At 69.0% G+C, this 56,523-nt stretch carries 51 protein-coding genes and 1 tRNA gene (2 of these 52 only partly in view); 26 read left to right on the top strand and 26 right to left on the bottom strand.

Annotated features, from left to right (window positions below; translation table 11 throughout):
* Positions 1–1,096, bottom strand: the 5' portion of a protein-coding gene (gene ald / locus AN478_RS07780) for an alanine dehydrogenase (RefSeq protein ID WP_176758744.1). The gene continues 8 nt to the left of window position 1, outside the view; the window shows 1,096 of its 1,104 coding nt (coding positions 1–1,096); the start codon lies at positions 1,094–1,096; the stop codon falls past the left edge of the window.
* Positions 1,097–1,246: 150 nt separating this feature from the next.
* Between ald and trxB the strand changes: the two genes are divergently transcribed.
* Entirely contained in the window at positions 1,247–2,182 is a 936-nt protein-coding gene (trxB, locus tag AN478_RS07775) for a thioredoxin-disulfide reductase (RefSeq protein ID WP_054966049.1), read from the top strand.
* Positions 2,161–2,721, top strand: a complete 561-nt coding sequence (locus tag AN478_RS07770) for a Smr/MutS family protein (protein ID WP_054966048.1) — start codon at positions 2,161–2,163, stop codon at positions 2,719–2,721. Before trxB ends, AN478_RS07770 begins: the two co-directional genes overlap by 22 nt.
* Positions 2,722–2,800: 79 nt before the next feature.
* Here AN478_RS07770 and truD read toward each other — a convergent pair whose 3' ends face one another.
* The 3 genes from truD to ispD are packed head-to-tail and all read right to left on the bottom strand — an operon-like array spanning position 2,801 to position 5,027.
* Positions 2,801–3,847 (bottom strand): tRNA pseudouridine(13) synthase TruD, encoded by a 1,047-nt coding sequence (truD, locus tag AN478_RS07765; RefSeq protein ID WP_176758743.1) that lies wholly within the window; start codon positions 3,845–3,847, stop codon positions 2,801–2,803.
* Positions 3,844–4,320, bottom strand: a complete 477-nt coding sequence (gene ispF / locus AN478_RS07760; RefSeq protein ID WP_054966046.1) for a 2-C-methyl-D-erythritol 2,4-cyclodiphosphate synthase — start codon at positions 4,318–4,320, stop codon at positions 3,844–3,846. The genes truD and ispF overlap by 4 nt, the downstream gene beginning before the upstream one ends.
* The gene (gene ispD, locus AN478_RS07755; RefSeq protein ID WP_054966045.1) at positions 4,320–5,027 is read right to left on the bottom strand and encodes a 2-C-methyl-D-erythritol 4-phosphate cytidylyltransferase; all 708 of its coding nucleotides are present in this window, start codon (positions 5,025–5,027) and stop codon (positions 4,320–4,322) included. Before ispD ends, ispF begins: the two co-directional genes overlap by 1 nt.
* A 192-nt stretch (positions 5,028–5,219) precedes the next feature.
* Between ispD and mfd the strand changes: the two genes are divergently transcribed.
* Genes mfd through AN478_RS07735 form a run of 4 tightly spaced genes read left to right on the top strand, consistent with a single transcriptional unit; the run spans position 5,220 to position 12,350 of the window.
* Positions 5,220–8,723, top strand: a complete 3,504-nt coding sequence (mfd, locus tag AN478_RS07750) for a transcription-repair coupling factor (RefSeq protein ID WP_054966044.1) — start codon at positions 5,220–5,222, stop codon at positions 8,721–8,723.
* A 34-nt stretch (positions 8,724–8,757) separates the two neighbouring features.
* Positions 8,758–9,930: a phosphoserine phosphatase SerB gene (serB, locus tag AN478_RS07745; protein ID WP_054966043.1), complete on the top strand. Its 1,173-nt coding sequence runs from the start codon at positions 8,758–8,760 to the stop codon at positions 9,928–9,930.
* Between the two features lie 24 nt (positions 9,931–9,954).
* The gene (locus tag AN478_RS07740) at positions 9,955–11,664 is read left to right on the top strand and encodes a tetratricopeptide repeat protein (RefSeq protein WP_054966042.1); all 1,710 of its coding nucleotides are present in this window, start codon (positions 9,955–9,957) and stop codon (positions 11,662–11,664) included.
* Positions 11,661–12,350 carry a CsiV family protein gene (locus tag AN478_RS07735; RefSeq protein WP_176758741.1) on the top strand — a complete coding sequence of 230 codons (690 nt, stop codon included), beginning with the start codon at positions 11,661–11,663 and terminating at the stop codon, positions 12,348–12,350. Before AN478_RS07740 ends, AN478_RS07735 begins: the two co-directional genes overlap by 4 nt.
* Before the next feature lie 93 nt (positions 12,351–12,443).
* Here the strand turns inward: AN478_RS07735 and AN478_RS07730 are convergent, their stop codons facing one another.
* Positions 12,444–12,818 (bottom strand): DsrE/DsrF/DrsH-like family protein, encoded by a 375-nt coding sequence (locus AN478_RS07730; RefSeq protein ID WP_054966040.1) that lies wholly within the window; start codon positions 12,816–12,818, stop codon positions 12,444–12,446.
* A 263-nt stretch (positions 12,819–13,081) separates the two neighbouring features.
* Here AN478_RS07730 and AN478_RS07725 point away from each other — a divergent pair, with 263 nt between their 5' ends.
* The 7 genes from AN478_RS07725 to egtB all read left to right on the top strand — a co-directional run bounded on the left by AN478_RS07725 (position 13,082) and on the right by egtB (position 19,215).
* Complete coding sequence (locus tag AN478_RS07725) at positions 13,082–13,765, top strand: site-2 protease family protein (protein WP_054966373.1); 684 nt, start codon at positions 13,082–13,084, stop codon at positions 13,763–13,765.
* Between the two features lie 10 nt (positions 13,766–13,775).
* Positions 13,776–14,999 carry a tryptophan--tRNA ligase gene (locus AN478_RS07720; RefSeq protein WP_054966039.1) on the top strand — a complete coding sequence of 408 codons (1,224 nt, stop codon included), beginning with the start codon at positions 13,776–13,778 and terminating at the stop codon, positions 14,997–14,999.
* Between the two features lie 19 nt (positions 15,000–15,018).
* Positions 15,019–15,795: a segregation and condensation protein A gene (locus tag AN478_RS07715; protein WP_054966038.1), complete on the top strand. Its 777-nt coding sequence runs from the start codon at positions 15,019–15,021 to the stop codon at positions 15,793–15,795.
* Positions 15,792–16,427: an SMC-Scp complex subunit ScpB gene (scpB, locus tag AN478_RS07710; RefSeq protein ID WP_054966037.1), complete on the top strand. Its 636-nt coding sequence runs from the start codon at positions 15,792–15,794 to the stop codon at positions 16,425–16,427. Before AN478_RS07715 ends, scpB begins: the two co-directional genes overlap by 4 nt.
* Positions 16,420–17,181, top strand: coding sequence for a pseudouridine synthase (locus AN478_RS07705; protein WP_054966036.1), 762 nt, complete (start codon positions 16,420–16,422; stop codon positions 17,179–17,181). Before scpB ends, AN478_RS07705 begins: the two co-directional genes overlap by 8 nt.
* Positions 17,174–17,869: an endonuclease III domain-containing protein gene (locus AN478_RS07700; protein WP_054966035.1), complete on the top strand. Its 696-nt coding sequence runs from the start codon at positions 17,174–17,176 to the stop codon at positions 17,867–17,869. The genes AN478_RS07705 and AN478_RS07700 overlap by 8 nt, the downstream gene beginning before the upstream one ends.
* A 74-nt stretch (positions 17,870–17,943) precedes the next feature.
* A complete protein-coding gene (gene egtB, locus AN478_RS07695) occupies positions 17,944–19,215 on the top strand; it encodes an ergothioneine biosynthesis protein EgtB (protein WP_054966034.1) in 1,272 nt (423 codons plus the stop codon).
* 92 nt (positions 19,216–19,307) lie between these two features.
* Here egtB and AN478_RS07690 read toward each other — a convergent pair whose 3' ends face one another.
* The 3 genes from AN478_RS07690 to hpnD all read right to left on the bottom strand — a co-directional run bounded on the left by AN478_RS07690 (position 19,308) and on the right by hpnD (position 22,662).
* Positions 19,308–20,561: a YeeE/YedE family protein gene (locus tag AN478_RS07690; RefSeq protein WP_054966033.1), complete on the bottom strand. Its 1,254-nt coding sequence runs from the start codon at positions 20,559–20,561 to the stop codon at positions 19,308–19,310.
* A gap of 461 nt (positions 20,562–21,022) precedes the next feature.
* Positions 21,023–21,781, bottom strand: a complete 759-nt coding sequence (locus AN478_RS07685) for an SDR family NAD(P)-dependent oxidoreductase (RefSeq protein ID WP_231627359.1) — start codon at positions 21,779–21,781, stop codon at positions 21,023–21,025.
* Between the two features lie 17 nt (positions 21,782–21,798).
* Complete coding sequence (gene hpnD, locus AN478_RS07680; protein WP_054966032.1) at positions 21,799–22,662, bottom strand: presqualene diphosphate synthase HpnD; 864 nt, start codon at positions 22,660–22,662, stop codon at positions 21,799–21,801.
* A gap of 145 nt (positions 22,663–22,807) precedes the next feature.
* On the opposite strand from hpnD, the gene AN478_RS07675 reads away from it, so the two are divergent.
* The 5 genes from AN478_RS07675 (at position 22,808) to AN478_RS07655 (ending at position 25,302) form a co-directional block, all read left to right on the top strand.
* Positions 22,808–23,461 carry a cytochrome b/b6 domain-containing protein gene (locus AN478_RS07675; RefSeq protein WP_054966031.1) on the top strand — a complete coding sequence of 218 codons (654 nt, stop codon included), beginning with the start codon at positions 22,808–22,810 and terminating at the stop codon, positions 23,459–23,461.
* Positions 23,461–24,003 (top strand): hypothetical protein, encoded by a 543-nt coding sequence (locus AN478_RS07670; RefSeq protein ID WP_054966030.1) that lies wholly within the window; start codon positions 23,461–23,463, stop codon positions 24,001–24,003. Before AN478_RS07675 ends, AN478_RS07670 begins: the two co-directional genes overlap by 1 nt.
* Before the next feature lie 72 nt (positions 24,004–24,075).
* Positions 24,076–24,151: transfer RNA gene (locus AN478_RS07665), tRNA-Ala, on the top strand.
* A 297-nt stretch (positions 24,152–24,448) separates the two neighbouring features.
* Positions 24,449–24,727, top strand: coding sequence for a hypothetical protein (locus AN478_RS07660; protein WP_054966029.1), 279 nt, complete (start codon positions 24,449–24,451; stop codon positions 24,725–24,727).
* A 71-nt stretch (positions 24,728–24,798) separates the two neighbouring features.
* Positions 24,799–25,302, top strand: coding sequence for a peroxiredoxin (locus tag AN478_RS07655; RefSeq protein WP_054966028.1), 504 nt, complete (start codon positions 24,799–24,801; stop codon positions 25,300–25,302).
* A gap of 85 nt (positions 25,303–25,387) precedes the next feature.
* Here AN478_RS07655 and AN478_RS07650 read toward each other — a convergent pair whose 3' ends face one another.
* Positions 25,388–26,344: a hypothetical protein gene (locus AN478_RS07650; RefSeq protein WP_054966027.1), complete on the bottom strand. Its 957-nt coding sequence runs from the start codon at positions 26,342–26,344 to the stop codon at positions 25,388–25,390.
* Between the two features lie 664 nt (positions 26,345–27,008).
* Here AN478_RS07650 and AN478_RS07645 point away from each other — a divergent pair.
* Positions 27,009–28,289, top strand: coding sequence for a nucleotide sugar dehydrogenase (locus AN478_RS07645; RefSeq protein ID WP_082432950.1), 1,281 nt, complete (start codon positions 27,009–27,011; stop codon positions 28,287–28,289).
* Positions 28,290–28,313: 24 nt separating this feature from the next.
* On the opposite strand, the gene AN478_RS07640 is transcribed toward AN478_RS07645, so the two are convergent.
* Entirely contained in the window at positions 28,314–29,738 is a 1,425-nt protein-coding gene (locus AN478_RS07640; protein ID WP_054966025.1) for a mannose-1-phosphate guanylyltransferase/mannose-6-phosphate isomerase, read from the bottom strand.
* 245 nt (positions 29,739–29,983) lie between these two features.
* Between AN478_RS07640 and galE the strand changes: the two genes are divergently transcribed.
* Complete coding sequence (gene galE, locus AN478_RS07635) at positions 29,984–30,970, top strand: UDP-glucose 4-epimerase GalE (RefSeq protein ID WP_054966024.1); 987 nt, start codon at positions 29,984–29,986, stop codon at positions 30,968–30,970.
* Positions 30,971–31,068: 98 nt separating this feature from the next.
* On the opposite strand, the gene AN478_RS14710 is transcribed toward galE, so the two are convergent.
* From AN478_RS14710 to AN478_RS07620, 3 genes are all read right to left on the bottom strand, one after another.
* The gene (locus AN478_RS14710; RefSeq protein ID WP_054966023.1) at positions 31,069–32,418 is read right to left on the bottom strand and encodes a VanZ family protein; all 1,350 of its coding nucleotides are present in this window, start codon (positions 32,416–32,418) and stop codon (positions 31,069–31,071) included.
* Positions 32,415–33,209: a S1C family serine protease gene (locus AN478_RS07625; RefSeq protein WP_054966372.1), complete on the bottom strand. Its 795-nt coding sequence runs from the start codon at positions 33,207–33,209 to the stop codon at positions 32,415–32,417. Before AN478_RS07625 ends, AN478_RS14710 begins: the two co-directional genes overlap by 4 nt.
* Before the next feature lie 100 nt (positions 33,210–33,309).
* Positions 33,310–35,511, bottom strand: a complete 2,202-nt coding sequence (locus AN478_RS07620; RefSeq protein ID WP_143004095.1) for a right-handed parallel beta-helix repeat-containing protein — start codon at positions 35,509–35,511, stop codon at positions 33,310–33,312.
* 221 nt (positions 35,512–35,732) lie between these two features.
* On the opposite strand from AN478_RS07620, the gene AN478_RS07615 reads away from it, so the two are divergent.
* The 5 genes from AN478_RS07615 (at position 35,733) to AN478_RS07595 (ending at position 41,895) form a co-directional block, all read left to right on the top strand.
* The gene (locus AN478_RS07615) at positions 35,733–36,119 is read left to right on the top strand and encodes a VanZ family protein (RefSeq protein ID WP_054966021.1); all 387 of its coding nucleotides are present in this window, start codon (positions 35,733–35,735) and stop codon (positions 36,117–36,119) included.
* A gap of 199 nt (positions 36,120–36,318) precedes the next feature.
* Complete coding sequence (locus AN478_RS07610; RefSeq protein WP_054966020.1) at positions 36,319–38,181, top strand: asparagine synthetase B family protein; 1,863 nt, start codon at positions 36,319–36,321, stop codon at positions 38,179–38,181.
* A 3-nt stretch (positions 38,182–38,184) separates the two neighbouring features.
* Positions 38,185–39,036 carry a class I SAM-dependent methyltransferase gene (locus AN478_RS07605; RefSeq protein ID WP_054966019.1) on the top strand — a complete coding sequence of 284 codons (852 nt, stop codon included), beginning with the start codon at positions 38,185–38,187 and terminating at the stop codon, positions 39,034–39,036.
* 37 nt (positions 39,037–39,073) lie between these two features.
* Positions 39,074–40,663, top strand: a complete 1,590-nt coding sequence (locus AN478_RS07600; protein ID WP_054966018.1) for an acyl-CoA ligase (AMP-forming), exosortase A system-associated — start codon at positions 39,074–39,076, stop codon at positions 40,661–40,663.
* On the top strand, positions 40,660–41,895 hold the full coding sequence (locus tag AN478_RS07595) for a pyridoxal-dependent decarboxylase, exosortase A system-associated (RefSeq protein WP_054966017.1): 1,236 nt from the start codon (positions 40,660–40,662) through the stop codon (positions 41,893–41,895). The genes AN478_RS07600 and AN478_RS07595 overlap by 4 nt, the downstream gene beginning before the upstream one ends.
* Positions 41,896–41,922: 27 nt before the next feature.
* On the opposite strand, the gene AN478_RS07590 is transcribed toward AN478_RS07595, so the two are convergent.
* The 3 genes from AN478_RS07590 to AN478_RS07580 are packed head-to-tail and all read right to left on the bottom strand — an operon-like array spanning position 41,923 to position 43,872.
* Positions 41,923–42,774, bottom strand: coding sequence for a hydrolase 1, exosortase A system-associated (locus AN478_RS07590; protein ID WP_054966016.1), 852 nt, complete (start codon positions 42,772–42,774; stop codon positions 41,923–41,925).
* Complete coding sequence (locus AN478_RS07585; RefSeq protein ID WP_074471314.1) at positions 42,764–43,618, bottom strand: hydrolase 2, exosortase A system-associated; 855 nt, start codon at positions 43,616–43,618, stop codon at positions 42,764–42,766. The genes AN478_RS07590 and AN478_RS07585 overlap by 11 nt, the downstream gene beginning before the upstream one ends.
* Positions 43,619–43,626: 8 nt before the next feature.
* Complete coding sequence (locus AN478_RS07580; RefSeq protein WP_054966014.1) at positions 43,627–43,872, bottom strand: acyl carrier protein; 246 nt, start codon at positions 43,870–43,872, stop codon at positions 43,627–43,629.
* 471 nt (positions 43,873–44,343) lie between these two features.
* On the opposite strand from AN478_RS07580, the gene AN478_RS07575 reads away from it, so the two are divergent.
* A complete protein-coding gene (locus AN478_RS07575; protein ID WP_176758740.1) occupies positions 44,344–45,003 on the top strand; it encodes a tetratricopeptide repeat protein in 660 nt (219 codons plus the stop codon).
* Here the strand turns inward: AN478_RS07575 and AN478_RS07570 are convergent.
* The 10 genes from AN478_RS07570 to AN478_RS07525 all read right to left on the bottom strand — a co-directional run.
* Entirely contained in the window at positions 44,991–45,749 is a 759-nt protein-coding gene (locus tag AN478_RS07570; RefSeq protein ID WP_054966012.1) for a hypothetical protein, read from the bottom strand. The genes AN478_RS07575 and AN478_RS07570 overlap by 13 nt on opposite strands.
* A 25-nt stretch (positions 45,750–45,774) precedes the next feature.
* Positions 45,775–46,746, bottom strand: a complete 972-nt coding sequence (locus AN478_RS07565) for a polysaccharide deacetylase family protein (protein WP_082433000.1) — start codon at positions 46,744–46,746, stop codon at positions 45,775–45,777.
* 43 nt (positions 46,747–46,789) lie between these two features.
* Positions 46,790–48,139 carry a putative O-glycosylation ligase, exosortase A system-associated gene (locus AN478_RS07560; RefSeq protein WP_054966011.1) on the bottom strand — a complete coding sequence of 450 codons (1,350 nt, stop codon included), beginning with the start codon at positions 48,137–48,139 and terminating at the stop codon, positions 46,790–46,792.
* On the bottom strand, positions 48,132–49,319 hold the full coding sequence (locus AN478_RS07555; RefSeq protein ID WP_054966010.1) for a glycosyltransferase family 4 protein: 1,188 nt from the start codon (positions 49,317–49,319) through the stop codon (positions 48,132–48,134). Before AN478_RS07555 ends, AN478_RS07560 begins: the two co-directional genes overlap by 8 nt.
* Before the next feature lie 56 nt (positions 49,320–49,375).
* Positions 49,376–50,824 (bottom strand): glycosyltransferase, encoded by a 1,449-nt coding sequence (locus AN478_RS07550; protein WP_054966009.1) that lies wholly within the window; start codon positions 50,822–50,824, stop codon positions 49,376–49,378.
* Positions 50,825–50,866: 42 nt separating this feature from the next.
* Positions 50,867–51,640 (bottom strand): class I SAM-dependent methyltransferase, encoded by a 774-nt coding sequence (locus tag AN478_RS07545; protein WP_054966008.1) that lies wholly within the window; start codon positions 51,638–51,640, stop codon positions 50,867–50,869.
* 180 nt (positions 51,641–51,820) lie between these two features.
* On the bottom strand, positions 51,821–53,296 hold the full coding sequence (locus AN478_RS07540; protein ID WP_074471313.1) for a lipopolysaccharide biosynthesis protein: 1,476 nt from the start codon (positions 53,294–53,296) through the stop codon (positions 51,821–51,823).
* A gap of 66 nt (positions 53,297–53,362) precedes the next feature.
* Positions 53,363–54,211: a sulfotransferase domain-containing protein gene (locus tag AN478_RS07535; RefSeq protein WP_054966006.1), complete on the bottom strand. Its 849-nt coding sequence runs from the start codon at positions 54,209–54,211 to the stop codon at positions 53,363–53,365.
* On the bottom strand, positions 54,211–55,488 hold the full coding sequence (locus tag AN478_RS07530) for a glycosyltransferase (RefSeq protein ID WP_082432947.1): 1,278 nt from the start codon (positions 55,486–55,488) through the stop codon (positions 54,211–54,213). Before AN478_RS07530 ends, AN478_RS07535 begins: the two co-directional genes overlap by 1 nt.
* Positions 55,488–56,523, bottom strand: partial view of a glycosyltransferase family 4 protein gene (locus AN478_RS07525; RefSeq protein ID WP_054966005.1) — the 3' portion only. The gene runs 134 nt beyond the window's last position; the window shows 1,036 of its 1,170 coding nt (coding positions 135–1,170); its start codon lies beyond the right edge, outside the window — the gene reads right to left on this strand; the stop codon is at positions 55,488–55,490. The genes AN478_RS07530 and AN478_RS07525 overlap by 1 nt, the downstream gene beginning before the upstream one ends.

Here is a 56,523-nt window from a genome sequence, read left to right as displayed (position 1 = left end):
ACAGGGAGGCGGCCACCCCCTCGTGATGGATGCCTCCGCGGACAACATTGAGCGCAGCGTCCATGTCCGGGGCTTGTCCCACAGCCCCCTCCAAATCGTTCAAGGGCATTCTTGCCAACTTTTTGGCGTATGGCAACAAGCGGGCCGAAAGGGACCTGCTGGCACTAAGCGGTACGGCGGCGGGGATGTTGGTCACGGCGAAATGGATGACCCCCTCCTCGACGAAGGTGGGCTGGATATAATCCGTGGGCCGCGTGGTCTCGATGCATCCCCCCTGGTCAACGGCCACGTCCGCGATCACCGAGCCGGGACCCATTGCGGCCACCTGCTCGCGGCTTACCACCGTGGGAGCCCGGGCGCCGGGGGACAGGACCGCACCGACGACCACGTCCGCCTGTCGCACAGCCTCGGAAACAGTGTCCCGGTAGGGATACAGCCCCGTGATCTGTCCGGGTCCATGCTTGGCTAAGTCCTCGGCCCGGTCCAGATCCAGATCGAGGACATCCACCCGGGCTCCCGCCGCGCTCAGCAGGGCGGCGGCGTTGCTGCCCACGACACCGGCCCCGAGCACGGCCACCCGCCCGCGTTCCGTGCCCGGGGCCCCGCCCAGGAGTAGCCCCTTCCCCCCCTGGGGGGCGTGCAGGAGGGTGATGGCGTACTGGGCGGCCACCTTGCCGGCGATGGCGCTCATGGGCGCCAGCAGTGGCAGGCGGCCGGAGTCGTCCTCGAGGGTCTCGAAGGCAAACGCCGTCACCCCCCGCTCCTGCAGGAACGCCGCCAGCTCTGGCACCGCCGCCAGGTGAAGGAAGCTGAACAGGACGTGGTCGCTGCGATAGAGGTCGTATTCCTCGGGAATCGGCTCCTTGACCTTGAGGATCAGGCGGCTGGCGTAGAGCTCCTCCGCGGAGGCCACCACCTCCGCGCCGGCGGCCCGGAAGGCCTCGTCCCCATAGCCACTGCCCGCGCCGGCCCCGCTTTCCACCCGGACCCGATGCCCATCACGCACCAGCTCGCCGACCGCCTCGGGGACAAGGGCCACCCGCTGCTCCTCGGGCTTTCGCTCGCGTGGAATACCGATCTCGATGCCTTGGTTCACACAGCCTCCCCGGAAATGCCTCATCCGCCCCGTCAGCTTTACGCTGCCCGGGGCGCGTAGTATTTTCTAGATCCGCATAAAGGAGCACTCTAACGCCGTTCCCCAAGGGGTCCAAACCCGCAACCCCCAACCGCTCTGGAGCCTTCTGGAATGCCCGAAAGCCAACACCACCGCCTGATCATCCTGGGATCCGGTCCGGCCGGCTATACCGCCGCCATCTACGCGGCCCGCGCCAACCTCGACCCGGTCGTGATCCAGGGCATGGAGCCCGGCGGGCAGCTCATGACCACCACCGACGTGGACAACTGGCCCGGGGAGCCTGAGGGGATCCAGGGCCCGGAGCTCATGGACCGGATGAAACGGCAGGCGGAGCGGTTCGACACCCGGATCATCTTCGATCACATCAGCGCCGCCGACCTGAACGAGCGTCCCTTCACTCTCAAGGGCGACCAGGGCACCTACACCTGCGACTCCCTGATCATCTCCACCGGGGCCTCCGCCCAGTACCTGGGCCTGCCCTCTGAGGAGGAGTTCAAGGGCAAGGGCGTTTCCGCCTGCGCCACCTGCGACGGCTTTTTCTACAAGGGCCAGAAGGTCATGGTGGTGGGTGGTGGCGACTCCGCCGTGGAGGAGGCCCTCTTCCTGGCCAACATCGCCGACCAGGTGACGGTGGTCCACCGCCGGGACGAGTTCCGCGCGGAGCGGATCATGCAGGAGAAGCTGTTCGAGAAGGACAACATCGAGGTGCTGTGGAACACCGAGCTCGACGAGGTGCTCGGTGACAACATGGGCGTCACCGGCGCGCGGGTCCGCAACAACCAGACCAGCGAGACCCAGGACCTGGACCTGCAGGGCGTGTTCGTCGCCATCGGCCACAAGCCCAATACGGACATGTTCGGCAGCGAACTGGACATGGACGCCGCCGGCTTCATCAACACCGCGCCCGACAGCACCGCCACCAACATCCCCGGGGTGTTCGCCTGCGGGGACGTCCAGGACAAGCACTTCCGGCAGGCGGTCACCGCCGCCGGCACCGGCTGCGCGGCGGCCATGGAGGCCGACAAATGGCTGGAGAAAAACACCTAGACGGCCAGACCGCCGAGCTCGATCCGGAGGAGCGGGCGGTCTTTCGCGAGGCTGTGGCGGACGTGGCCCCCCTGAGCACGGATCGGGCCGTCCCCGAGCGCCCCGCCCCGCCTCCGGTGGCCGCCCAGCGCGAGCGGGAGGCCGAGCAGGCACGCCTGGACCTGGCCACCGGCGCCGCCGACCCCGAGCCCGCCGAGACCGGGGAGGAGGTCTTCTGGTGCCGGGAGGGGCTGCAGCGCCGCGTACGCCGCCGTCTGCGCACCGGGCAGGTGCCCGTGGAGGGCGCCATCGACCTGCACGGCCTGCGGGTGGAGGAGGCCCGGGAATCCCTGGGCGCCTTCCTCCACCAGTCCCTGGCCCGCGGCCGGCGCTGCGTCCGGGTGGTGCACGGCAAGGGCCTGCGCTCCCCCGGGGGCGAGGGAGTGCTGCGCGGCAAGGTGCAGAGATGGCTGACCCGACGCGACGAGGTGCTGGCCTTCGCCTCCTGCACGCCCGTCGACGGCGGTACAGGGGCGGTCTACGTCCTGCTGAAGAAATGATGCAGGGAGGGGTTCGCCCCCTGTAGAGCCCGCTTCAGCGGGCTCCCACTCCCCTCCGGACCGCCTCAACCCGAACCGCTTACCCCCCGTTCCCCACGGAAATCACCTCGCGCACCACCGCGGTGGCGAAGCTCCCCGCCGGCAACCGAAAGCCGACCCACAGGCCTTCGGCGTCGGCCTCCACCGAACCGTCCAGGGGGATCACCCGCAGGGCCCGGCGGTGCGCCTTCACCTCCTCTGCCACCAGCCCTTCCAGAAGCTCCGGCTCCCCCGCCAGGACCCGGTCTTCCAGGGCAGCCGCCACCCCCTTGGGCCCGGCGCCGTCCACGCCGGGCAGGGGGCCGCTGGGGTGCAGGTCGCCGGTGCGCAGGCGTTCCGCCTCCACCGTGGGGTTCGTCACCACGAAGCCGCTGTTCACGTCCGGGAACACGGCGTATTCCCCATCCAGCAGGCGGTCCCAGCTGCCCTCCCCGATCCGCGTTGCCAGGATCCGGTTGAACAGGTAGCTCCGCGCCGCCGAGAGATAGAGCCCCCGCAGTCGACGGTCGGGGTGCTCCTCGCCCGCGAACAGGCGGCGCGCGCCGTCCAGGTTGCCCCCTCCCCGTCCGAAGCGCTGGGGACCGAAGTAGTTGGGTACACCCCGTTGAAGCACCCGCTCGAAGCGGGCTGCGGCCGCCTCACGGCCCGCCGGGGCCAGGTGCAGCCGCAATCGGAAGGCGTTGCCTTCGAGGGCGCCGCGCTTCAGCTTCTTCTGGGCCCGCTCCGCGGTTTCTACCACCCAGCTCGGCCCGGCCCATTGCCGGGGGTCGTCCGCTACTTTCCCCGCCGGCACGGTGAAATGCTGGACGGCCACGGCGTGGCGGTCCTTTAGGCCGGCGTAGCCGACGTCCCGGGGCCGGCAGCCGGCCAACCGGGCGAGGTCCTTGGCCACCCGATCGGTATTCACGCCGTTCTTGCGGACCCGGAGGAGGAAATGGTGGCCCTCCCCTTCCGGCTCGAAGGGCAGGATCTCCGTGACGCGGAAGTCCTTCGGCTCGAGGCGGAACCGGCCCGGGGGGCGGAAGCCGGGATGGGCCACGGGCCAGGGGTCGGCAGGCAGGGCCTCCGCGGGGGGTGCAGGGGTCACGAGGCGGGCAGCAGCAGCGCCACGGCCATGGCGGCGATGCCCTCGCCGCGCCCGGTCCAACCGAGGCGCTCGGTGGTGGTCGCCTTGACGTTGACGGCGCCGGGATCCACCCCCAGGTCGCCGGCCAGGTTGGCCTCCATGGCACCCACATAGGGCCCGAGCTTGGGCCGCTGGGCCACCACCGTGGCGTCCACGTTGCCCACCCGCCAGCCGCCCGCGGCCAGTTGGCCGGCCACGTCGCGGACGAACTCGCGGCTGTCCCGTCCGGCGTGAACGGCGTCGGTGTCCGGGTAGTGGCGCCCCAGGTCACCCAGACCGCCGGCCCCGAGGAGGGCGTCGCACACCGCGTGCAGAAGCACATCGGCGTCGCTGTGCCCAGCCAGACCGAGCTCGAAGGGGATGGTCACCCCGCCCAGGATGAGGGGACGGCCCTCCACGAGGGCGTGCACGTCGAAGCCCTGCCCCACCCGCATCACCGCGCCCCCAGGAAGAGCTCGGCCAGGGCCAGGTCCTCCGGCCGGGTGACCTTGAGGTTGTCCTCCCGGCCGGCCACCACCTGCACCGGGTAACCGACCCGCTCCAGCAGGCTGGCCTCGTCCGTGGCGGGCGCGGGCTGGGCCCGGGCCGCCTCCAGGGCTTCCTCCAGGATTCCGGCCGGGAACACCTGCGGGGTCTGGGCCCGCCACAGACCGGCGCGGTCCACGGTGGCCTCGATGCGGCCCTCCCCGTCCACCCGCTTCAGGGTATCCGCCACCGGCACCGCCAGGATGGCCCCGCCGGTCTCGCCTGCCGTGGCGATCACGGCGCGGACCTCCTCGGCGCGGATGCAGGGGCGCACGGCGTCATGGATCAAAACCAGGTCCTGCGTGGTCCGATGGGTCAAGGCCGCCAGGCCGTTGGCGACGGAATCCGCCCGTTCCTGGCCGCCCGGGGCCTCGCCGAGCAGCTTGGGGTGGGCACCCAGGCGTCCCCGCACCTCGGGCCAATAGGGATCGTCGGGACGGATCACCGGAAGCACCGCGTGGATCTCCTCCTGGTCCAGCAGCCGTTCCAGGGTGTGCTCCAGGATGGTGCGGCCGGCCAGCTCCAGGTACTGCTTGGGGCGCTCGCTGCCCATACGGCTGCCGATTCCGGCACCGGGCACGATCGCCCAAACGCGGCGTTTGTTGGTGTCAGGCAAGGAAATCCGTCCTGCTCCGGGTCGTGGCTATGGGACGGGGAGTATAGCCCATGGCCCGGCGGATCGCATTGTGCTTATGCGGTCGTTGCGGGAAAATGGGGGCTTTTTCCCGCCGGGCCCGTCCCGGTGGGCGGCGCCCCGTATCGTTGCGATCACCCCGAAACCTTCACCCAGCGGAACCGAATAACGTCCATGCACCGGTCCTGTGCCATTAGCCTGCCGCTTCCCGAATCGGGAAAAGCCACAACGTGGGGCAACCTGCAGGGGGGCTCCGCCGCCCTCGCCCTGCTCTCCGCCTACCGGGAGCACGACGGGGCGCTCCTGGTGGTTTGCCGGGACATACCGCAGATGCAGCGCTTCGCCGCGGAGCTGCGCTTCTACGGCGGTTCCGAGCTGGGCGGCCACGTCCACCTGTTTCCGCACGGCGAGACCCTGCCCTACGACACCTTCGCCCCCCACGCGGACTTGGTGAACCAGCGCCTGACCACCCTCTACCACCTCCACAACGGCGGCGGAGGGATCCTGCTGGCCCCCTGGGCCGCCCTCTCCCAGGCCCTGCCCCCCGCGGAGTTCCTGGACCGCTTCGCCCTGTGGATCCGGGTCGGGGACACGCTGGACCCGGTATCCTTCCGGGAGCGCCTGGACCGGGCCGGCTACCAGGCCGTCTCCCAGGTCAAGGAGCCCGGGGAGTTCGCCATTCGCGGCAGCATCGTGGACCTGTTCCCGGCGGGCACCGAGCAGCCCATCCGCATCGATCTGTTCGACGAGGAGATCGACAGCCTCCGCTATTTCGATCCGGAGACCCAGCTCACCACCGGCCAGGTGGAGGAGGTGCGGCTACTGCCCGCCCGCGAGGTGCCGCTGGACGACGAGGGCATCCAGCACTTCCGCAGCGCCTTCCGCGCACGATTCGAGGGCGATCCCCACAACATCCCCCTGTACCGGGACGTATCCCAGGGCCTGGCCCCCGGCGGCATCGAGTACTACCTGCCGCTGTTCTTCGAGCGCACCGCCACCCTTGCGGATTACCTGCCCCGCTCCGCGCTGGTGGCCCTGCCGTCCGGGCGGGAGGACATCGCCCGGGAATGGGACAGCGAGGTGCGGGAACGCTTCACCATCCGCTCCAAGGATCCCTTGCGGCCGGTGCTTCCCCCGGAGGAGCTGTTCCTGGACGCCGAGGCCGTGGAGGCCCGGCTGAGCCAGCTCACCCGGGTGGAGCTTTCCCCGGAGCCCGCCGGGGATCCGGGGCTCGATGCCCCAGTGGAGGCCCCGCACGCCTTCCCCGCCGCCCGCGAGCGCCACGCCGCCATCGATGAGCTGGCACGCTTCCTCGCCGAGCACGGCGACACCCCCACCCTGCTGGTGGCGGAGAGCGCCGGACGCCGGGAAACCCTGCGCGAGCTGCTCGGCGAGCGCCACCTGATCCCCCACGAGGTGGCGGACTGGGACGAATTCTGCTCCCGCTCGGACAACCTTGCCCTGACGGTGGGCAGCCTGGAGCACGGGCTGGTGCTGCGGGACCCGGCGGTGCGCGTGATCCCCGAGGCGCAGGTCTTCGGCGGCCGCGCCCCGCGCCCCGAGGCCCGCAAGCGCCAGCGTGATCCCGAGGCCGTGATCCGCAACCTGGGCGAGCTGGAGATCGGCAGTCCGGTGGTCCACGAGGACCACGGGGTGGGCCGCTATCAGGGCCTCACCCGGCTTCCCAGCGGCGAAGGCTACGACAGCGATTACCTGGTGCTGGAGTACGCCGGCGGCGACAAGCTCTACGTGCCGGTGGACGCCCTGGACCGCATCAGCCGCTACACCGGATCCGCGGAGGAGGAGGCGCCGCTGCACAAGCTGGGCGGCGACCAGTGGCGCCGCGCCAAGGCCCGGGCCAAGAAGAAGGCCCGCGACACCGCCGCCGAGCTGCTGGAGCTCTACGCCAAGCGGGCCGCCAAGGAGGGCTACGCCTTCCCCGCTCCCGACAGCGCCTACCACGAGTTCGCCGCCGACTTCCCCTTCGAGGAGACCCCCGACCAAGAGAAGGCCATCGAGGAGGTGCTGGGCTCCATGCAGGCCCTTCAGCCCATGGACCGGCTGGTATGCGGCGACGTGGGCTTCGGCAAGACCGAGGTGGCCATGCGCGCCGCCTTCCTGGCGGTGCAGGCGGGCAAGCAGGTGCTCCTGCTCACCCCCACCACCCTGCTCGCCCAGCAGCACCACGACAGCCTGCGCGACCGCTTCGCCAACCACCCGGTGCGCATCGAGCTGCTTTCGCGCATGCAGTCGACCAAAGAGGTCAACCAGGCGCTGGAGGGGATCCGGGAAGGCAAGGTGGACATCGCCGTGGGCACCCATCGGCTGCTGCAGAAGGACGTGCGCTTCAACGACCTGGGCCTGGTGGTCCTGGACGAGGAGCACCGCTTCGGCGTGCGCCAGAAGGAGCGCCTCAAGCGCTGGCGCGCCGAGGTGGACATGCTGACCCTCACCGCCACGCCCATCCCGCGCACCCTCAACCAGACCATGGCGGGCATCCGCGACATCTCCATCATCGCCACCCCGCCTGACGAGCGCCTGGCGGTGCGGACCTTCGTCTCCGAGTGGGACGAGGGCCTGATCCGCGAGGCCATCCTGCGCGAGATCCGGCGCGGCGGGCAGGTGTACTTCCTGCACAACGAGGTGCGCACCATCGAGCGCACCCGGGAACAGCTGGAGAAGCTGGTGCCCGAGGCCACCATGCGCGTGGCCCACGGCCAGCTGCGCGAGCGCGAGCTCGAAGACGTCATGTCCGACTTCTACCACCAGCGCTTCAACGTGCTGGTGACCACCACCATCATCGAGTCGGGCATCGACATCCCCAGCGCCAACACCATCATTATCAACCGCGCCGACCGCTTCGGGCTCGCCCAGCTGCACCAGCTGCGCGGCCGCGTGGGCCGCTCCAGCCACCGCGCCTACGCCTATCTCCTGGTGAACAGCCGCCAGGGGCTCACCGCCGACGCCGAGAAGCGCCTGGAGACCATCGAGTCCCTGGAGGACCTCGGCGTGGGCTTCCTGATCGCCAACCACGACCTGGAGATCCGCGGCGCTGGCGAGATCCTCGGCGAGGAGCAGAGCGGCCACATCGACGCCGTGGGCTTCGAGACCTACGTGGAGCTACTGAACGAGGCCATCGAGGACCTCAAGGCGGGCCGCGGCGTGGACGTGGACACGGAGCTGGAGGAAGAGGACCACGGCATCCAGGTGAACCTCCATCTCCCCACCCTGATCCCCGAGGATTATCTGCCCGACGTCCACGAGCGTCTGGTCCTCTACAAGCGCATCGCCTCGGCCCCCGACCGCGAGACGCTGCAGGCCCTGCGCGAGGAGGTCGTGGACCGCTTCGGGCGGCTGCCCGATTCCACCAGCCACCTCCTGGAGGTGGCCCAGCTCAAGCTCCAGGCCCGCTCCCTTGGCATCGAGCGCCTGGAAGCGGGCCCCGTGGGGGGCCGGGTGGTGTTCTCCCACCGGCCCCGGGTGGGCCCGGAACGCCTGGTGTCCCTGCTGCAGGAGGATCCCCAGCGCTACGCCCTGCACGGCGACCGCGAGCTGCGCGTCAAGGCGGACTGGAGCGAGTCTTCCGCGCGCATCGAGGGCGTGCGTCAGCTCCTGGCCCTCCTGGCCAGCGACCACGCGGCCCCGGAGACCCCGACGACGGCCTCGCAGACGGACTGATCCCTCCCCCCAAACCCCATTCCAGGAGCCCTACATGGCCCAGCATGCCTACCGGATCAACGCCTTCTCCGCAGCGCCCGGGTCCGATCCCGGCGCCGCTTTGCAGGGCCTCGACCGGCTCGCCGACCCGGTCGACACCCTGCGGTTCGGGGACTTCCACCTGGCGGTGGCCACCGTGGAGGGCCTTCCGGACCCCACCGGGGAGGCGCTTGACCGGACCCTGGGCGAGGCCGTGGCAGACTCCGGCACGGCCTACGGCTGGCGCGCCGCCCTCGAGGGGGATCGTTCCTACCGAGCGGTAGCCCTGGGCCGGGACCTGGACGGGGCCCGGCTGGGGGAGGTGGCGGAGGCCCTGAACGGGCAGGGCTTGGTTATCACCGGCCTGCGTACCCTCTCGGAAAGCTTCGCCGCCGTGGAGCTGACCGTCGCCGGCCCCGCCGCCGAACCCCACCAGCTAACCCGGGCCCTGCGCCCCGCCGCGGAGGAGGCGGGGGTGGACCTGGCGGTGCTGCCGCCCCGGAAGGAGGAGGCGGTGCCCGGCCTGCTGATGATGGACATGGACTCCACCCTGCTGGCCGTGGAGTGCATCGACGAGATCGCCGAGCACGCCGGCGTCAAGGAACAGGTGGCGGCCATTACCGAGCGGGCCATGAACGGCGAGCTGGACTTCAAGGGCAGCCTGGTGGAACGGGTCAAGATGCTGGAGGGGCTGCCCGAAGATGTGCTGGAATCGGTGTACCGGGAGAGGATTGTGGCCAACCCCGGCGCCCGGCGCCTGGTGGAGGCCGCCCGGGGAATGGGGGTCCGGGTGGCCGTGGTGTCCGGCGGGTTCACCTTCTTCACCGACCGCCTGAAGGACGAGCTCCAGCTGGATTTCACCGACGCCAACGTGCTGGAGGTATCGGAGGGCCAACTGACCGGGCGAGTTCTGGGGGACATCGTGGATGGCGAGCGCAAGGCCGCCAATCTCCGCGCCCTCCGGGACCGGCTGGGCCTTGCGCGGGACCAGCTTATCGTCATGGGGGATGGCGCCAACGACCTTCCCATGATCGCCGAGGCGGGCCTGGGCCTGGCTTTCCACGCCAAGCCCAAGGTGCGGGAACGGGCCCCCTACAACCTCATCCACAGCTCCCTGGACGGGGCCCTGTATCTATTGGGGCTCACCGACGCGCAAATCGACGGGCTCCTCCAGCCTGCGGAAACCTGACCAATCCCTGCGGGAGGGATCGCCTTGCCGCCCACGCTCCGGGTCCTGTACGCCGCCCTCGCCCTGCTCCTGGCAGGCGCCCTGCCACTGCTCCCCACCTCCGCCCTGGCGCAGCAGGCCCCCGAGCTTCCCCAGCTCCGGGCCCCCAACGGGCCGTCGGGGGCGCTGCAGGAGCGCATCCAGATCCTGCGGGAGCAGAACGGTCAGCTGCGCCGCCAGGTGCAGGAGCTCCGCGAGCGCACCACGCGGCTGGAAAGCGACCTGTCCCATATCCGCGAGCAGACGGGGACCCGCGTCGAGGGCCTCGACCAACGCCTCGCCGACGAGACCTCCAGCCTGGAATCCACCCTGGCCCTCTACATGCGGGTGGGGACCTTCGTGCTCATCCTGCTCGGCGTGTTCGGCTTCGGCTACATCCACACCATGCTGCGCGACATCATCGAGCGGGCCACCAGCAGCCACCTGCGCAGCGAGGAGTTCAGCAGGAGCCTGTCGGAGAAGGTGGAGCAGGTGGCCCAGGAGGCGCGCGAGTCCATCCTGGAGGAAAACAAGGAGGAGACGCGCCGCCTCACCCGCAAGCTCATCGACGAGTTCCTCACCGAGGAGCGGTCCCGGATCGAGCAGGCCGTGGAGGAGGAGCAGAACGCCCTGAAGAAGCTGCGCGAGGAGCACCTCGACCTGCAGTCGCCGGTTTCCCCCGAGGCGGGGGCCTACCTGGAGACGGTGGCCACGGCCGTCAGCGACCGCAGCCTGGACCTGCTCACCGACGACGAACTCTACTACGCCATGCTGGAAGCGGACAGCAAGTCCAACTACGCGGAAGCGGAGCGCTACGCCCGTGAGCTTCTGCGCCGCCATCCCAGCACCGCCGACAGCCTCTCCAACCTGGCCTGGATCCTGGAGCACACCGGTCGCGTGGAAGAGGCGGAGGCCCACTACAAGCGGGCCCTGGAGGCGGGCCCCGCGCGCGCCGATATTGCCCGCTATTACGCCCACCTGCTGGAATCCCTGGACCGACCGGAGGAGGCCCAGCAGGTCCTTGGCCACGCCCTGGAGCAGTCCCCCGGCGACCCGGGCGCCCTCCGGCAGTACGCCAATCTGCTGGCGCGCCGCCAGCAGCCCGAGGAGGCCGAGCGCCTCCTGCGGGAAGGGCTGGAGGCCAATCCCGAGGACCCGCCCCTGCTGAGCGCCTATGCCCGGCTGCTCTGGGCGCTGGGAAGGTGGGACGAGGCCGGCGAGCGTTACCGCCAGGCCCTCCAGGTCCAGCCCAATGATCCGGCCCTGCTCGGCGAGGTGGCCGAGATGGAGCTCGAACGTGGTAACCTCGAGCGAGCGGTTCACGACGTCAGCGCCCTGCTTGAGCAAGCCCCCGACTCCGTGGACGGCATGATGCTCCGCGGTCGGATCAACCTACAGGCCGGCCGCTTCAACGAGGCGGAAACCGATTTCCGCCAAGCCCTGGCCCAGAAGGAGGACCGACCGGGGCCCCGGTTCTCCCTCGGCCTCGCGCTCCTCGGCCAGGGCCGGCATGCCGAGGCAACGGAGGTGTACAATCGGGCCCTGCACCTTGCCGGGGACCCGGAGACCGTGCGCAGCCGGGGCGTGGAGCCCTTGCGCGCCCTTTCCGGGACGCACCAAATCCCTGAGGCGGAACCGTTCCTGGAATGGCTGGAGGGCGCCGCCCACCCGGCGGCGGACACCGAATCGGAAGAGAGCGAGGCGAGCGAACAGTGAGGCACTTTGTCCTGACGATGCTGGCGGGGGCCGCGGTCCTGGTAACGGGACCGGCCGGGGCGGTGGCCGAGGATCCCTCGGATCAGGAGGAGTCCCCCTACGTGGTCCGCCTCCTGCTGTTCCAGCATCAGGACTACTGGGACGATCCGGCGCTCGCCTCCCCCCCGCGTGGGGACAAGCTGGAGCTTCGTGCCGACGGGATCGGTTCGGCCGAGGTGCCCGCCGACCAAAACCCCATGGCGGCCCTATGGGAGCGGCTGCGCCGCGCCGGTGACTATCGACCCCTGGCCCAAGGCACGCTCACGGCCCCCGCGGTCCCCGAGGAGGAGGCCGCGCCCGTGATCCTCGATGAGTCCTGGCCGGCCAGCATCCGGCCGGGCTTCGCCGCCCTGGACGGCGTGGCCGACCGGCCTGTTCGGGCCCTCCTCGGCGGTGACCCCACGAACGGGAACGGGACCGCCAGCTGGGTCGCCGATCGCCTTCGCGGCTCCCTGACCTTCCACAAGGGCCGCTACGCGCACCTCGCCGTGGAACTGGCCTTCACCGAGCGCCGCCGCTGGATGCCCTGGGGGGTGGATACCCGCCATTACTTCCTGCGCCAAAGCCGCCGCCTGCTGCCCGACCGGTACTACTACTTCGACCATCCCCGCTTCGGGCTCATCGCCCACATCGAGCAGCTGGAGTAAGCGCCCGGGCAGGGCTCCGGCGTCCGGCTCCTTGCGACAGGACAAAAAAAGACCCGCCGTTGCCGGCGGGTCTTTGCACCGCGAAGGTCGACCTTAGTAGGTCATCACGCAGGTGTCTTCGTCCATCGCCTGGGTGATGACGTAGGCGCCGCCCACGATCTCCTCGACCTCGGGGATCAGGCCGTCCTTGTCGACGCCCAGCAGATCCAGGGTGGGAGTGCAGGCCATGAACTTCACGCCGGCCTCGTGGGCGTCCTTGATGAAGTCATAGACGGTCTTGTCGCTGCCTTCCTGAACGACGAGGTTCTCGGCCACGCCCTTCTTGGCCAGCTCGCCGGCGCCGCCGGTCATGACGACCTCCACCTCGAACTCCATGGCCGCGGCCACGGTGGCCTGGAAGAACGGCGCACCCAGCTCGGACCCGTGGCGCGGGTCCGTGTTCACCATAACCATCAGCAGCTTTTCCATGAGGCCCTCCTCCTGGCGCTCGTGCGAATGCGGTCGCCTGTTCGTCTGGGGTATTTAAGAATTGTGGGATAATTCCATAAGCGAACTGCAGGGGCAAACAGGATCTTTGATCTACCCATAAATCAGCCCCGTCACCCCGTTCCTCTCCGGGGATCCCGGACGGCACCCTAGCAGGCCGCGGCCCCCCTTTGACCCCGATGGCACACGTGGGTTTCCCGGCCCCCGGTTTGCCCCTCAACACGCCCAACCCCTATACTTCCGCGATGGAATTGACCCTGATTCAGAAGATCGTCATCTGGGCGCCGCCGGTGCTGCTCGCCATCACCCTGCACGAGGTGGCCCACGGGTGGGTCGCGCGGTTGTTCGGGGACGATACGGCCTACGTCATGGGCCGCCTCACGCTCAATCCGCTCCGGCACGTGGACCCCATCGGCACCGTAGCCCTGCCGGCGTTCCTCGTGCTCCTGGGCTCGCCGTTCATCTTCGGCTGGGCCAAGCCGGTGCCGGTGGCCTTCGGCAACCTGCGCAACCCCAAGCAGGACATGGTCTATGTGGCCCTCGCGGGTCCCATGGCCAATCTGGGCATGGCCCTGGTGTGGACCGTGGTGACGGCGGTAGGGCTGGCCATGCTGCCGGACATGGCCTACCTCGGGGAGCCCCTCATGCTCATGGGCGCGGCGGGCATCCTGATCAATACCGTGCTCATGATCCTGAACCTGGTGCCCATCCCGCCCCTGGACGGCGGGCGGGTGGCGGCGGGCCTGCTGCCCCATCCGGCGAGCAACTGGGTCTCCTACCTGGAGCCCTTCGGCCTGCCCATCCTGCTGGTGCTGCTGTTCACCGGCACCCTGGGCCTGGTCATCGGCGGGCCCATCTTCTACGTTTCCGATTCCCTCATGGGCCTCGCGGGCATGGACCTGCGGACCCTGCTGCAATTCCTTTCATAACGAACCGACCATGACCACGACATCCCCGGAACAGCCTCAAGGCAAGCGGATCCTATCGGGCATGCGGCCCACCGGCCGGCTCCACCTGGGCCACTACCACGGCGTCCTCAAGAATTGGCTGCAGCTGCAGAGGGACAACGACTGCTTCTTCTTCGTTGCCGACTGGCACGCCCTGACCACCACCTACGAGGATCCCCGCGGCATCCCCGAGGCCACCCGGGAGATGCTGGTGGACTGGCTGGCGGTGGGCATCGACCCGGAGCAGGCGGTGCTGTTCGTCCAGTCGGCGGTGAAGCAGCACGCGGAGCTGCACCTCCTGCTGTCCATGATCACCCCCCTGCCCTGGCTGGAACGGGTGCCGACCTTCCGTGACCAGCAGGAGCAACTGGCCGACCGCAACCTGGCCACATACGGCTTCCTGGGCTATCCCCTGCTGCAGAGCGCCGACATCCTCATCTACAAGGCCGACGGGGTTCCGGTGGGCGAGGATCAGCTCTCCCACCTGGACCTGACCCGGCAGGTAGCCCGGCATTTCAACTGGCTGTACGGCCGCGAGGCAGACCACGACGAAAAGGTGGAGGCCGCCATTAAAAAGATGGCCAAGAAGGCCGCCGGCCAATTCAGGAAGCTGCGCGCGGCGTGGCGGGAATCCGGCGACGCCGAGGCCCTGGAGCAGGGCAAGGCCCTGCTCGCGGAACAGCAGAACCTGGGCCGCGATGACCGGGAGCGCCTGCTGGGCGAGCTGGAAGGGCGCGGCCGGGAGATCCTCCCCGAACCGGCGGCCCTGCTCACCCCCGACGCCAAGTTCCCCGGCCTCGACGGCCGCAAGATGTCCAAGTCCTACGGCAACACCATCGGCCTGCGGGAGGCCCCCGAGCAGGTCACGGAGAAGATCCGCACCATGCCAACCGACCCCGCGCGGGTCCGCCGCACCGACCCTGGAACGCCGGAGAAGTGCCCGGTGTGGGAGCTCCATCAGGTCTACTCCGACGCGGAGACGAAGGCCTGGGCCCACGAGGGCTGCACCACCGCGGGCATCGGCTGCATCGACTGCAAGGGGCCGGTGATCGAGGCGGTGCTGGCCGAGCAGGCCCCCATCCGCGAGCGTGCCGAGCAGCTCGCCTCCGATCCCGACCGGGTCTGGGAGCTAGTGGCGGAGGGCAATCGCCAGGCCGCGGGCATCGCCGAGGAGACCCTCACCGAGGTGCGGGGCGTCCTGGGGCTGGGCCGCTGACCCGCCGGCGGGGAGGAGCATGAGCGAAGCCGAGGCCGTCGCCAAGGTCCACGGGGAGCCGCTGGTCCAGCTCCCCGACGACCTCTACATCCCCCCGGAGGCCCTGGAGGTCTTCCTCGATTCCTTCGAGGGCCCCCTGGATCTCCTCCTCTATCTGATCCGGCGGCACCGGCTGGACATCTCCGTCATCTCCATCCAGGCCGTGGCCCACCAGTACATGCAGTATGTGGAGCTCATGCGCCAGAACCGTCTGGACCTGGCGGGCGAGTACCTGGTGATGGCCGCCACCCTGGCCGAGATGAAGTCCCGCATCCTGCTGCCCCGTCCCCCCGCCGCCGAGGAGGACGAGGAGGAGGACCCCCGCACCGAGCTGATCCGCCGCCTGCAGGAATACGAGCGCTTCAAGGAGGCGGCCGAGGCCCTGGACCGCCTGCCCCGCCAGGAGCGCGACTTCTTCGTGGCCCGCGCCCCCATGGACCCCGCGGCGGAGACCCCCCAGGCCGAGGCCTCCCTGCTGGACCTGCTGGAGGCCTTCCAGGGGGTGCTGCAGCGGGTGGAGCTGCACAAGGAGCACGAAGTGGGCCCGCAGGGGCTCACCGTCCGCCAGCGCATGAGCGAGGTGCTGGCCCGGCTGGAGAGCGGCACCGCCTACCGCTTCACCGAGCTCCTGGACGGCCAGGAGGGCCGCGAGGGCCTGGTGGTTACCTTCCTGGCCCTGCTCGAGCTGGCCAAGAGCCGAATGATCGAGCTGGTCCAGGTGGAAGCCCTGCACCCCCTCTATATTCGCGTGCCATGACCGAGGAAACCGACAAGCTGCGCCGGATCATCGAGGCCGCCCTGTTCGCCGCCCAGGAGGCGCTGTCGGTGGCCCAGTTGCAGCGCCTCTTCGACGACGAAGCGGCGCCGGGCCGCGCGTCCCTCGAGGGCGTCCTCGCCGAGCTGCAGGAAGAGTACGCCGATCGCGGCGTGCGCCTGGTGGATACGGGCGGCGGCTACCAGTTCCAGACCCACCCCGACACCAACCCCTGGGTCCACCGCCTGCACCAGAGCCGGCCGCCGCGCTTCTCCCGGGCGGTGCTGGAGACCCTGGCCATCATCGCCTACCGCCAGCCCACCACCCGCTCGGAGGTCGAGGACATCCGCGGCGTCACCCTCAGCTCGGGGGTGCTCAAGACCCTGACGGACCGTCAATGGGTCCAGGTGGTCGGCCGCAAGGACGTCCCGGGCCGGCCCTCCCTCTACGGCACCACCAAGCAGTTCCTCAGCTACTTCGGCCTGAACAGCCTGGACGAACTGCCGCCCCTAAAGGAGGTCGAGGAAGCGGACCTGGCCTCCCTCGCCGCCCACCTGGACAGCGCTGCCGGCGCGGAGAGCGAGGCCCCGGAGGAGGATCCCGAACCTTCCGGCCCGGAGGATGGGGATGAGTGAGCGGGTGCAGAAGGTGCTGGCCCGCGCCGGATGGGCCAGCCGCCGGGAGGCCGACGCCTGGGTGGCCGGCGGTCGGGTAACCATCAACGGCCGCATGGCCCAACCCGGAGACCGCGTAGCGCCCGGGGACGAGGTGGCCCTGGACGGCAAACCCCTGGTGCAGGGCCAAGCCGACCCGGAAACCCGGGTGCTGGCCTACCACAAGCCGCTGGGGGAGGTCTGCACCCGCTCCGACCCCCAGGGCCGCCCCACGATCTTTGACCACCTGCCCGAGCCTGCAACCGGGCGCTGGCTCCAGGTGGGCCGTCTGGACGTGAACTCCTCCGGCCTGCTGCTGCTCACCACGGACGGGGACCTGGCCAACGGGCTCATGCACCCCTCCCGCGAGGTGGAGCGGGAGTACCGGGTTCGGGTGCGCGGCGTTCCGGACCAGGCAACCCTAGGGCGGCTCGCCTCCGGGGTGGAGCTGGAGGACGGGCCGGCCCGCTTCCGCCGGGCCGAGCTCCTGCCCGTCCGGGGCCGCCATGCCGATCTGCTGGTGGTGCTCACCGAGGGCCGCAAGCGGGAGGTACGGCGGCTGCTTGAGGCCGTGGGCCACCCGGTGAGCCGGCTTCTGCGCACCCGCTACGGCCCCGTTTCCCTCCCCCGCGACCTGAAGCCCGGGCAGTACCGGGAGCTGGGGGCCGAGGCAGTGGCCGCCCTCAAGGACCTGTCCAGAAGACCCAACCGATCTCCGGGAAGCGAGGATGACTGAGCCGGATTCCGAAGTTCGTCCCGGCCTGCGGCTTTCCTTCGCCGGGGTCTACGAGGCCCTGCTGGAGGCCTTCGGTCCCCAGCACTGGTGGCCGGCCGACACCCCCTTCGAGGTGGCTGTGGGCGCTGTTCTCACCCAGAACACCGCCTGGACCAATGTGGAACGCGCCATTGCCAACCTCAAGGACGCGGATTGCCTGACCCCAGGGGCGCTCCTGGAGGTCCCCCATGAGCGGCTGGCCGGCCTCATCCGCCCTGCCGGCTACTTCAACGTCAAGGCGGGACGCCTGCGGGCCCTCTGCGAATTCCTCGTTCGGGAATGCCCGGACGGGGATATCCGGCACCTCGCCCCGCGCCCCACCCCTGCCGTCCGCAGCGACCTCCTGCGGGTCAAGGGAGTCGGGGAGGAGACCGCCGATTCCATTCTGCTCTACGCCCTGGACCACCCTGTCTTTGTGGTGGATGCCTACACCGTACGCATCTTCGAGCGGTTGGGCCTGCTGGAGCCGGGCCTCTCCTACGGAGACGTTCAGGAGCGCTTCCACGCCGCCCTCCCCTCCGAGCGCGCCCTGTTCAACGAATACCACGCCCTGGTGGTTGCCCTGGGCAAGGACTACTGCAAGCCCCGTCCCCGCTGCGGTACCTGCCCCCTGCGGGGGGACTGTCCCGCTTCCGGAACCCCCGATTGACCGCCCGGCCCCCACTTGCCTAACTAGACCCTTGAATCCAGGTTGGCCCTTTGCTCCAAACGGAACCGGATCCCATGACGAGCATAAAAGACGCCCCCGCCACGGACAGCCTCGCCGATCGCTACCGACGGATTCGCCAAACCACCGAGGCCCTCTGTGCCCCGCTCTCCCCCGAGGACTGCCTGGCCCAGTCCATGACCGAGGCCAGCCCGGTCAAGTGGCACCTGGCCCATACCACCTGGTTCTTCGAGACCTTCGTTCTCGAAGCCCATCAAGAGGGATTCCGGCCCTTTGGGGAACAGTACCGGGTGCTCTTCAATTCCTACTACAACGGCATTGGCGAGCAGCATCCCCGCCCGCAGCGGGGGCTCCTGACCCGGCCTGCCCTCGAAGAGGTCTACGCCTACCGCGCCCATGTGGACGCGGCCATCGGTGCCCTGCTGGACTCCCCGAAAAGGGAGGCCATCGCCTGGCTGGTGGAGCTGGGCCTCAACCATGAGCAGCAGCACCAGGAGCTGATCCTCATGGACCTCAAGCACCTGTTCAGCTGCAACCCCATGAACCCGGTCTACTGGAATCCCCCCTCCCACGCTGGGCACGAGGCCCCCGCAATAACCTGGCACCATTTCGACGAGGGAATCCGCCAGCTGGGCCATCCGGGTGGAAGCTTCCACTACGACAACGAAGGACCCCAGCACCGGGTCTTCCTGGAACCCTTCCGGATCGCCTCCCGCCCCGTCACCTGCGGGGAATTTCTGGACTTCATCGCCGACGGCGGCTACCGCCGCCCCGAGCTGTGGCTGGAGGCGGGCTGGGCCCGGCTCCGGCAGGAGGGCTGGGAGGCGCCGCAATACTGGCGCCGGGACGGCGACGGCTCGTGGACCGTCTTCACCCTGGACGGCAGGCGCCCGGTGGACCCCAACGAACCGGTATGCCACGTGAGCTACTTCGAGGCCGACGCGTTCGCCCGGTGGGCGGGGGCCCGCCTCCCCACCGAGGCGGAGTGGGAGGTGGCCGCCCGGGAGCGGCCGGGTCCCGCGGGGACCTTCCTGGAGGACAACCTCCTGCATCCGGCTTCGTCCCCCGGGGAAGGCCGGGCCCCGGTCCAGATGCTCGGCGACGTCTGGGAATGGACGGGAAGCGCCTATCTCCCCTACCCCGGTTACCGGCCCCCGGAAGGGGCGGTGGGGGAATACAACGGCAAGTTCATGGTCGACCAAATGGTCCTGCGCGGCGGCTGCTGCGCCACCCCCCGCTCCCACATCCGGGAGACCTACCGCAACTTCTTCCCCACCGACGCCCGCTGGCCCTTCACCGGCTTCCGCCTCGCCCGCTCAACCTCCTGAGCCCCCGACAAAAAAAGCCCCCGCAAGGCGGGGGCTGGCACGAGCAACCTACTAGAGCTTCTAGAAAGGATGCCTAAGCGTGGCGACGCTCCTCACACCTGCTCCAGGGAGCGCATGCCGTTGGGCAGCAGCTTCATGTCGGCGAGGCCGGCGATCAGGGCCTTGCCGAAGGTGGCCTCGTCTTCGTAGACCATCTTGTAGAACTGGATCTTCATGGTCAGGGCGGCGCCCACCACGATGGCGGCGAAGGTCAGGAAGCTGCCCAGGGCCAGGGTGGAAACGCCCGTCACGCCCTGCCCGATAGTGCAGCCCATGCCCATCACGCCGCCGATGCCCATCAGCAGGCCGCCAATGATGTGGCTGCCGGCGTCCTTCCAGGAGGCGAACCACTCGAAGCGGAAGGTGCGGCTCACCAGGGACCACAGCAGCGAGCCCACGATCACGCCGGCCAGGGCCATGAGGCCGAAGCTCAGGAGGCTCGAGCCGAAGCCTTCGGTCACCCAGCGGGCCAAGTCCCCCGCGGGGGAGATGAAGGTGTAGGACTGGGCCGAGGCGTGCTGCACGGGCTTGTCGGAGGCCATGGCCAGCTCGCCCATCCACTCCTGGCCCTTGGGGCCGGCGGTCACGTACCAGGCGGCCACGACGCCCAGGCCAATCACCCCACCGCCCAGGATGTTGTTGAAGCGACCGCGGAAATCCTGGGATTTGAAGGCGAAGGCCAGGAGGGCGATGACCAGGATGGTACCCAGCACGTAATTCATGGTGCTCGCGGAGGCGCCCAGGATGGGACCGAGGATGCCGCCCAGGGACTGGTCGGTGGCGCCGAGGCCTTGCAGGTCCACGGCCACGGAGCTCATCGGCACCTGCAGGATCCGCTGGGTGGGGGCGTGGAACATCATCAGGTAGGCGCCCAGGGCGATGAACACCAGCACCACCACCGACTTGAAGTTACCCCCGCCGATGCGGACCAGCGTCTTGTTGCCGCAGCCGCTGCCCAGGGTCATGCCGATGCCGAACAGCAGGCCGCCCACGAGGTGGCCCAGCCAGACGAAGTTGCCGTTCCGGTACGGCGGGAAGGTGCTCAGGCCGGTGAACGGGTCGGCCTGCCCGGAGCCGATCGCCGTAATGGCGGGGTCCATGACCCCGGTTACGCCCATCAGCATGACGCCGGCCATGGCGACGGCCATGGCGAAGATCCAGGAGCGCATGCGGCCGGTGTCCTGGATGTTTACCCAGTCCGACACCGCACCCATGGTGCAGAAGTTGGTCTTGTTGGCGACCGCGCCCATCACTACGGCCACCAGGAACCCCCAGAGGAGGATTTCTTGGGTTAGGGTGAGATCCATTGCTTTTACCTCAAAACCATCCGTTGGGTTTTCGAACCCGCCCGACCAGGGCTCTTCGATAACGGCTGCGTCCGGTGTGCCCGTCGGCATTCCCCACCCGACCCTGGTCGGGAATGCCGCCGATGCCGGCAATGCAGCAGGGACCCCGCGGTAGCCGCCCGCAGGGCCGGACCGTACGGGAGACCGGCACCGTCCCCATCCGGAGACGGGTCCCTTTCTGCAATCCCCATACCATATCTAACGCCGTACCATATGGGGAACATCCCTCTCCCCCCTCCCGGGAACCTGGGCCAAACTGGACAGGGGGGAGGCCACGGTGGCCGGTTTGGCACGGCGCGCGGTGTAGTCGTTCATGCCGGTGGGGCAGAAAGATTACGCGCGCAGAGGGCATAAAGGCGGGTTTGAAAATTACGAAGGCCGGCGCGAAAGGCGCCGGCCTGGTAGGCAAACCACTTACGGGCTTACCCGGCTAGGGGATCATCCGGACCCACGCGCTCTCCCCGACGGGGCGTCTCGGTTGGGGCCGCCAGCTCCAGAAACAAGGGGGCCAAGTCGGCGGGATCCCGCCATTGGGCCGGATCGACGGCGGGGTAGGCCTCCTCCTGCAGGGCGGTACGGACTGCGCCCGGCTCCACAACGTTGACGCGGACGCCGGCCTGCTCCGTCTCCTCTCCCAGCATGCGGGCCAGCCCTTCGAGCCCCACCTTCGAGACGCCATAGGCCCCCCAGTAGGCCCTGGGCTTCCCACCCACCTCATCGCTGACGAGGGTCACCGTGGGATCCTCGGCCTGCCGGAGGAGGCGTAGCAGGGGCTGGGTGAGCAGGAAGGGCGCGGTCAGGTTCACCCGCAGAACCTTCTCCCAGGTTTCGGGGGAGAACTGCTCCAGCGGGGTCAGGGCGCCCAGGATGGCCGCGGCGTGTACCACACCGTCCAGCCGGCCCAGCTCTTCCTCGATGGTATCCGCCAGGCGGGCGTAGTCCTCGGGCTGGGCCCCGGCCAGGTCCACGGCGAAGATGGCCGGTTGGGGATGGCCCTGCTGCTCGATCTCGTCGTAGAGGGCCTCCAGCCGGGACACCTCCTTGTCCAGCAGGACCACGGTGGCCCCGGCGGCGGCGAAGGCCAGGCTCACAGCCCGCCCCACCCCGGCGCCCGCCCCGGTAACCAGGTAAACCCGACCCTCCAGGGCCGGCGCGGATGGCGTTCCTGTCTCCCCTGCCACTTCGTCCTCCTGACCGTTCATTGCTTGGCAGCGCGCTTGGCCCGCTTGCGCTCCCGTCGATAGGTTTTCCAGGCGATCCAGAACTTGCGCAGCGGCGTCAGCCGGATCTCATGGCTCAGTACGCTCTGCTCGGCGTTTAGCACTTCCTGGAGGGTCTGGCGGTAGATGGCCGCCATGATCAACCCGGGCAGCTGGTTGTAGCGGTCCTCCTCCGGGAGCTCCTCCAGGGCCTGGCGGTAGAAGTCCCGGGCCCTCTGGCCCTCGAATTCCATGAGGCGGGAGAACGCCTCGGAAGGCCTCCCGGCAAGGATGTCGCTCTCCGCCACCCCATGGGCCCGCAAGTCCTCTTGGGGCAGATAGATGCGGCCGCGCCCGGCGTCCTCACCCACGTCCCGCAGGATATTGGTGAGCTGGAAGGCAAGCCCAAGCTTGTGGGCGTACCGGCGCGTCGCCCGATTCTTATAGCCGAAGATCTCGATGGACAGCAGGCCCACAACCGACGCCACCCGGTAGCAATAGAGCTGGAGGTCGGAGAAGGACTCGTACCGCTGGGTGGTGAGGTCCATCTCCACCCCGTCGATGATCTCGTGGAAATAGGCCTTCTCCAGGTTGAAGTGCTGCGACGCCTCGGCAAGGGCCTGGCCCACCGGATGCTGGGGCCGCCCGCCGAACACCTCCTCAACCTCGCCCCGCCAGAAGGCCAGACGGGCCGTGGCCGCGGCGGGATCGGAGACATTGTCCACCGCGTCGTCCACCTCCCGACAGAAGGCGTACAGGGCCTGGATGGCCTCACGCTTCCGGGGGGCCAGGAACTTGAAGGCGTAATAAAAGCTGGAGCCGCTTGAGGCGGCCTTCTCGGCGCAATATTCGTGGGGGCTCATGGGGCGCTGCGCTGCCGTGGGGCGGGTGGAAATGGCGGCAATGGTAGCCCTCCTCCCCCCCGCCGTCCAGATTGTCTGGACAATCCAGGACTCCTTCTGCGTATACTCGCTGAATCGATTTCCCTTCCCGTCTCAAGGAGTTCCAATGGAAGATACCCCGCTGTACGGGCGCCGCGTGTGGGATCCGGTTCTCCGCATCCTCCATTGGTGGATCGCCATCGCAGTGCTGATCCAGTTCGCCTTGGGCGGCGTGATCCTGGCCGAGGATTCCCTGGGGCTCTCCGAAGGCGGGGAAGAGAGCCTGGTAACCATCCACGCCACGGTCGGCTACATCTTCGGGGCGGGCCTCCTCGCGCGCATCCTGTGGCTGTTTCTCGCCCCCGGCAGCGGCTCGTGGCGGGACGTTCTCCCACACACCGCCGCGCAGTGGGGCGCCGTAACCGCCACCGCACGGCATTACCTCCGCGGTTTCCGAGGCACCGCCCCCTTCTATCGGGCCCACAACCCCCTGGCGGGTCTGGCCTACGCCGCCTTCCTGGTGGTGGGGATCAGCCAGGTGGTCACCGGGGCCACCATGTTCACCAGCTCCGTCGAGCTCGGCGAGGCCTGGGAGGAGATCCATGAGATCGGTTTCTGGATCATCCTGGCCTTCGTGATCCTGCACCTGGCCATGGTGGCCCTGCATGAGCTGACGGAGGGCCGCTCCCTGGTCTCCGCCATGATCCACGGCCGGAAGCATTTCACCGCTGAAGAGCTCGAGCAGCACCCCGAAGCCCAGCAAGAGGAGGAGATCCGCTGATGGAAGGCAAGAAGAATATCGTATTCGGGCTGATCTATTTTGTCGCCACCGCCGCCCTCGGCCTGCTCATGAGCAGCAACATGGCGGGACCCGTGGCCGAGGCCACGGCCGAGAAATCGGAAAAGTTCTCCGAACTGGAGCAGCAGATCCAGAGCCAGTTCATGATGGCCGAAGAGCCCGCCGTCGTAACCGGCGAGGCCCTCATGGCCCTGAACAACCTCCTCAACGTTGAGGAGGAAAATGTTAACGCCATCAAGGGCGGCCCCCATGCCCACGGCAACCTGGAGTCCATGGCCAACATCGTCATCGGCATCCTGCTGATGTTCCTGGCGGTGCCATCGGTGCTCAAGCAGGTGATCAGCTGGCTCTTCCTCATCGCGGCGGTCTTCCACTCCGGGATGCTCTACCTGGGCGTCATCTTCGACCAGGGCTGGGCCATGACCGTGCTCGGCACCGGCATCGGGCCCATCGCCCTCCTCGCGGGCCTGTTGATCGCCGGCATCGCCGCGCTCATCGGGCTGCGTCCGCAGGTGCAGGCATAGACATCCGCAGCTTGCAGGGGGCCGGCACTTCCGTTAGAGTATCGGGCTCCTGAGCGGGCTTTCGCCCGCCGCGGGGCCGTAGCTCAGTTGGGAGAGCGCCAGAATCGCACTCTGGAGGTCTGGGGTTCGACTCCCCACGGCTCCACCATTCGAAAACCCGCCGAATCAAGGGCTTGCGGTTATCGCCGCAAGCCCTTTTTCTTTCGTTTTCCCGCCCTGTCACCCTCTTGTCACACCCCCGGAAGGGTAAGAGGATCGTAACGGAGCCCCTCACGGTCTCGTACGGAGGGGAAGAACAGAGAGCTCCTGGTTCCGCGCCAGATACGGAAGGAAACCCACTCCGTTCGCACGCCCCCGGACGGGCTCCGTACCCGGGGAGAGCGAAAGCATCATCCTGCGCTAACACGGCACCCGCCGGCAGCCTCCAAAACCCCCGGAGAGACCGATGTCCGAGCTGGACCATGAATGCCCGATCTGCGGGACGCCGTTACCGGCTTCCAGCAGGTACCCGAATCACATCTGTGAAGCCTGCGTCGAAAAAGCCACGGACGAGCGAGGAAGGCCCCTGGGCTTCGCCAACGTGTCCCCGACCGGCGGTTTCCAAGCCGTCTACCGCGATACCGGGGCGGATGCCCCAGGACACACCTGCTACATCGGCTCCACCCGGTGCTGGGCCGACGAGGCCCGCATGGGAGGAATCGTGGTCGAGCCCGTGGACAGCTGATCGGCCAGGAAGATGTTTGGCTCTCGAAGCCTACGATGGCCCAGGCCCCAGCCATCTTGTAAGGTGGCCCCATGAACCCGTTCAAGGCCCCTCATACTTCCCGCTCCCACCCGCCCGCCGAAGGGGAAGCCGCGCCCGACTTCCGGCTCCCGGACCAGGACGGCCAGCCCCGGAGCCTTCAGGAATTTCGGGGCCGCTGGGTAGTGCTGTACTTCTATCCCCGGGACAACACCCCGGGCTGCACCCGGGAAGCCTGCAGCCTGAGGGATGCTGGGGACCCGCTGCAGGAGCTGGGGGCACAAATTCTGGGGGTGAGCATGGATCCTCCGGAACGCCACGCGGCCTTCGCCGGTCGGCATGGCCTGTCCTTCCCCCTTCTCGCCGACCGGGATGGAGAGGTGTCCGCGACCTACGGTGCCCTGTTCGCCCTCGGCCCCATACGTTTCCCCAAGCGCCGAACCTTTCTCATCGATCCGGAGGGGCGGGTTGCCCGGATCTATAACCGGGTAAAGCCCACGGGCCACGGCGGGGAACTGGTGTCGGCCCTGCGGGAATTGCAGGCCCGTCGAGCCTGACCGGTCCGGGGGTGCTGCTCCCCCCGAATGGGCTTGCACCGAAAAGGAATTAACCCTTCTTCCCCTTCCGGGGACCGCAAGGCGCCTACCTCCCCTCCGACCGCCGTAGGTACTCCCGCCCGAAGATGACGCCCAGGGTGACCGTCAGGGACCGTTCCTCCCGGAATCCCCGGGAGCGCGGAAAGGACACCTCCGGGGTAATGTCCAGGTAGAGCCACCTCCGGGTCAGCTCCCGCCGGTAATCGGCCCGAACGAAATACTCGGTTGCGGCCCAGGATTCCTCGTCCGTAAAGACCATGCCCCCCTCGTAGGCGAAGGCGTCATGGTCGCTTAGGTCATGAAACAGGGTGAGCTTCTGCTGCCCTTTGTAATAATCGTTCTTCTCCTGCCACCCGAAGGAGGTTGTGGCCCGGAACATCATGGTGCGGCCCAGGGCACGATCCAGGTCCCACTGGACCCCGGCGCCGAAGCCATCGGAGACGAACCAGGAGGTGTCTCCCGAGGCCCGGCCGAGCCAGGCCCCCATATCGAAGTATCGATAGACCCGGAGACGGGCAAAGGGATCCGGGGGGTACTTCACCTTGACCCCGGCCGAGGGACGGATATCCCACTCGGAATCCCCGTTGAGACGGCGCTGAACGGAAAGGAAGTAATCGTTCTGCTCCACCACCTCCTTCGGGCGTCTCTGCACCCCGTCCCGATCCTCCCCGCTGGTGGTTTCCCCGTCGGACTCGAAGAGCAAGGCCCATTTTCTCTCCAGGCGCGGCAGCTCGGCACGGGCCTTGATGTCCCCCCCGAACCGGGTACCTCCCCGCTTGCTCCAGACCGCGGAACCTTCCATCTGCAGATAGCTGTCGGTTGCCTCCTCGAAGACGCGCTCGTTGGCGAAAAAGGCGTCCACTTGCCGCACGGTGTACTCCAGGCCCCGGGTGATGGAGGCATGGGTGTTATCCAGCGCATTGGCCAGCTGATTCTTCTCCCCGCCCTCGGGGCTTTCCTCCCCTACCCCATCGGGATCCTGGGACTGTCCTTCGGTCTCCACTGCCGCCCACCAGGGGCAGGCCGATGGGGACGGCTCCGGGGAGCCCAATAACGGATCCGCCATGCCCACGTTCCCCATAACCAGGAACAAGGCAAAGCCTAGCCAAGCCCACCCCCTACTGGCGGGCAGACGCGGTTGAAAAACGGGCATGGCTGGCCGTACGGGACCCGGATGCATGCGTGAGGGACGAAAAGGAAAGGTGATAAAGCGTCGTCCGTATGGTCTTCTTCCTAAGATCCGCCGCCCGGAGATAGGGACGGGCCTGCTCCTGCAAAGGGCCAAAAAACCCATGGAATTGGCAGGTTACCAGAGGAGCGAAAGACCATTTTACAACCATGGAGGGTCTGTCCGTCTGTATAGGAATTTTCCTGTCAGGGTCTTACCTCCGCCGGTACGAGCAAACCCCATTTTTCGGGTCATTTCCCGGGTTGATCCCCTCGTTTTCAGTAGCCTGAGTAGTCTCCGAGCACCGAATCCCTAAGAACGGCATTACCCCCTCCCGCCGGGTACCAGCCCGGCCGGTCAAGTCCAACGGGAATCGCCATTCCCGGCTCTCCCCGGCCGCTGCTATGAAGACGGAATAGGGGCCTGCATCGGGCCCGGGATAGGCTGTCATACATCCCGATCCGCTGACCTGTCGCGGATGCGGGGGAAGGGGAAGACCTTGGAAGAACGGATCGGCGTGGTGGGCCTGGGTTACGTGGGATTACCCGTCGCCCTTGGCTTCGCAGGGCAGTTCGAGGACACCGTGGGCTTCGACATCAGCTCGCGGCGCATCTCCGCGCTGCGGGAAGGACGGGACGAGACGGGGGAGGTGGACGAGGACGAACTGGGCAGAACCTCCCTGTCGTTCACGGCCGACCCGGACGACCTCGAACGGTGCACCCTGTACGTGGTGACGGTTCCGACTCCGCTGGACGGCAACCACCAGCCGGACCTGCGTCCCCTGCGGCAGGCGTGCGCCACCCTGGGGCCGAGGCTCTCCCGAGGAGACCTCGTGGCCTTCGAGTCCACGGTCTACCCAGGGGTAACGGAGGAGTGCTGCGGGCCCATCCTCGCCGAGCACTCGGGGCTTCGCCAGGGGGTGGACTTCAAGCTCGGCTACTCCCCGGAGCGGATCAACCCGGGAGACCGGGAGCACACCCTGGATCGCATCGTGAAGGTGGTGTCCGGGGAGGACGAGGAGGCCCTGGAGCGCCTGGCCGCCGCCTACGGGGCCATCGTCTCGGCCGGAGTGCACCGCGCACCCTCCATCAAGACCGCCGAGGCGGCCAAGGTCATCGAGAACACCCAACGGGACCTGAACATCGCGCTGATGAACGAGCTGGCGCTGATCTTCGACCGCATCGGCGTGCGCACCAACGAGGTCCTGGAGGCGGCGGGCACCAAGTGGAACTTTCTGCCCTTCTCCCCGGGCCTTGTGGGCGGGCACTGCATCGGCGTGGACCCCTATTACCTTACGGCCAAGGCGGAGGCCGTCGGCTACCACCCCCACGTCATCCTGGCGGGCCGCAGGGTCAACGACGGCATGGGAGAGTACCTCGCCCAGCGGGTCGTGAAGCTGCTGATCCAGACGGGCCGGCGGGTGAAAAGCTCCCGGGTGGGTATTCTGGGCCTGACCTTCAAGGAGAACGTGCCGGATATCCGCAACAGCCGGGTTCCCGACATTATCGCGGAGCTGGCCGAGTTCGGCGTCCAGACCCTGGTCTCCGATCCCCTGGCCGACCCGCAGGCCGCGTGGGAGGAGTACGGCGTGGAGCTCATGGACCGGGAGGAGTGGCCGGAGGTGGACGCCATGATCCTGGCGGTGCCCCACCGGACCTATCAGGAGATGGCCCCTGGGGAGCTCCTGGCCCCCCTTGCCGCCGGCGGGGTCCTGGTGGACCTCAAGGCCCGCCTGGAGCCGGCCACCCTTCCCCCGGAAACGGTGTACTGGAGCCTGTAGGAGGACGGGCCCCGCCGTCCTCCCTCATCCCCGGTTGTAGGCGTCCTGGAAGCGGACGATGTCGTCCTCCCCCAGGTAGCTGCCCGTCTGCACCTCGATAAGCTCCAGCGCGATGTTGCCGGGGTTGAGGATACGGTGGCTGGTGCCGATGGGGATATAGGTGGACTGGTCCTCGGTGAGCAGGAACTCCTCGCCGTCCCGGGTCACCCGGGCCGTCCCCCGCACCACCACCCAGTGCTCGGCGCGGTGGTGGTGCAGCTGCATGGACAGGCTGCTGCCCGGTTTCACCAGCAGATGCTTCACCTGGAAGCGCTCCGCCACCGTGATTGTCTCGTAGGAGCCCCACGGACGCAGCACCCGTCGATGGTTCAGGGCCTCCTCGCGGCCCGCCTCCCGGAGCTCCTCCACCACTCCCTTGATCTCCTGGGCGCGGGCGCGCGGAGCCACCAGCACGGCGTCGGCGGTTTCCACCACCAGGTGGTCCTCCACCCCTACGGCCGCCACCAGGCGATTCTCGGAACGGATGTAGTTGTTCCGGCCGCCGTGGCTTATGACATCACCGATCAGAAGATTGCCCCCCTCGTCGCGCTCCCCCGCCTCGTACAGGGCGCTCCAGGAGCCCACATCGCTCCAACCGGCCTCCATGGGCACCACATAGGCCGCGTCGGTGTGCTCCATCACCGCGTAGTCCACGGAATTGCTGGGCGAGGTTCCGAAGGCCTGGGCCTCCAGCCGCAGGAAGTCCAGGTCCCGCTCCGCCCCCTGATAGGCGGCGCGGACCGCCTCGAGCACCGACGGGGCATGGCTCTCCAGCTCCTCCAGGAACCGGCTGGCCCGGAACAGGAAGATCCCACTGTTCCAGAGATAATCGCCGGAGCGCAGGAAGCCCTCGGCGGTGGCCCGGTCCGGCTTCTCCACGAACTGCACCACCGGCCCCGCCCCGCCGTCGGGACCCAAGTCCCGGGCACGGATATACCCATACCCCGTCTCGGGCGCCGTGGGCGGCACCCCGAAGGTCACCAGCCCGCCCCGGGCGGCGCTATCCATCCCCTTCCGCACCGACCGCACGAACTGGTCGGCATGCTCCATGACATGGTCGGCCGGCATCACCAGGAGAAGGGGGTCCTCCTGGCGGCTCATGGCCTCCAGCGCCGCCGCCGCCACCGCCGGGGCCGTGTTCCGGCCGGCCGGCTCCAGGAGGACGCTGGCATCCTCCACCCCGATCCGCTTCAGCTGCTCCGCCACCAGGAAGCGGTGGTCCTCATGGCAGACGGCCACGGGCGCGGACAGCCCCTCCAGGTCGGCCACCCGGCGGCAGGTCTCCTGCAGCATGGTGTCCTCCCCCGACAGGGCCATGAACTGTTTCGGATACAGCTCGCGGGACAGGGGCCACAGGCGGCTTCCCACCCCTCCCGAAAGCAGCACGGGTACCACCGTTTCGCCGTCCATGGATGCCCTCCGAAACCCGGAAATTGTCGACCGACCGGCCAGCATTCCATTTCCAAGTTATATCCCCCGGCACCCCCTGGCCATGAGCGGGGCTTGACCATGGTCAACCGCCGGCATCCGTCGCCGTATTCCCATTTCCCTCTTGATTTCGGTTCGGTTGAGGAATCCGCCCGATTGACCAAACCTCCATCCGGCGGGGATAGGTGAAGGAATAACGCGAGACATACAGCGGAGGATCGCGATAAATGGGTGGAGTCCTGGTAACGGGCGGTGCCGGCTATATCGGAAGCCACGTGGTCCGCCAGCTCGGCGAGCGGGGAGAGCCGGTGGTGGTCCTGGATGACCTGAGCACCGGAAGGGCCGGAGCGGTCCTCCATGGGGATTTGGTGCTGGGAGACGCCGGGGACACGGCGCTCGTCCGCGAACTGCTCGAGGATCACCAGCTGGACGCCGTCATGCATTTCGCCGCCCGCACGGTGGTCCCCGAATCCGTCTCGGACCCTTTGATGTACTACGGGGAGAACTCTTGCAAGACCCGGGCCCTGGCAGGCGCCGCCCTGCAGGCCGGGGTCCGCCACTTCATATTCTCCTCCTCGGCGGCGGTCTACGGCATACCCGACCACATCCCGGTGGCCGAGGACGATCCCCTGTACCCCATCAACCCCTACGGGACCTCCAAGCTGGTCAGCGAATGGATGCTGCGGGACACCGCCTCCTCCGGGCCCCTACGCCACGTCTCCCTGCGTTACTTCAACGTGGCCGGGGCGGACCCCGAAGGCCGCATCGGGCAGTCCACCCCGGAGGCGACCCTCCTCATCAAGGTCGCCTGCGAGGCGGCCACCGGCCAACGGGACCTGGTGCCCATCTACGGAAACGATTACCCCACCCCAGACGGCACCGGGGTACGGGACTTCATCCATGTGGAGGACCTGGCCGCCGCCCACATCCGGTGCCTCGATTACCTGCGCGGCGGGGGCGCATCCACCACCTTCAACGTGGGCTACGGTCACGGCTACAGCGTCCGGGAGGTCCTGGACACGGTGGAACGGGTCAGCGGCAGCCAGCTGCCCGTGCGGGAGGAGGACCGACGCCCCGGCGACCCGCCCGCCCTGGTGGCCAACACCGAGCGGATCCGCCGGGAGCTGGGCTGGAGGCCCGGGCACGACGACCTGGAGGAGATCGTAAGCACCGCTCTGGCCTGGGAGCGGAAGCGCTGCGAGGCCTGGGCCTAGCCGGAGAGGATCAAGCGGGCCCGATACTGCCCTGAACCCGCGCCCCTGCCTTCCGGGAACCGGGCTGGCCGAACCCTGGGTGGAGGGGCTTCCGGTTCTCAGCCGGGGGCTGTTTCGGGGGAATCCAGGGTGCTGGCCACCCGGCGCGCCAGGACCAGCACGCCGGCAGCGGCCGCGGGCGATACCACCAAGCTCCAGGGGTGGGGCTCCTGGCCTGCGAACAAAAGGGCCCCCGCCTCGGCAAGCAGGGCCACCACCACGCCCCAGCGGATGGCACAGCCCGGCGCCCCGGGGACGCCCCGGAGTCGGCCCCGCAGCCAGCAGAACAGGCCGATCGGCGCGTACATCAGGGCATGCCCCACAACCAGTCCCAGGGTTCCCACCTCCCGCCCATAGGAACGCAGGGGGGAGAAATCCAGGTCGAGCACGGCCCCGGCGATCTCGTGGGGATTGCGCATCGGCCCGCCGAACCAACCGTTCAGTACGGCCAGAAGAATCAGGTACCCCCCGAGGCCCAGGCCCCACAAGGCGTAGGCGTGGCGTCGCAGCCAGCCCGCCCGCGGATACAGCCCCGCCGCCACCAGGCCGTACCCCCCCAGGATCCCGGCTGTCCGCGTCAGGATGGAAACGCCCTCTGCCGTCTCGTAGGCCAGGGTCCCCTGGGCCAGCTCCACGACCCCCGCGAACAGGAAGGCCGCCACCGCCGCCCGGCCCGGGGCTCCCCAACCCCGGTCCAGCAGAAAAACCCCCAGGGCCCAACCGATGGGCAGGGCCAGCAGCGCCTCGGCAGCCAGCCCCCCCACACAGACCGGGCCGCAGGGGTATTGCTCAAGCAGGGTCACCCAAGCCCCGCTTCCCTCCCCCGCCGGGGCCTGCAGGGTGAAGTCGAAGGGGAACAGGGACATCCCCAGGTAGACCAGCAGGTAGCCGGCGCCCAGAACCTCCACCCCGCGGTGCAGCTCCGTCGAGCGGCTGGCCACCACCTCCCGGGCCCACCCCCCGAGGAGGGCCCAGGTCACCACCCCGAGGAATCCGCCCATCCACTGGGCGAGGATGTCGTTCCGAGCGGGTACCCGCTCGGGGACGTACACCTGCAGGAATTCCAGGACAGGGGCTACCAGCATGGTAAGTCCAAGGGCCAGGAGCAGACGGAGAAGCGCACGTCGCCCCTGGTGCCAACCGCCCAGGGCCGCGGCCAGCAGCAACCCGCCGGGGAAGGCGAGGACCACATTGCTCGCCCAATCCACACGCGAGCCGAAGGGGGATTGGATGTCCGGGGCGGAAAGAAAGGCCCGCCAGGCCTCGGCGGGGGTGTGCCATTCGAGCTCGAGGGGTAGCAGGCTCAAGAAGACGGCCAGCAGGAGGTAGGCACCCCACATGCCGAGAAGCAGCCCCCGCAATCCGGGCTCGGAGGCACCCTCCCCCGCCGGGGAATCCCCGACATTCACTCGGCGGTCTCCCGCCGGCGGAGGAGCGGCTTGGCGTACTTGATGGGGATGGCGTAGGAGATCCCGCTCGGTTTCTCCAGGATGGCCTCCTTGCTTTCCTTGATGAACACCCGGTTCACCACGCCCACCACTTCCCCATGCTCCGGGTCGTAGAGGGGGCTTCCACTGTTCCCGGGATAGGCGGTAGCGTCCAGCTGAAACACCTCGTAGGGCTCATCCAGCCGCTGCACCGTGCCCGGTTCAAGATCCTGGGACCGGTTCATGGGCGTGGCGATGGGGGTAACCGCCGATACGATGCCGCGATGGGTTACGGGATGCAATCCCAGGACCATGCCGATGGGAAAACCGGTGAAGGCGTACAGCTCCCCTTCCCGCACCCGGTCGGAATCCCCCAGGGGCAGGGCCGGCAGGGGGCTACCCTCCATCTCCAGCAAGGCGAGGTCGTGCTTCGGATCGATCGCCACTTCACGGGCCCGGCGGACCTCCCCGTCCTTCCCCTCCCCGACGAAGAGGGCCAGGTGCTCACGCCGCTTCTCGTCCAGGGACTCGGGAAGCACGTGGGCATTGGTAAGGACCAGGTTCCCGTCCCCGACGATGAACCCTGTCCCCCGGAACTCCCCCGGTGGCTGCCGGGTGGGTGTCACCGTGCCCACTCCCACCACCGATGCCTTAATCGCCGGGAGGCGGTTCGCAAGCTCCGCATGGGGGCCACCATGGACCAGCCACAGGAGCGCGGCCGCCGCCAGCGGTACCAGCCGGTGCCAACCGCAAGGAGGTCGGGTCCTGTGCATCATCGCCCCCGGTTGCTGGACGGGCGGCCCGGACGGAACGGCTCGGGACGGGGCGGACTGACAAAACGCAAAGGGAGGCCCCTCGGCGGACGGGTCGGTATCAAGGGTTCCTGTCGGCCACGCCGGAGCGTTCCCCCCGGCTGGCCCCATAGGCCCCCATAACGTTGGCGGCCCCCCGCGCCTCGGTCCCAATGGGGGAATACTGCCGGTCGGGTTTGGTAGGCGAGGCCACCGCCGGGACGGTCCGGACAGGCCGCAGAAGGCGGTCCCCGAAACCCCGCACCCGGGCGTTCTCCCGTTCCAGGGAAGCCCCACGGTGGTCCCCCCCGCGCAGGAGAGAGGCCCCAGCCACTAGGTTATTCTTCAGGACCAGATCCATCCCGACCTTGTCCATGACCAGGGCCGACCAGCCCTTCTTCCCTTCCTTGAGATAGCTGTTATACACCACCTCGGCCCGGGCATGGTCCACGGGGCAAGGAACCCCCTCGCCGTAATTGACCCGGGGGGTGAAATCCATGGCGATGGCCGGGTGGCCCCGCGCCTCGCTCCGGATGGCGTTGCCGATCACCTGATTCTCCCCGCAGCCCCAGATGTTGATGATGTTCGCGTCGGTCCGGGCCCGCTGATGGATGAAGTTGTAGCGGATACGCGAGTCCACGGACTTGGCCTTGATGAAGTGGCCGTCGGAGCCGCCGTGCAGGTAGTTCCCCTCCATGACCAGCTCGGCGTTCTCCCCCCCGTAGACGAAATGGGCGTGCTCCCCGGGGTCATGGATGGCGTAGATCTCGGAATCGTAGATCCGCAGGGACCCGGCCCCCGGAACAGCGAGGACCCCCATGCCGCTGTCGTGGATCTTCAGATCGCGAAGCACCAGCTCCCCGGCCCCCTGGTGCATCCAGATGGCCTTCTCCCGGCTGGCTCCGCTGACCTCCAGCCCCTCCACCACCACCCGTCCGGGGGCCTCCGCGACCAGAACCCCCTTACCCTTGCAGATCTCGTCGCGCAGGTGCGGCCGACCCTCCAGGGGCTTGATGGTGACGGCCCGCTCGATCACGGCGCATTGCCGGTAGGTGCCCGGGGCCACACCCACGGTACCGCCCTTCGGGGCCGCGTCCAGGGCGGCCTGCAGGCTACCGTGCAGGTGTCTTCCCCCAACGCAGGCGTCGTAGGGGCAGCGGGACACCTTGCGTTCCCTTCCGGACAGGCGAAAGACCCAGGTCTCCGGGATCTGGGAGATGTTTTCGGAGTCGGCCGCCAGGAACACGTACAGCCCGGTCTCGGCGTCACGGACCAATGTGCTCCATTTGCCGTGGGCGTCCGTGGGTCCACTCCCATCCAGGAAAAACCGCCCCCACACGTCCTTCTCCGGGTCGTAGGTCCAGAGCTGCAGCTCCCCGTCCATCCGCGCCGCCAGCAGGGCCTTCTCCAGCTCCGGGGCCCACACCAGGGAGAAGCTCTGCGGCTGGGAGCCGGCGATCTCCTCCAGCTGGGTCATCTCCTCCGCCCGCATCTTCTGGAGATCCACCCGGGCCCAGCGTCCAGCCCCGTAGACGATGTGCTCCTTCCGTTCCGGGGCGTAGACGGAGAACACCTCGGTCCAGGTATCCCAGCTCTTTCCCCCGGTCTTCACACGCCGCTCCCAGGTCCCGAGCCCGGGATTGAACATATAGCCCTCGATCTTCCCCGTGCCGGTAAAGGCAACCAGGGTCTCGAGGTCGGGGTCGTAGGTCAGGTTCCAGGGGGCGATGGCGTTTTTGTCCACGGGGACCCGCTCCCCCACTTCTTCCCAGGCGCCTTCCTCGTCGCCCTTGGCCGGGGCGTAGCACCAGATCCCGAATTTGGAGATGCAGAACCGCTCTTGGTCGGCCCACCAGGCCATCTGGGTGTAGGAATGGGCGGTCAGCGGGCGGCCCCGTGGGCTCAGATAGTCCACGTGCCAGCCGCCCCCGCGGGCCTTCCTAAGCTTTTCCTTCTGCTCGTCGGTCAGGTGGTCCCAGGAGTCCGCCTCGGACCAGTCCTCCTCCTCGGTCAGCTGGACCCAGCGATCCTCGGCCGGGATATAGGCGTCCACGTCGTTGCCGCCGTGGGTCTTGTGGCCGCCGCCCCAATAGAAGACGTACCCGCCGCCCGCCACCATGGCGGAATAGGGTCGGTATTCCGGCTCTCCGGACGCCTTCCCGGAGCCTTCGGGATCCCGTTTCACCCAGGTATCCGCGGGCACCTCCGCCACCGCCGCGGAGGCAACGGCCAGCGGCAAGAGCAGTCCCAGCACCCTTCCCGCCCACATCGCTAGGCGTTCCATCCGCAATTCCCCTCGACCGACCGGAAGACTGTCCCTGCCGGAGCCATCCCGCCAGGCACCTATCAACCAACCAAACACCATTCCCCGCTACCGGCAAGGGAGCCCCCCGGCAACCCGCCCCCGGACAGCTTGTCCCGGGGACGGGCTCCTGCTACGGGTGGCGGAGGGGCCCGCCCAGGTATCCCCACAGGCTTCCGTTCAACCGCCATTGGCGAGCCACCATGCGCGCAGTGCTCTGGCCCTTTTTGTACATGGCCCTCCTTTTTGTCCTTTCTTCCATCCCGGGGACGGCCGCCCCCGAGGACGGGGCCGTCCTCCATGCCTTCACCTGGGTACCCGCCACCCTCCAGAACCTTCTTCACCTGCCCGCCTACGGCCTCCTGGCCTGGCTCTGGCTCCGCCCCCTGGCCGGCCTTCCATTGGGCCCCAAGGGCATCGCCGGGGCGGCCTGGGTGCTGACCATGGCCTACGCCCTTTTCGATGAATGGCACCAGAGCTGGGTCCCCGGGCGGTACCCCTCCGCCACAGACATCGCTGTGGACGGGCTGGGGGCCCTGGCCGCAGTCGGGATCTTCCTGACCCGTCGCCGCCCTTCCGTTCGCGCCTGACCCCTTCTAACCGAGATAGGGAAACCCCGCCGGCCAATGGGGAGAGCCCGCTTGGGCCCTGAATTATCGCGGATAATTGACCGAGCCGGGTTCGGGGCCTCGTTTTCGGAAAGCCCGGCGTGGTCTTCTGGCGGGAGAGGTACGCATTCCCCCACGGGAAGGCCGTTCCAAACCGCTTTGCCAAGGCATGGGAGACGATATGCAGGGAATCTGGGGCTGGGTGGGCCCTCAGGGAAACCGGGATCCCGACCCCCTACTGGCCGGGCTGGCTCCCGGACAGGAAGGGGAAGGCCCCACGGCGGATCGGATCCACCTGGAAAACGGCGCCGTGGCCGGTCGCCCCGCGCACGGCGGTCGGGTCTATAACCGGGACGGCCTCCTGGTGGCCTTTCACGGCCAGCCCCGGGACTCCTCGGGGGGCGCCGGGGATGGGGAGGCCCTTGCCCACCGTCTGGCCAACCGGTACCGGCACAACCGCCAGGACCTGCCGCGCTGCCTGCACGGCCCCTTCGCCCTGGCCATCCTGGATCCACGATCCCGGACGGCGCTGCTGGCGGTGGACCGCCTGGGTGTCATGGACCTCGCCTACACCCTCAGCGGAGACACGCTCCTGTTCGGCCCCCGTGCCGACCGGCTGGCGCACGACCCCCGCTGTGGGGCGGAACTGAACCCGCAGAGCCTGTTCAACTACCTGTTCCACCACGTGATCCCCCGCCCCGGAACGGTGTACCAGGGCATCCACCGCCTCCGGCCCGGGGAGGTGGTGATGTTCGCCGACAATCAGCTGGAAACCCGGAGCTACTGGCGTCCCGAATTCCAGGAGAACGACGCCACGCCCCTTCCTGAACTGCGCGAAGGGTTCCGCTCCAACCTGCGCGGGGCCGTGGAGCGGGCCGCCAGCCAGGGCAGGACCGGAACCTTCCTCAGCGGCGGCACCGACAGCTCCACCATCACCGGGATGCTCGGCGAAGTGACCGGCGAGGCGCCGCGGGCCTACGCCATCGGCTTCGACGCCCCGGGCTACGACGAGACCGCCTACGCCCGGATCGCCGCCGACCACTTCGGTGCGGACTACCACGAATACTTCGTCACCCCCGGCGACGTGGCCAAGGCCATCCCGGAGGTGGCCGCGGGGAGCGACCAACCCTACGGCAACGCCTCCGTGGTACCCGCCTACTACTGCGCCCGCCTGGCCCGGGAGGACGGCATCGAGGTACTGCTGGGCGGGGACGGGGGGGACGAGCTGTTCGCCGGCAACGTCCGCTACGCCAAGCAGTGGATCTTCTCCCTCTACCACCGGGTCCCGGGCTGGCTGCGGCGAGGTTTCCTGGAGCCCGTCTCGGACCTCCCCGGAGGGGACGCCGTACCTCCGGTGCGCAAGCTGCGCCGTTACATCGAGCAGGCCAACGTTCCCCTGCCGGACCGCCTGGAGACCTACAACCTGCTGGACCACCTCGGGGCCGGGCGGGTTTTCACGGAAGACCTCCTGGCCGAGGTGGACCCCACCCAGCCCCTCGCGGAGATGCGCCGGGAGTTCGCCGACCTCCGCGGGTACGCCCTGATTAACGGGCTCCTCGGCCTGGACATGAAATACACCCTGGCGGACGACGACCTGCGCAAGGTGGCCCTGGCCGGGGAGCTTGGCGGAGTTCAGACCCGCTTCCCCTTCCTGGACGACCCGGTGGTGGATCTCGCGGCACGGGTCCCCCCCGGACAGAAGATGCGGGGCACCCGCCTCCGGCATTTCTTCAAGGAGGCGCTGGCGGATTTTCTGCCCCGGGAGGTCCTGGCCAAGGAAAAGCAGGGGTTCGGGCTGCCCTTCGGGGTCTGGATGCAGGAGGACCCGACCCTGAAAGACCTGGCGCGCGACAGCCTGGACGGCCTCCGCAACCGGGGAATCATCCGCCCCGCCATGATCGACGAGCTGACCGGGGCCCGGCTCGAGGAGCACGCGGACTACTTCGGCACCCTCACCTGGGTGCTGATGATGCTGGAACAGTGGCTCCGCACGCACCGCTCCGAGCCCGCCGCCGAAACCGAAATACTCACCGGCACGGATTGACCCATGCAGGAAGAGCGTACCGGCAACCAGGCGAAGGCCGCCGCGGGCGAAGAGTGGGACCATTCCAGCGATTCCCGGTTCGTGGACTACTATGCGCGCCAGAGCCTCACGGAGGAGAACCGCGAACGGTTGGAGCGCATCCGCGCGGACGTCCTCTGGGCCTTCCCCGCGGACCAGCGGGAGGGCCCCCTGGAGGTGGTGGACATAGGCTGCGGGCCGGGGGCCCAGAGCCAGATGTGGGCCGACGACGGCCACCATGTCCACGGCCTGGACATCAACGCCGAGCTCGTGGAGCTGGCGCGCCGGCGTGCGGAGCGCGAGGGCCAGGACATCGAGTTCGTGGTGGGAAGCGCCACCGAGCTGCCCTGGGAGGACGGCACCATGGACGTCTGCCTGGTGCCGGAGCTCCTGGAGCACGTGCCGTTCTGGAAGGAGTGCCTCGACGAGTTCGCCCGGATCCTGCGGCCGGGTGGTGTGCTGTTCCTGAGCACCAACAACCGCCTCTGCCCGGTGCAGGAGGAATTCAACCTGCCCCTATACAGCTGGTATCCCGGGCCCCTCAAGCGTCGTTTCGAGGAGCTGGCCCGCACCACCCGTCCCGAACTGGTGAATTACGCCACCTATCCCGCGGTGAACTGGTTCACCTTCTACGGGCTGCGGCAGGACCTGGGAAAGCGCGGGTTCAACGCCTTCGATCGGTTCGATACCACCGACGCCTCGCGCAAGAGCCCGTCGGGGCGCCTGGCCCTGGCCGCCATCGGGCAGATGCCACCGCTCAGACTGCTGGCGCATGTCCTGACCCCCTATACCCGCATCGTGGCCATTAAACAGGGCGCCGGCGCCACCGCCCGGTAAGAAGCCCGCAGGACCCCCGAAAGGCCGCAGCACGACCATGGCGATTCTCCTTCAGGACTTCATCCATAGCTCCGCGGAGGACGCTCCTCACGCCCCCGCCCTCCTGCACGGGTCCCTCGAGATCACCTACCGGGATCTGGAGCGGACGGTCCGGGTGGTGGCCGGTGGCCTCCGGGAGCTCGGCCTCCGTTCCGGGGACCGGGTGGCGCTGTACCTCCCCAAGGTCCCCGAGGTGGTGTACGGGATGTTCGGCACCGCGGCCGCCCGGGGCGTCTTCGTGCCCGTCAACCCACTCCTAAAACCGCGGCAAGTGGCCCATATCCTCCGGGACAGCGGGGCCCGCTTCCTGATCACCAGCGCCGACCGCGCCGATCTGCTGGCCGGGGAGCTGGCGGACTGCCCCGAGCTCCGGGGAGTGGTGGTCACGGACCGACCCTCGGGGGAGCTGCCCGCCTCCCTGGGCGGCCTGGGGCTCGGTTGGCAAAGCCTGCTCTCGGAGCCGGATCACCCCCTGCCGGAGGGGGGCATCGACGCCGACCTGGCCGCCATCCTGTACACCTCCGGCAGCACGGGCCGCCCCAAGGGGGTGGTCCTCTCTCACCGCAACATGGTGGCGGGGGCGGACAGCGTGGCCCGGTACCTGGACAACCACCCCGGGGACCGCCTGCTGGCGGTGCTCCCCTTCAGCTTCGACTACGGGCTGAGCCAGCTGACCACGGCCTTCTCCCGGGGGGCGAGCGTAGCCCTGATGGACTACCTCCTGCCGCGTGACGTGCCCCGGGCGGTGGCCCGCTACGGGGCTACGGGTCTGGCCGCCGTACCGCCCCTCTGGAACCAGCTGGCCAACCTGGACTGGCCCGGCGAGGCCCGACAAAGCCTGCGCTATCTCACCAACTCCGGAGGGGCCATGCCCCGGGCCACCATCCACTCCCTGCGCCAGGCCCTGCCGGAGGCCAGGCTCTACCTGATGTACGGTCTCACCGAGGCCTTCCGCTCCACCTACCTGCCTCCCGAGGAGCTGGATCGCCGCCCCGGCTCCATGGGCAAGGCCATTCCCAACGCGGAGGTTCAGGTGGTGCGCCAGGACGGCTCGGAATGCGCTCCCGGGGAGCCGGGGGAACTCGTGCACCGCGGGGCCCTGGTGGCCCGAGGGTACTGGAACGACCCGGAGAAAACGGCGGAACGCTTCCGCCCGGCCCCCGGTCAACCGGACGAGCTGCCCCACCCCGAGATCGCGGTATGGTCCGGGGACCAGGTGCAGAAGGACGAGGAGGGATTCCTCTACTTCCTCACCCGGCAGGACGAGCTGATCAAATCCTCGGGCTACCGCATCAGCCCCACGGAGGTGGAGGAGGCCGTCTACGCCCATGGCGATATCGCCCAGGCTGTGGCCCTGGGGGTACCCCACCCGGTGCTCGGCCAGGCGGTGGTGGTGGTGATCCAGCCGGAGGCCCCCGGCGTCACCGCGGAAGGGATCATGGGCCATTGCAGCCGGGAGCTTCCGCCCTTCATGGTGCCCGGCGCGGTGCGCTTCAAGGACGCCCTGCCCTACAACGCCAACGGCAAGCTGGACCGGCGGGCCCTGGCGGAAGAATTCCAGAACCTCTTCCAGGACCCCGAGCCATGAACCGCGCCGCCATGTCCCATCCCGCCCTGTCCCGCTTGGCCGTGGAGGACGACGAGCTCCTGCTCGGCGGCCGAACCCTTACCGCCCTGGCGGAGCAGGTGGGGCAGACCCCCTTCTACGCCTACGACCGGGACGCCATTACCCGGCGGGTGGACGCCGTGCGGGCCACCATCCCCCGGGAGGTCAGCCTGCATTACGCCGTCAAGGCGAACCCCATGCCGGCGGTGGTGGACCATTGCGCGACGCTGGTGGACGGCTTCGACGTGGCCTCCCTGGGGGAAATGCGCACGGCCCTGGACACGGGGATGCCCGCGGAGGAAATCAGCATCGCGGGCCCGGGAAAACGTCGCGAGGAGCTGCGGGCGGCCGTGGCAGCGGGGGTGACGGTAAACGTTGAGTCGCCCGGGGAGCTGGAGCGGCTGGCGGAGGCTGGCGAGGCTGCCGGCCGGCGGCCCCGGGCCGCGGTCCGCGTGAACCCGGACTTCGAGCTCAAGTCCTCGGGCATGAAGATGTCGGGCGGCCCCAAGCAATTCGGGATCGACGCCGAGGAGGTGCCCGGTGTGCTGGGGCGCCTGGGCGAGCTGGGGCTGCACTTCCGGGGGCTGCACATCTTCAGCGGCTCCCAGAACCTCAGCGTCGCCAGCCTCGTGGAGGCCCAGAACGCCACATTCGACCTGGCCTATCGCCTCGCCGAGGACGCCCCCGCCCCGCTGGAGATGCTCAACATCGGCGGGGGCTTCGGCATCCCCTATTTTCCGGGCGAGGAGCCCCTGGACATCGCCGCCTGCGGCGAGAACCTGGAGCGGCGGGTAGAGGAATGCCGGGACCGGCTGGGCGCGGTGGAGGTGATGCTGGAGCTGGGGAGGTACCTGGTGGGAGAGGCCGGCGTCTACGCCTGCCGGGTGCTCGACCGCAAGGTATCCCGCGGCCACACCTTCCTGGTCACCGACGGCGGACTCCACCACCACCTCGCCGCCTCGGGGAACTTCGGCCAGGTGATCCGGAAGAACTACCCGGTGGTCACCCCGCGCCGGGTCCACGACGGGCCCCGGGAAACGGTGAGCGTGGTGGGCCCGCTGTGCACCCCCCTGGATCTGCTGGCGGACCGGGTCGAGATGGGCCGGGCCGAGGAGGGCGACCTGGTGGCCGTGCTCCAGTCGGGCGCCTACGGCTACAGCGCCAGCCCGCACCGCTTCCTCGGCCACCCGCCCCCGGAAGAGGTCCTGGTGTAGGTCCTGCCCTTCCCCGCGGCCGCGCCTTCACCAGGAGCGGAGCCAGTCCGCGGTGTGCGTCTCCACCTGCTCGCGCCAGACCCGGCGGGAGAAGGTATGGTCCGCCTCCTCCAGCCGCCGGGTATCCACCCGCGGGCTCCCCTGCCAGCGCCGCCACCCCTTGGAGGCGGCCACCGTGTCCTCGAACTCCCGGGCCGTCAGGTCCCGGCCGCTGAGGATCAGGAGGACCGGCCGCGGGAAGCGCTCCAGCCCGTGGAGCATCCGCTGCGGCAAGGGCATCTGCCGCCAGTCCTCCGCCGGGCCCACCCTCTCCCGGCCACCGAGCGTCCGCAAGGCAGCCAGCGCATGGCCGAGAGAACGCCGAGGCTCCCAGCGCAACGTCAGGACCTTCTTCCAGAAGGCGGGCTCCGTCAGCCGGGCCAGGTAATAGTGCTTGAGGCGGGTCCTCGCCTCGCCGGCCTCGGTTCGCACCCAGGGGTTGAGCAGCACCAGCCCCGCGACCCGGCTGTCCTGAAAACCGTAGAAGGCCGCCGCCGAGGCGGCGTCGCAGAGCCCCCACAGGACCACCTCTTCCAGGTCCGGCCAACGTTCGAAGAAGGCGTCCACGGCGGCCCGGATGTCGGACTCGATCTCCGCGAATTCGTGGAGCCGGCCCTCGCTGTCCCCCATGCCGCGGTAATCGAAGCGCAGCACCGGGATCCCCTGCTCGGCCAGGTGGCGGGCCAGGAGCACGAACTGGCGATGGCTGCCAACCCGGTACTGGGGGCCTCCCACGACCACCAGCACCCCACGGGCCGCCGAGGGCGCGGCCGGCGGGTGCAGGATGCCGCACAGGGTGTGGCTGGCGCATTCGAAGGCGAAGGGCCGTTCAGGGGGCATGGCCGGAGACTTCGGCATCTTCCAGGCGCTCCAGGAACCCCGCGGAGGCTTCCACCAGGGCGGGCGCATCCACCAGCTCCTGCGTTGCCCAGAAGGGGTCCCCAGGGACCCCCTGGTGGCGGACCGACCTGCCCTGCTCCCGCCAGGCCTCCACCACGCTGCGGGAGGCCGGTGGTGGGCCTGCCTCCGGGCCCGAAACCACGTCCAGCCAGATCACCTCCGTTTCCGGCGAAGGAAGCAGCCCCTGGAGAGAGCGGGCGTCCAGGGCCCCGGCCAGGCCGGGATGCAGCTCGTAGCCGGCGACCTCCAGGCTTTCCCCGGCCTCCAGGCGCCCCAGGAGGTCCGCGGTGCGCTCCTGCGGCGTGTCCCCTCCGACCCCCAGGCCCGCCGCCAGGCGCAGGCGCAGGAACTGCCGGAGGGTCTGCCGCCCGTTTATGATCGGGCTCCACAGGAGCAGTCCCGGCGGGGGCTCGGCAAGCTCACGGGCGGTCTCCGCGGCGATCAGGCCGCCCAGGCGCAGGCCCCCCAGATACACGGGCCCTGTCTCCCGGTCCCTCAACCAGTCGCGGGCATCCCGTGCGTTGTTTTTCCAAAGCTCCCACCGGGCTTCGGCGAAATCCCCCTCGCTGTCCCCCGTGCCGTAGAAATCCGGGACCAGGGTCCGGAAGCCGGCGCCAGCTAACGAATGCCCGAGGCGGGCCATCATCCGGCGGGCCTTGTTGGCCTCCTCCGCCCAGGGCGGCAGGAACACCAAGCCCGGTGTCGCGGACGTGGGGTCGGAGGGGTGGAAGACCGTGCAGTGAATTCGGCCTCCCGCGCTGTCCAGAAAGAATGGGGTCACCATGCCCGCGCCTAGAGCTTGCTGTTCACGAAATCCACGAGGCTGCCCACGGTCTCGAAGGTCTCCGCCGAGATCTCGTCGTCCTCGATGACCACCCCGAACTGATCCTCCAGGGAGGTGACCACCGAGACCACCGCCATGGAATCGAATTCGGGGATGTTCCCGATCAGCGGGGTCTCCCGCTCCAGGGCCGCGGTTCGCTCCCCCAGCTGGAGGACATCGCCGACCACCTGCCGTACTTCCTCCACGCTCGCCATGCCGTTCTCCCCGTACCGGTAAACCTCTTGTCGGAACCCTCTACCCGAAGCCGCCTCCCGGCCGACCCCGGGGACCCGGCCCGGGCGGAAAGCTGGCACCCGCGCAGGCATCATCGGATCAAGCTAGTACCCGCCTCCCCCGGTTCCAAGGTCCGCATCCCGATGGGGTCAAGAGCACCCGCAAAATACCGCTTCGCCGCAGGGGCAGTCCGGGAATTGGAAAGCAACAACGCACGAACCGGGCAACAACGACAGGGGAAAACCGGTATTCCCGGACCTTCCTGCTGATCCGCGTCAAGTAACCCGGTTTTTTGGGATATGGTCCCTGTCCGGGACGGACCTGGCGGTTAGGATGGGATGAGCGCCTTGACCATTTCAGAAAGCGGACCCGCCCATCCAGAGGTTTCCAGCATGGCTTTTACGACCCCTTTTCCTCCCATAACCGACCGGGCTGCCCTTTTCCTGCTTCTCGTGACGCTTTCCGTCCTCCCCGCAGTGGCTCACGCCCAGGACGGAAAGGCGCCGTATATCGGCGAGTCCCTTGATGGACGGGCCTGCTCCAGCTTCGACGGGACCGAGCAGGGGTACGGGCCCTACGACTACCGCAAGTACAGCTCCTCGGACCCCACTCTTAAACGGGTGGAGGACTTCCACTTCACCAACCAGGTCCAGACCCTGGCCGGTGGGGAGAACAGCCAGACCCCCATTGGGGACCTGCATTACACCCTCATGGCCTTCCCCAACCACCACAAGGCCCTGTACGCCATGATCCGGCTCCACACCGGGGAGGACGGGGAGGAATGGACCAGCCATGCCCAGTTCTCCGCCAGCCCCCCGCCGGAGTGCTTCCTGCAACGGGCGGCGGCCTTCACGCCCGAGGACCCCGAGATCCGGCTCCTGTACGGGATCTACCTGCACCGCCTGGAAAAGTCCGAGACGGCGGTCGATAAATACCGGGAAGCCCTGGATATCCAGGAGGAATTCCCCGAGGCCTGGTACAACCTGGGCCTGGCCTACCTGGATCTGGAAAAGTATGAAAAGGCCCGCGAGGCTGCACGCCGGGCTTACGAGGAAGGCTATCCCCTGCCCGGCCTGCGCGAGAAGCTCGCCGAGGCGGGCTATTCCCTCTGATCGGCGGGGGGCGGGGCCGGCCGGCCCTGCCCCTTGCCCAGGCCGTAAGAGGCCGGATCGTCGGCCTCGGGTATGGTCATCCGGTACACCGGCTCCGCCCTTCGGCTGAGGTGGAGGCGGGGGGCGAGGCTGGAGAAGGCCAGCTGCCAATTCCCCAGCCGGAGGAAGGTTACCGTGCCCCATTTCCGACCCCCCAGGCGGTACTGGGAGGCCAGGGAGGGGGTGTTGAAGGCGGAGATGCGGCTGAAGGTTCCCTGCACACCGGTGGCGCGGAAACGGGCGGCCGCCTCGTCCCAGAGCCGGGCAAAAACGGGGCTCAGACGGCGGCGGGGATCGATGTAGACGTCGTAGTCCCAGGCCGCCACCCCACCGGGAGGCAGGCGATAGGTGCAGCGGGCCTCGTCCTCGCGGTATAGGTCCTCGGCGTACCAGAGAAAACCTACCAGCTCCTCGCCCAGGAAGGCGCCCAGGCACCGGTCCCCCGAGTCCATGCGACGCTGCAGCACCTCCCGGGGCCGGGGCATCCGTTCCAGGGCCGCGTCATCGGCGCCGACGGGACGCACTGCGATCCGGGTGCCCTTGCCGGGAGGCAGGAGGGGATCCCGGGGAACCGGCTGCCAGAAGAGGTGGTAGCGGTACAGCCCGGCCCGGCCACCGCTGGCCCGGTCGAGGAAACGGGCCAGGAGGTACAGTCCCCCCTCCCGTGCCCCCATCTGTCGGCGAATGGTTCCCACCTTGCGCAGCATGGCCTTCCCCGAGTGGAAGCGGCTCTCAGGCGTGCTCCGCCAGTGTCTCCCGCGTGTCCCCCGCCCGGGGACCGCGGCCCCGTAACAGATTGCGCAGGAGCCCCAGGTAGAACCCTCGGGGGGTCCCGTTCCAGGGTGTGAAGCGGGGAATCTGGAAGCGGCTCGTCTCCCGGCCTGCAGCCCCCCAGGCGGTGGAAACCGCGGCCTGGAAGCCCGCGGCGCGCACCAGATCCACGTGCTCCGGACCGTAGTCCTCACCGGGCCGGCCGTTGGGATAGGCGAAAAACCGGCATGCCCCCCCCGTGATCTCCTCCAGGTGGGCCTTGCTCTCCGCCACCTCCGCGCGGGCGCGGTCGGGGTCCAGGGTGGAAAGAATGGGATGGCTGCGTGTATGGGCGCCGATCTCCATGCCGGCCCCCGCCAGGGCCCGGACCTCGCCGGGATCCAGCATGAGGCGCGGGGATGGCGGCCCGCCCAGCTCCGCGCCGAGCCCCTCGACGACTCGCTCTCGTTCCTCCAGGGGGCGGTAGCGGAGCTCCTGGATCAGACCCATGCGGGCCTCGCGGCGGGCTTCCTCCCCATCCAGGGGCCAGCGGCCCAGGCCCATATGGCGCAGATCCATCTCCCCCTCCGGCCAGCGACGGACCGTTTCGGTGATTATGTCGTTCCACATCCGCCCGCCGCCGAGGTAGCCGGTGGCGATGAAAAAGGTCGCGGGCACCCCCCACCTGCGCAGGATGGGCAGGGCCACCGTGTAGTTGTCCGCGTAGCCGTCGTCGAAGGTCACGGCCACCGCCCGTGGCGGTAGCGTCCCCCGGGCCAGACCCGCCACGCCCTCGGCGAGCGGCAGGGGCCGGAACTCCTCCGCCAGCAGACCCATCTGCCAGTCAAAGGTCGCGGCGTCCGGGATATCGGGGTCCAGGGGATCGGCCTCTTCGAGCACCCGGTGATAGATGAGCACCCCGAGCCGGCCCCGGCCCCCGCCCGGGGAGAGCATGGCGGCCATGCCGCGCAGGCCGAGGGCAGCGGCGCCTTCCAACTCACACCCCGCGCGGCATCTGGGCCGGCACGGGGGTCGCGGCGCGGGCCGGGGCCCGGGACAACGGGCCCCGTACATCGGAGGCGTGCGCGGCCACCTTTTCGGTGGCTTCGGCGATCTCCCGGCGCATGATGGCGGCGAGGATGACGAAGGTATAGAAGAGGTCGAAGTAGGCCAGGCTCAGGAAGGCCCCCGCCACGGCGTAGGCGATGAGGCCCGTCTGCAGGGCGTCGGCGTACTTCACCATCCAGCCCAGACCCACCCCGGGGGCCTGTTTCTTGATCCTTCGCAGGCTGCCGAAGGTGAAGAACAGGAGCAGGAGGTAGAGGGCCGTGCCCAGGAAGCCGTGCTCGCCAAGCATCTGGAAGTAGTTGGAGTGCGCGGCCCGGGACCGGTTGAAATGCTCGTCCTGCCATTCCGCGTAATCCAGCCACAGGGCGTTCGGGGCCTCCTCCAGCTTGAACCCGGCGCCCAACCAGGGCCGCTCCAGGGCCACGTTCCAGCCCACCTGCCAGGCCTGGATCCGCTGCATGGCCGAGCGGTCTTCCTCATACTGTTCGATGCTCTCGGCCCGCTCCATAAGCCGCTCGGGAATGAAGTCCGGCGCCTTGTAGGCCGCAGGGATCAGGAGCAGAAAGAGCAGGAACTTCCGGTTGGCCTTGATCAGCATGATCGGCAGCACCACGGCCAGACCCAACAGCGCCCCGCGGGAATAGGTGAACAGCGTGGCGATCACGGTGAGGACCACCACCCCGTAGATGGCGCGCCGCCCCCACGTGCTATCCACCTCCCGGGCCAGGGCCACCAGCAGGGGAAGGACCATGAGCAGGGCCAGCCCCAGGGCGGTGTTGGCGCCGATGAAGGAGGGTTCGGGCCCTTTGACCCGGTACTGGCCCCCGGTGCTGGCCACAAACGCCGCCCCCTTGACCCCGTAGAAGGCCAACGAGCCGGCCACTACCACCAGCAGGGCCAGGATGCGCTTCCTCCCGTAGATGAGCATGGTGGTGACCAGGGCGAAGGCCAGGATCTTCATCACCTTCTCCCATTGAGGCCACGCGGCCTCCGGCACCCAGGCCGTGAAGGTGGTGATGGTGAACACGATCATCAGGAGGATGATCAGCACCGTCTCCCGGGTGAGGGGAATGGGCTTGCGATCCGAATGCAGCCACATGGCCACCAGCGTGAGGGAGCCGAAGACCAGGGCCACGGGGAGGTCCTGGGCAACCCCCCAGCCCAGGCGGTGGGGGTTCATGAAGCCGACCCAGGACCAGACCAGCACCCCCGTCCAGGGACGCACCAGAACGAAGGGGATGAGGCTGGCGAAAATGACCAGTAGGGCTGCATCACGCATAGGCGCTTCGCTCTCCGTGCTTGGCCGCGGTCTCCAGCATCAGGGCCTCGAGCTCCCGGGCCTTCTGCTCCCAGGTGTAGTGCTCCACCACCGTCTCCCGCCCTCCCCGGCCGAGCGCCGCGCGCTCCTCCGGAGCCCGAAGCAGGCGCACCACCGCCTCGGTCATCTCCTGCGGGCCGTCGGCCACCACCGCGTTCCTGCCCTCCCGTACCTGGAGGCCGCCGAAGCTCAACCGGGTACCCACCACCGGTCGCCCCATGGCCCAGGCCTGGAGGATCTTGTTCTTGATGCCCGCGCCCTTGCGCAGGGGGGACACGAAGACCGCGCCCCCGCGGAGGTAGGGGCGCAGATCCTCCACGAATCCGGTCACCTCCACCCCCGGCCCCTGCAGCGCGCGCACCTCCTCCGCCGGGTCCTTCCCCACCACCCGGAAGAGGGCCTTGGGGACCCGCTCACGGATGCGCGGCAGCACCCGGTTCACGAAGTACCGGACGGCGTCCACATTGGGCGGAAAGGACATGTTTCCCTCGAATACCAGCACCGGATCCTCCGGCTCCTGCCCATGCGGGGCGAAATACTCGGCGTCCACGCCGTTCTTCACCACCCGCACCGGGACCCACGGACAGATACGGCCGAACATCTCCGCGTCGGGCTCCGCCACCACCAAGCAGGCATCCCCCTGGCCGTAGTACCGGCGCTCGAAGCGGTAATGCATGAAGGCCCGCTTGAGCGCCTGGAGGCGCCGTCGCATGGGTACCTGGCTTTTGGCCTCGCGCAGCAGGGTGAGCACCACGTCGTCTACCAGGTCCATTAGGACAGGTACCCGGCCGAAGGGGACACTGGGAATCACCCTCTCCCCGGTCATCCAGATCAAGTCGTAATCGATTTCCGCCAGGAGGCCCTCCAGGCGCTCGGTGACCCGGCCGTCCTCCGGGACCATCTCCTCCAGCGACAGGCTCTTCCACCACCCTCGCCTCCCGCCCCGTGCCGGATCCTCCCGGGGCAGGATCTCGATCCGCCCGAAGAGGCGTTCCAGGGGCTCCGGAAGGGGCCGGTCGTCCAGACACAGGAGATCGAAGTGGTGCCTCCCGGACAGGGACCGGACGTAGTTGAAGATGCGCAGACGCTGGCCGTGGGAGAGCGGATAGGGAAGCTCGTCGGCCAGGACCAGGATTCTCATGGGACCTCCCCACCGGAACGCGCTTGAATGGATGGCGGGACGCCCACCGCGGCCTCCTAGGCCCGGCCGGCCGGCAGGGCCGCGAGGACCCCGGCCAACGTCCCGGCCAGGGCATGCCGGTCGAACTGCCGGATGTAGTCCCAACGGGGCTCCACGCGGGGGGCGCCCGGGCCGCGGGCGAGTCGCTCCAGGGTCCGCATGGCGCCGTCCACGTCGGAATAGTCGAGGATCCAGGCGGTATTGGCGGCCCGCAGGATCTGGGCCTGCGCCCCGGAGCGGGGAATCATGGCCAGAATGGGCCGTCCCGAGCGCATGTACTCGAAGGATTTCCCGGTGATGGTGTCGCGGTGGCACGGCGCGCTGAACAGGAGCAGCACGTCGGCCTCGGCCTGCTCGCGCAGGCAGCGCTCATGGCTCTGGGTGCCCAGCAGCTCGACGTACGGCTCGAGACCGTGCCCGGCGATGGCCGACTCCAGCCGCGAGAGCTCGTGGCCCGCGTAGCCGACCAGACGGACCTGGAAACGCCCCATCAGGTGGGGATGGCGTTCCTTGAGCCGGCCCAGCGCCTCGATGAGGGGAAGCGGGGACACGGAGGCATCCATGGCCCCGGTATAGACGAGCCGGAGCACGTAGCGGTCCCGGTCCCCCGCCCGGGGCATCCCCGAATCCTTGCTGGGGTCGTAGCCGTTGGGGATCCAGGCCATCTTCTCGCGCAGCCACTCCCCGTGCTGGCGGCACAAGGCCTCCTGCCAAGCGGGCGAGGTGACCACCACCCGGTCGGCCTCTCGCAGCACGACCGCCTCCAGGTGCCGGTCGCGGAAGGCGTGCCACCGGCTCCGGACCCGGCGCCCGGGGCGCTCCACCCAGAGGTCGCGGAAATCGGCCACCCAAGGCAGGCCGGTACGGCGCTTGATCTTGAGGCCCGCCACATGGCTGGAGTAGCTGGGGCAGCTGGTAAGGAGCACGTCCGCCCCGCCTTCCCCGGCGATCCGCACGCCCCGACGCGCCGCCGCATCGGCCCAGGGCCGGGAGGAATCGGGGACGTACCAGCCGTAATCCAGCCCGTCGTGGAGCCACTGGCTTACCGCCTTGCGGGCCCGTTCGGCGATCCCCGCCCCTTGGCCCGCCTCCTCCCGGGACGGTGTCCATTCCGCCTCCCCGGCGGCGTGGATGTCATAGGGCCGGGCCCCCAGGCGGCGTCGCCGGACCGCGAAGGGGTCAGGGCTGGGCACTCGTTCGATGGCCAGGTCGGGAGGCAGATGGGCGAGCTCGCCGGAATCGATCCAGCCCATGTCCTCCACGGCACGGGTGATGACCCGGCAGCGCCAACCGAAATCGGGAAGGTGCCGGACGAAGCTCTGCACTCGTTGGGTGTTGGTCCCGGCCAGCGGTGGGAAGTCGGAGGTCACGATGAGCAGGGTGCCGATATCCGTTTCCGGCCCCTTCCCCTCCTCCTCCCCGGGATGGTGCGCCTGGGGGTCCCGGCGGGTGCGCCCCTCGTTCATTTCCGCGCCCACCCGGCCATGGGCAGGCCGAAGGCCGGAGCATCACTGGGCATCGGGGGCTTCTCCCTTGAGCACGAAGGCATGGCACAGCAGTCGACCCGCGCCGGGGACATGATCCAGGGTTCGCGCCGCCCAGGACCGGTTGAATAGGCGCTGGAGCCGGCTCCAGCCCTCCGGCATCACGGGAACCCAGTACAGTTGGATGTTCCGGACGCCCTCTCGCCGCAGCATGCGGGCAAGCCGACGGGGGGACTCGAATCGCACCTCCTCCGGGTCCCCCCGGACCCTTCTGGCGGCGCGCGCCCAGAGATCGAAGGCGCTGCCCCCGTTCAGGCCATCGAGCCAGACCTCCCCGCCACCGCGGACCACCCGGGTCAGCTCGGCCACCAGGGCGTCGGAGGCGGACAGGGCCTGCGTGACCCCGAAGCACAGGGCTCCGTCCAGGCTGTCATCGGCCAGGGGAAGCCTTCCGGCGTCCCCCTGGGTCCAGAGCGTGTCGCCACCCCCCCGGGAACGCCCCTTCTGGATGGTGGGCAGGGAGTAATCCAGGGCCAGGACGCGCTTCCCCCGCCGCTCCAGATACCGGGTATACGTCCCCGCCCCGCAGCCGGCGTCCAGCCACAGGGCGCCGTTTTCCTCCGGGGTCCAACGCAGGCGGAAATGAGCCAGGCGGGCCTCCAGGCCGTGCTGGCTCCAGCCCGCGATGGCGGCGTCGTCCTCCTTATCCGCGAAGCGCTCGAACCGCTCCCGCCATTTCCGCTCGAAGTCCCCATCCAGCCATTGGGGGTCCGGTTTCTCACAAGGGTCCGTGGACATGCACGCTTTCCATGGCCGGGGATGGCGGCCCCCGGACAGCCCTTCCCCCGGAACGGGGGATGACCGGAAGGCCCGAGTCCCATTCTTATCAGCCCCCGCGGACACGGGGTATCCGTGCGTCCACCGTCTCCCCTACGGACCCGCCCTTGCTCCGTAAGGGCGGGGGATCCCGAGGTGGGATCAGCCGTAGCGCTGGAAGGCGGGCATCCAGGCCCGGAACTGGCCGAGCACATACTCCTCACCCCCGTCGGGGCTTCCGGCCATCTTCCACTGCACCAGCACCGTGGCCGCGTACAGCAGCGCGCCCCCCGCCACCAGAGCCGCCACATCCGCCCCCGGGGGAACGCCATCCAGGTAGGGCTCGGCCGCCTGAAGGCCGGCGGCCATCACCAGCGTGGCGGCCACGGGCCGCCAGAGCACCGCGGCCAGGTCCCCAAGCCCCAGGGACAAGGACCGCTTAACCACCCACAGCCGGAACGGTACCAAGAGGAAGTTCACCCCCAGGTACGACCACGCGGCGCCCATTACCCCCCAGCGGGAAACCGCGTACACCAGGGCCGGGATCAGGATCCCGACCTTGATGGCGTTGAAGATCGTGGCGATATGGGGCTGGTTGAGGGCCAGATGGATGCTCATGTTGACCACGGCCAGAGCCTGGGCCATGCCGGAGACAGCCAGCACCTGCATGACGGGAATGGCGCGGTCCCACTGCCCGCCCAGAAGCAGGGGCACCAGGAAGGGCGCCAGCAGGGCCAGGCCGGTGGCGGCCGGCATGGCAAGAAGAGCCACCAGCGACAGGGCCTTCAGATAATAACGGCGCAAGGTGGCGGGCTCGTTCTTGACCTTGGAGTAGCCCGGAAACAAGGCCTGGTTCAGGGGCTTGACCAGCTCCACGGTGGGGAGATTGGCGATCTCTTGGGATACGCTGTAGATGCCGATGGCGGAGGCCCCGGACAGCTTGCCGATCACGATGGGGCCCGACTTCCGGTCGAAATAGGACAGGATGCTGGACAGGAACAGCCAGGCGGAGAAGCCGAACAGGTCCCCGAGCCTGGCCAGCGACGGCCGCGGCCGGAACGGGCTGACCCAGTAGGACATGGCCGTGAAGGTGGCCACCCCCAGGGCCATGCCGAACACCAGGGCCCAGTAGCTGCGCAGGTACACCGCCAGGGAGACCGTCACGAGGAAGGCGAGGACCTTCTGGGTGACCTGGAGGCGGAAGATCTTCCCCATCTGGAGCTCTTTCTTGAAGAACTCGATGCCCGGGTTGTAGGCCCGATCCACCAGCGCCACCACACCCAGCACATAGACGATCCCCTCCAACCGGGGCTCCTCGAAGAACCCCGCCATGGGCTTGGCCAGCAGGGCCAGGGCCGCCAGCGCGAGGAGCCCGAAGGCCATGTTCATCGTCCAGGCGGTGTCGTAATGCCGTCGGTCCGCGTCGTGGCGCTGGATGATGGCCTCGCCGAAGCCGAAGGCGCCCAGGAACTCCACCAGGGCGTAGATGGAGGTGGCCAGCGCCACCAGGCCGAAATCCTCGGGCGTGAGCAGACGGGCGACGATGATGGTGCTGATCATGCCGATGCTTCTGACCACCACCCGCATGCCCACCATCCAGGCCGCCCCGGTGGCTATCCTTCCTCCTATGTCGGACATGAACGGGCTGTATCCTCTGGTGCGGACGGGGGATGGCGGCTCCGGGCCGGGAGGAGCGGGTTGCCCCTACTCTTGCCCGATGCCGATCCCCGTGAGCTCCCTAAACCTCCGGTTCTTCGGCGCGAACCACGCTTCCAGCTCCTCCCGGTGCCCGCTATCCAGGGGCGGGATCTCCTTCGTCAGCGCCCTGCCGACGGCGCGGTAGGCAGATTCCGGCATGACCCGCCTCGCCAGATTCGCAGCCCGCTTCAGACTGCGGTCGTCCTGGAGGATGCGGTACAGATAGCGGCCCACCCCGTTGAAGGTGTAGGACCGGTTCTTGTGCAGCGCGGGCAGGTCCTCCTCCGCCACCCGGGGCACGCCGATGAAATCGAAGCATTCCCCCGCCACCCCTTGGGCATCCCGCCACAGATCCTCGGCGCGCACGATGAGGATCCGCTCCAGGGGGAAGTACGGCAGGTACCGTTCCAGCTGTCCCGCGTAGTCGCTGGCCGCCAGGTACATCGGGTCCTGAGCGATGGCCTCCCGGAAGGGCAGGCGCTCGTAGCCCAGGCGTACGTCGTGCCAGTAGGCGGAATAGCTGCGGGCCACCGGCTCCCGGACCACGTAGATCAACCGCGCTTCCGGGCTCAACTCGTGCAGCCGCTCGGGGACCCCGGCCAGGGGCGTATCCCGCCCCAGCGTGCCCAGGGGATCCGTCGAGTAGCTGGTGGAGGCATCCAGCAGCACCCGATCCTCCGGGCCGTCGAAGCACTCCCGGTACCACTCCAGCCCCAGCTCCCGGTTCTGGGTGAGGAAATGGGGTTCCTTGGGCCGCGACAGGCTGATCTCCGGATGGCTGTCCAGGACCTCCGCCAGCGTCGTGGTCCCGGCCTTCGGCGCCCCGATCAGGAACAGGTCCGGTGGAAAGGCCATCAGCTCCCCTCCTCCACCGGCGCCGCCACCTCTCGGAATTCCTCCACCAGCATGGCAACCCGGTCCTCCCAGCCGTTGCGCTCGGCGTACGCCCGGATCATCCCCCGGTCCCAGGTGGTCCCCAGGGCCTCCTCCAATTGGCTCCGCAGTTCCTCCGGGTCCCCGAAGGGCACGATGCGCCCCACCTCCCGTCGGGAGACCACCTCCCGGTTGCCGCCCACGTCCGTGGTCACCACGGGCAGCCCGCAGGCCATGGCCTCCAGGAAGACGTTGGCCCACCCCTCGTGGCTGGTGGCCAGCACGAACAGGTCGGCGGCGGATAGCGGCCCGCGCAGCCGCTCCGGCGGCAGCGGGCCGAGGAAGCGGACCGTGTCCTCCAGACCCAGCTGCCGCGTCCGCTCCTCGAGGTAGGCCCCGAGGTCCCCCTCCGGACCCGGGCCGCCGACGATGAGGTATTGCAGCCCGGGATGGGCCTCCCGCAGTGCCGGCAGCACCTCCAGCACCCGGTGGAACCCCTTGCGCTCCACCAGCGCGCCCACCGAAATCAGGACCGGGGCCTCCTCCGGGATTCCCAGGTCCCGGCGGGCCCGGCTCCGGTCCTCGGGCCGGAACTTCTCCGCGTCCACCCCGTTGGGGATCACCCGGGTACGGCCGGCCGGCGCTCCCATATCCTCCGCCAGCGCCCGGAGGGAGGCGGACACCGCGAATACCCGATGGCTGCGCTTCATGGCCCCGCGCAGCAGGACCCGCCCCACGGGGGAACGGGTCAGGGGCGGTTCGGTCCCGCGTAGGGTCACCGTCACCGGCATACCCAGCCAACGGCCCAGCCAGCCCGCCGCGTAGCCGTCGGGATAGGCGAAGTGGGCGTCGAGGACCTCGCCGCCCCACTCCCGCCGCAGGCGACGGACCGTGCGGAAGGCGCCCAGGGCCTGGAACAGGCCGTCCAGACTCTTGGCGACGCCGGGCACCGAGAAATAGCGGGGGAACAGGACCTGCACCCCGTCCTGCCACTCGTCGCTCGGCCTTGGCGGCCGGAAATGCGGCCGGAAGCGGCGGATCGCCCCCTGGAAGGGGAACCAGGGCACGGGGCTGACCACCACCATGGGCAGGTGCCGGGCCACCCGGAACATGCGCTCGCGGATGAACAGCCCGGCCCCCGGGTCCCCCGCGTGGGGAAACAGCTGGCTGAGAACCACCACGCGAGGCCCCTCCCCGGAGGGGCCGGGCGCGTCGGCCCCGCCCTCGCTCCGCACCGGTCGGCTGCGCTCCAGCAGCATCACGTGGCCTCCGGGGCGTGGCGGTCCACCACCGCGAGGACCCGCCGGGCGTTGGCTTCCCAATGGAACCCCTGCTCTTCCACGGCGCGGGCGGCGCGCATGGACAGGGCGTTGCGCAGTCCGGGATCCAGGGCCAGGCGGGTGAGCTGGGCGGCGAGCTCCTCCACGTTACCGGGTCGGAACAGCAGGCCCTGCCGGCCATCCCCGACCACCTCGGCGATGTTGGGCCGGTCCGGGGCCACCACGGGCCGGCCGGTGGCCAGGTACTCGAAGAGCTTGATCGGCGAGGCGTAGGGGGTAACGTCGGGCTGGACCGCCACGTCCATGGCGGCCACGTGGCCGGGCACCGCCTCGCGGGCCACGGCGCCGGTGAACACCACCCGGTCCGCCAGGCCCAGCTCCGCCGCCCGCGCCCGGAGCTCCGGAACGGCGGGGCCGTCCCCCACCAGCAGGAGCGCGGCGTCCTTCCGTTGCGCCACGACGCGGGCGAAGGCCTCCACCAGGTCGTGCACCCCGTGCCAGGGCCGGATCCAGCCCACGAACCCGATGACGAAGCGGTCCTCCAGCCCCAGCTCCCGCCGCACCGCTTCGCCGTCCACGCCGGGATGGAAGCGCTCCCGGTCCACGCCGTTGGGCACCACCAGGAACCGCTCCTCCGGCAGGCCGCGGCGGACGAACAGGTCCCGCATGGCGGCGGAGACCACCACCGTCCGGGTGGCTCCGGCGCACAGCCGGTCCTCCACCCGCCGGGCTAGGCCCTGGAAGACCAGGCCACCGTGGTCCTTCATCTCCTGGCTGAGCGGGGCATTCACCTCCAGGATGAAGGGGACCCGGAATATCCCGGCGGCCAGCCTCCCGGCCACCCCGAACAGGGCGTACCGCTCGTAGACGAAATCCGGGCGCCACCGCAGGATCGCGGCCGCCAGGGCGAAGAAGGCCGGCACGTTGTAGCCCAGGGCCAGCACCTCGTAGAGCCAGTGCGGCAGGGGCAGACCCAACAGGGTGGCGTTGTCCCGCTTGCCGCTGTCGCTGCGG

The organism is Thiohalorhabdus denitrificans (genome assembly GCF_001399755.1).
GTDB lineage: Bacteria > Pseudomonadota > Gammaproteobacteria > Thiohalorhabdales > Thiohalorhabdaceae > Thiohalorhabdus > Thiohalorhabdus denitrificans.
The sequence above is the reverse complement of the archived record's forward strand: the minus strand, read 5'-3'. Positions and strand labels throughout refer to the sequence as shown.

Bases quoted from the DNA above. Each gene is read 5' to 3' on its own strand.
- trxB (WP_054966049.1), top strand. From the start codon at position 1,247: ATGCCCGAAAGCCAACACCACCGCCTGATCATCCTGGGATCCGGTCCG.
- AN478_RS07770 (WP_054966048.1), top strand. From the start codon at position 2,161: ATGGCTGGAGAAAAACACCTAGACGGCCAGACCGCCGAGCTCGATCCG.
- ispF (WP_054966046.1), bottom strand. From the start codon at position 4,320: ATGCGGGTGGGGCAGGGCTTCGACGTGCACGCCCTCGTGGAGGGCCGT.
- mfd (WP_054966044.1), top strand. From the start codon at position 5,220: ATGCACCGGTCCTGTGCCATTAGCCTGCCGCTTCCCGAATCGGGAAAA.
- serB (WP_054966043.1), top strand. From the start codon at position 8,758: ATGGCCCAGCATGCCTACCGGATCAACGCCTTCTCCGCAGCGCCCGGG.
- AN478_RS07730 (WP_054966040.1), bottom strand. From the start codon at position 12,818: ATGGAAAAGCTGCTGATGGTTATGGTGAACACGGACCCGCGCCACGGG.
- AN478_RS07725 (WP_054966373.1), top strand. From the start codon at position 13,082: ATGGAATTGACCCTGATTCAGAAGATCGTCATCTGGGCGCCGCCGGTG.
- AN478_RS07720 (WP_054966039.1), top strand. From the start codon at position 13,776: ATGACCACGACATCCCCGGAACAGCCTCAAGGCAAGCGGATCCTATCG.
- AN478_RS07715 (WP_054966038.1), top strand. From the start codon at position 15,019: ATGAGCGAAGCCGAGGCCGTCGCCAAGGTCCACGGGGAGCCGCTGGTC.
- scpB (WP_054966037.1), top strand. From the start codon at position 15,792: ATGACCGAGGAAACCGACAAGCTGCGCCGGATCATCGAGGCCGCCCTG.
- AN478_RS07705 (WP_054966036.1), top strand. From the start codon at position 16,420: ATGAGTGAGCGGGTGCAGAAGGTGCTGGCCCGCGCCGGATGGGCCAGC.
- AN478_RS07700 (WP_054966035.1), top strand. From the start codon at position 17,174: ATGACTGAGCCGGATTCCGAAGTTCGTCCCGGCCTGCGGCTTTCCTTC.
- egtB (WP_054966034.1), top strand. From the start codon at position 17,944: ATGACGAGCATAAAAGACGCCCCCGCCACGGACAGCCTCGCCGATCGC.
- AN478_RS07690 (WP_054966033.1), bottom strand. From the start codon at position 20,561: ATGGATCTCACCCTAACCCAAGAAATCCTCCTCTGGGGGTTCCTGGTG.
- hpnD (WP_054966032.1), bottom strand. From the start codon at position 22,662: ATGAGCCCCCACGAATATTGCGCCGAGAAGGCCGCCTCAAGCGGCTCC.
- AN478_RS07675 (WP_054966031.1), top strand. From the start codon at position 22,808: ATGGAAGATACCCCGCTGTACGGGCGCCGCGTGTGGGATCCGGTTCTC.
- AN478_RS07670 (WP_054966030.1), top strand. From the start codon at position 23,461: ATGGAAGGCAAGAAGAATATCGTATTCGGGCTGATCTATTTTGTCGCC.
- AN478_RS07660 (WP_054966029.1), top strand. From the start codon at position 24,449: ATGTCCGAGCTGGACCATGAATGCCCGATCTGCGGGACGCCGTTACCG.
- AN478_RS07655 (WP_054966028.1), top strand. From the start codon at position 24,799: ATGAACCCGTTCAAGGCCCCTCATACTTCCCGCTCCCACCCGCCCGCC.
- AN478_RS07640 (WP_054966025.1), bottom strand. From the start codon at position 29,738: ATGGACGGCGAAACGGTGGTACCCGTGCTGCTTTCGGGAGGGGTGGGA.
- galE (WP_054966024.1), top strand. From the start codon at position 29,984: ATGGGTGGAGTCCTGGTAACGGGCGGTGCCGGCTATATCGGAAGCCAC.
- AN478_RS07625 (WP_054966372.1), bottom strand. From the start codon at position 33,209: ATGCACAGGACCCGACCTCCTTGCGGTTGGCACCGGCTGGTACCGCTG.
- AN478_RS07620 (WP_143004095.1), bottom strand. From the start codon at position 35,511: ATGGAACGCCTAGCGATGTGGGCGGGAAGGGTGCTGGGACTGCTCTTG.
- AN478_RS07615 (WP_054966021.1), top strand. From the start codon at position 35,733: ATGCGCGCAGTGCTCTGGCCCTTTTTGTACATGGCCCTCCTTTTTGTC.
- AN478_RS07610 (WP_054966020.1), top strand. From the start codon at position 36,319: ATGCAGGGAATCTGGGGCTGGGTGGGCCCTCAGGGAAACCGGGATCCC.
- AN478_RS07605 (WP_054966019.1), top strand. From the start codon at position 38,185: ATGCAGGAAGAGCGTACCGGCAACCAGGCGAAGGCCGCCGCGGGCGAA.
- AN478_RS07600 (WP_054966018.1), top strand. From the start codon at position 39,074: ATGGCGATTCTCCTTCAGGACTTCATCCATAGCTCCGCGGAGGACGCT.
- AN478_RS07595 (WP_054966017.1), top strand. From the start codon at position 40,660: ATGAACCGCGCCGCCATGTCCCATCCCGCCCTGTCCCGCTTGGCCGTG.
- AN478_RS07590 (WP_054966016.1), bottom strand. From the start codon at position 42,774: ATGCCCCCTGAACGGCCCTTCGCCTTCGAATGCGCCAGCCACACCCTG.
- AN478_RS07585 (WP_074471314.1), bottom strand. From the start codon at position 43,618: ATGGTGACCCCATTCTTTCTGGACAGCGCGGGAGGCCGAATTCACTGC.
- AN478_RS07580 (WP_054966014.1), bottom strand. From the start codon at position 43,872: ATGGCGAGCGTGGAGGAAGTACGGCAGGTGGTCGGCGATGTCCTCCAG.
- AN478_RS07570 (WP_054966012.1), bottom strand. From the start codon at position 45,749: ATGCTGCGCAAGGTGGGAACCATTCGCCGACAGATGGGGGCACGGGAG.
- AN478_RS07565 (WP_082433000.1), bottom strand. From the start codon at position 46,746: ATGCTCTCCCCGGGCGGGGGCCGGGGCCGGCTCGGGGTGCTCATCTAT.
- AN478_RS07560 (WP_054966011.1), bottom strand. From the start codon at position 48,139: ATGCGTGATGCAGCCCTACTGGTCATTTTCGCCAGCCTCATCCCCTTC.
- AN478_RS07555 (WP_054966010.1), bottom strand. From the start codon at position 49,319: ATGAGAATCCTGGTCCTGGCCGACGAGCTTCCCTATCCGCTCTCCCAC.
- AN478_RS07550 (WP_054966009.1), bottom strand. From the start codon at position 50,824: ATGAACGAGGGGCGCACCCGCCGGGACCCCCAGGCGCACCATCCCGGG.
- AN478_RS07545 (WP_054966008.1), bottom strand. From the start codon at position 51,640: ATGTCCACGGACCCTTGTGAGAAACCGGACCCCCAATGGCTGGATGGG.
- AN478_RS07540 (WP_074471313.1), bottom strand. From the start codon at position 53,296: ATGTCCGACATAGGAGGAAGGATAGCCACCGGGGCGGCCTGGATGGTG.
- AN478_RS07535 (WP_054966006.1), bottom strand. From the start codon at position 54,211: ATGGCCTTTCCACCGGACCTGTTCCTGATCGGGGCGCCGAAGGCCGGG.
- AN478_RS07530 (WP_082432947.1), bottom strand. From the start codon at position 55,488: ATGCTGCTGGAGCGCAGCCGACCGGTGCGGAGCGAGGGCGGGGCCGAC.